Origin of the sequence: Paludibacterium purpuratum, from assembly GCF_004363805.1 — a bacterium.
GTDB lineage: Bacteria > Pseudomonadota > Gammaproteobacteria > Burkholderiales > Chromobacteriaceae > Paludibacterium > Paludibacterium purpuratum.
In genome coordinates this window covers 116,836-161,941 of record NZ_SNZP01000011.1, presented here as the reverse complement: position 1 = coordinate 161,941, position 45,106 = coordinate 116,836, and the positions used below count along the sequence as shown (strand labels likewise).

The window sequence follows — 45,106 nt, the reverse complement described above, 5'->3', positions numbered from 1 at the left end:
GCGCAAGCTTGTGCATATCGCTCACGGTGTACTGAAATCCGGTAAGCCATTCGACAGTTCGTTTCTTATCGCTTGACTCGGATAACAGTATCTACGCCGGCTTGCTTTTCGTAGGAGCGGCTTTAATCGCGAGGCTTACGATTCTTCGGTGAAACCGAACGGCCCGCTGTGCACGAATGCCAGCTTACAGTCTGCCAGATAACGGGCATCGTGAATGCGCCCGGCCTTGTTGTAGCCGACCTCGCCCTGCTCCAGGACGAACGGCTCGCCATCCGCTTGTAGCTTGCCATTGGCGTCGCGCTTGTAGTACTGCACCGCCATGCGCCCTTCCACCACGATGGTCATGTCGTCGCCCGGATGCGAATGCGGCGGTTCGGTCATGCCGGCGTCCCAATGCTCCATCAACAGTTCAACGCCGTCCGGATCGGTCGGCAGCGTGCCGCGCATGCGAAACCCCGCCGGCTCGCCCTCGGGCGTAACCAACTTCTGCCAGACATCGCTGCTTGCCGTAGTGACTTCATGTTTATAACTTGCCATGCCGTTCTCCTTAGTCTTGGGGCAAAAATACCAAACCCGATGACTTTACTACTCTGTTCAATCTAGCCATTTGGCCTGAGTCACGCCATCGCGTTTTATCGCGACGCCATGTGCCTAAGCCTTGCTTCAACTTGCCACCTTCACCGTCAGAACGATAGCCAGCTTCTGTGCGCTTCGCCTGAAACCTTACCGGAACCGCGCCGCACGCGTGTTGCAAGCGCAACTCTCCCCGGCAAAATCCGATCAACGCCTGAATCAAGAGGCTAACCGCCTAGCCAGTGCGATGGCGTTTACCGCTAAATCAGGAGAACGATGATGGAATTTGCTAACCGAGGCACGCCACTGACGGAAGACGGTTTGACACAGGTCATCACCACGTTGGAGATCAACCGCGCGGCGTTTTGGGCGGTCTTGCAAGTTGAATCCAGCGGTTTTGGCTTTCTCCCCGATAGACGGCCGAAAATCTTGTTCGAGCGCCATATCTTCCACCGCGAAAGCCAAGGCCGATTCAGCAAGGCGTTTCCCGACATCAGCAATCCGCAACACGGCGGCTATAGCCGTGGCGCCAGCGAATATGAACGATTGCAGCGTGCGATTGCACTCGATCGCGAAGCCGCCTTGAAAAGCGCCTCATGGGGCATCGCCCAGATCATGGGCTTCAATTACGCCATTGTCGGCTTCACCTGTGTCGAAGACATGGTGCAACGTATGGTGGAGGGCGGCGAGGATCGGCAGATCATGGCCATGGCCAAGTTCATCCAACACAACCAACTGGTTGATGCTTTGCGCCAAGACGATTGGCCACGCTTTGCTCGCGGTTACAACGGCGCGAATTACGCTCGCAATCGCTATGACGAGAAGCTGGCCGACGCTTACGCCAAAGCCCAGCGCGCAGAGCCTAGCCTTGAGCTACGCACGGCCCAGGCCGCCTTACTGTATCTCGGCTTCGATCCCGGCCCGATCGACGGCATACAAGGAACGCGTACGCGCACGGCGCTACGCGACTTCCAAACGCGCAACCGCCTGCAGGAAACCGGCGAGCTCGACGGCACCAGTCGCACGACGTTGATGGCCGCGGCGTTCCCCCCTGCCATCGGCGCGTGAGTCGTCTTGCCTCTCACAGGAACAGCCATGTTTACCATCGACTTCAACAGCTATCGCGCCACCAGCGGTTTCGACAAGCGCATCCGTTTCCTGGTCTTGCACTATACCGCCGCCAATTTCGCCACTTCGGTTCAACTGCTGACTCATGGCCTGGCCAGCGCCCACTATCTGTTACCGGCTCCCAGCGACCCGAGCTACCGCACTGCGGGCTTTTCCGGGCAACAGCTTTTCAGTCTGGTCGACGAACAGGATCGCGCCTGGCACGCGGGGGCCAGCCATTGGACTGGCCGCGACAATCTCAACGACACCGCCATCGGCATCGAAATCGTCAACGAAGCGAGCGAACCCACGCCGGGCCAATTTATTTTCCCCGATTACGAATCGAGCCAGATCGATGCCGTGCGCGAGCTGACGCAGAATATTCTGATGCGCTACCCGGACATCACGCCCAAGAACGTCGTGGGCCATGCCGACATTGCCTATCTACGCAAGTCCGACCCAGGCCCCAAATTTCCGTGGCGGCAACTGGCACAAGCCGGTATCGGCGCCTGGTTTGACGAGACGAGCAAGCAGGCTTACGTCGACCGGTTCGGTCGTCAGGGGTTGCCGCCCAGGTTGGAGATCGTCGCAGGCTTGAAGCAATACGGCTATCAAGAGCCGGAGGCGACTGTTACGGCGTATAAAGCGCTGGTGCGCGCCTTCCAGATGCACTTCCGTCCCAGCGATTACAGCGGCGAGATGGATGTGGAAACCTGCGCGATCTTGTACGCGCTGAATGCCCGCTACGGCTAGGGTCCACGGGAGCCGGGCGCCTAGTGGCGCACGAGCCCGAAGAGCCATAGCAGCAACACGGCGCCGTTGGTCCAGGTCAACCTTTGCAGCCAGAGCGTAACGCGCTCGAGCCGGGCGCTATCGGGCCGGCGCGCGTGCCTGATCATGCCGATGCAGACAAGCAGCACGGAGGTGAACAGGCCCAGCCGCAACAGGGCTTGCATTATTCGAGATCCGGAATGCGATGAAAGCTCGAGGGAACGTCCTCGGCCTCGCGGAAGCTGACGTATTCCCAGGCGTCCGGGGTCGCCAGGAGCTTACGCAGCAATTGATTGTTGAGCGCATGTCCGGACTTGTGGCCGGAGAAGGCGCCGATGATCGGATGCCCGACGATGTACAGGTCGCCGATGGCATCGAGAATTTTGTGACGCACGAACTCGTCGGGAAAGCGCAATCCGTCCGGATTGAGCACGAACTCGTCGTCGATCACGATGGCGTTTTCCAGATTGCCGCCCAACCCCAGCCCGTGATTGCGCATCGACTCCACCTCGTGCATGAAACCGAAGGTGCGCGCGCGGCTGATCTCCTCGATGTAGGAGTGGTTGGCGAAATCGACCAGCACCTTCTGCGGCGCCAGGTTGAATGCCGGATGGTCGAACTGAATCGATAGCGTGATCTGGAAACCGTCGTGCGGATCGAAACGCACCCACTTGTCGCCCTCGACCACCTCGATGGCCTGCTTGATGCGGATGAAACGCTTGGGCACGGTCTGTTCGACGATACCCGCCGTTTGCAACAAGTAAATAAAGGGCGCGGCGGAGCCATCCATGATCGGAATTTCCGCCGCCGTGACCTCAACGATCAAATTGTCGATCCCCAACCCGGCAAAAGCAGACATCAAATGCTCGATAGTGCCGACACGCACGCCGGTCTCGCTGACCAGCGTTGAGGAGAGTCGCGTGTCGTTCACCATGAGCGGTTCGGCTTTTACCGCCACCGGCTCGGGCAAGTCGGTGCGATAGAAGATGATTCCCGAGTTGGGCTGGGCCGGCAACAGGGTCAGGCGTACCCGTTCGCCGGAGTGCAAACCCACACCCGTGGCGCTGATCGCTTGCTTCAGCGTGCGCTGCAGAATCATTCGCTACTTTCTACCAAATCAGGGACGACCTGAGTTTAGCATGGCCGAGACCTATGCTTTATTAATTAATAACATAATCGCAATAGCGATTTTCAATCAATCGGCTTGCTTGCGCAGGAACGCCGGAATATCGAACGACTCGCTCACCTCGGGGTTGGAGAAATCGGTCGAGGCCGGTGTGCGACGTCCGCGGCTGCGCATGATGGCCGGGGTATCGAAATCGTCGTAGTTCAGCACTTCGACCACACGGTCGTCGGTGCCGGTTTTGACGATCTTGATGTACTCCGGACGCTCTTCGCCGCGGGTAGTCGGCTTCTTGCCCAGGCCGGTGGCGATCAAGGTCACGCGGATGGTGTCTTCCGGGATATCGTCCACTTCGGCGGTGCCGAACTTCACTTCCGCGCTCTCGTCGGCGTACTGACGCACAATCGACATGATTTCGCGGTACTCGCTCATCTTCAGGCAGCCAGGCGCGGTGGAGATGTTCACCAGCACGCCGCGCGCGCCTTCCAGGGTGATGTTGTCCAACAACGGGCTAGCCACGGCCTGCTCGGCGGCGACACGTGCACGATCGATGCCGGAGGCGTAAGCGGAGCCCATCATCGCCAAGCCCATCTCGCACATGACGGTGCGCACGTCGGCGAAGTCGACGTTGATCAGACCCGGGCAGGTGATCACTTCGGCGATACCTGCCACGGCGCCCTTGAGCACGTCGTCGGCGGCACGGAAAGCTTCGCGCATGGTCACGTCGTCGCCCAGAACTTCCATCAACTTCTCGTTCGGGATCACGATCAGCGAGTCGACATGCTTCTTCAGATCGTCGATGCCGCTTTGCGCCACCTTGGTGCGCTTGCCTTCGTGTTCGAACGGGCGGGTGACCACGCCCACGGTCAGAATGCCCATTTCCTTGGCCACTTCGGCCACCACCGGTGCCGCGCCGGTGCCGGTGCCGCCGCCCATACCGGCGGTGACGAACACCATATTGGCGCCGCGCAACGTATCGGCGATACGCTCACGATCTTCCAACGCCGCATTGCGGCCGATCTCCGGGTTGGCGCCTGCGCCCAGACCCTTGGTCAGGTTGGTGCCGAGCTGTAGCTTGAGCTGGGCCTTATTGCGCTTCAAGGTTTGCGCGTCGGTGTTGGCGCAGATGAATTCCACGCCTTGCACCTTGCCGTCGATCATGTTGTCGATAGCATTGCAGCCCCCGCCACCGACACCGATCACTTTGATGACGGCTTCCTGTGCCGCATCTTGCATTACTTCGAAAACCATTCCGCTCATTTTTCTCTCCTCATTTAAAGATGAGCCTATTACCGGTACAACGCCCGAAACTACGTTTAGAAATTGCCTGCAAACCACGCCTTCATGCGCGAGAACACACTGCCCACGCCGCTCGAAGCCGTTTTCGACCCCGACAGGGTCTGAATCTGATCCTTGCCGTACAGCAAGAGCCCCACACCGGTGGAGAAGCGCGGCGTTTTGACCACTTCGGCCAAGCCGCCGACATACTTCGGCACGCCGACGCGTACCGGCATGTGGAACACCTCTTCGGCCAACTCCACCATGCCCGGCATCAGGCTGGCGCCGCCGGTCAACACGATGCCGGAGGACAGCATGTCCTCGAAGCCGCTGCGGCGCAGTTCCTGCTGCACCAGCTGGAACAACTCCTCGACGCGCGGTTCGACCACTTCCGCCAAGGTCGCGCGCGACATCTGGCGCGGCCCGCGTTCACCCACGCCCGGCACCTCGATCATCTGTCCCGGGTCGGCCAGGTTCACCAGCGCCACGCCGTGCTGGATCTTGATGTCTTCGGCCTCTTTGGTCGGCGTGCGCAGCGCCATGGCGATATCGTTGGTGATCTGGTCGCCGGCGATCGGAATCACCGCCGTATGGCGGATGGCGCCGTTGGCGTACACCGCGATATCGGTGGTACCGCCGCCGATGTCGATCAGGCACACGCCCAGATCCTTTTCATCCTCCGACAGCACGGCGATCGCCGAGGCCATCGGTTGCAACACCAGATCGGACACCTCTAGACCGCAACGGCGCACGCACTTGGTGACGTTCTGCGCCGCCGAGACCGCGCCGGTGACGATATGCACTTTGGCTTCCAGCCGCACGCCGCTCATGCCCAAGGGCTCGCGAACGCCCTCTTGGCCGTCGATGCTGTACTCCTGAGTCAGGATGTGCAGCACCTGATGGTCGGGCGGAATGCTCACGGCGCGTGCGGTTTCGATCACGCGATCGATATCCATCTGCGTCACCTCGCGATCCTTGATCGCCACCATGCCGTGCGAGTTGACGCTCTTGATGTGGCTGCCGGCGATACCGGTAAACACTTCATGGATCTTGCAGTCAGCCATGAGCTCGGCCTCCTCCAGCGCGCGCTGAATGGCCTGCACCGTGGACTCGATGTTCACCACCATGCCACGCTTGAGGCCGCGCGATGGGGTCTGCCCCATGCCGACAATGTTCAATTGGCCGTCCTCGAGGACCTCCGCGACGATCGCCACGATTTTCGACGTGCCGATGTCTAGGCCAACTAACATGTTCTTGCTTTCCTTCGGTTTGCTCACCTGTCGCTCCAACTGCTTACTTTTTACCTTGAGCCGTCGTCGCCGCCTGGTAACCAGGCATGCGGACGGCGAATCCATTCGGATAACGCATATCGACGTAACTGACCGAGTACGGCAGCTTGGCCACCGTGTTCTGCCAGTGGGAGGCGAATCGCTGCGCTCTCTGCTCGACATCGCCGCGACCCAACTCGATATGTACCCCGTTATCCAGCTCAACACTCCATGCGCGCCGGTCTGACAAATACAAGCGCACAATCTTCAATTCTGTGGGCGCCAGCACCTGTTTCAGCCGCTGGTACAGCGACGCCATGTCCTTCTGTGCCCCCGCCGGTCCGAAAAACACCGGCAAATCGTTCTGATCGCTTGCGGCGTCGAACCAAGTGCCGTTCACATCGACCAGCCCATCCTCGCCCCATCGCGCCAGCGCCACATACTCGTCGATCGAGATTTCCAGCGTATCCGGCCAAGTGCGCCGTACCTGGGCCTCGCGTACCCAGGGCAATTTGCTGAATGCCGCTCGGGTCCGGTCGATGTCCAGCGTAAAGAACGATCCGGTCAGCTCGTGCTCGGCAATGAACTTGAGCTGCTCCGGCGTGACACGCTGCATCTGACCGCTGATGCGAATCTTCTTCACCGGGAAGACCGGTGCGTGCGTCAGCCAAAAGCCACCTGCGTACAGCAACATCCCGATCGAGAGCAGCAACAACAAATTCGCCAGCCGTCTCAACGCGATGTGGTTATCCCACATGCGCCAAATCCAATACCGCCAAGCACAGATCCTCGTAACTCATGCCGGCCTGACGCGCCGCCATCGGCACCAAGCTGTGGCTGGTCATGCCCGGTGCGGTATTCGCTTCCAGCAGATACGGCCGACCGGCTTCGTCCATCAAAAAGTCGATGCGTCCCCAGCCCGTGCCGCCCATCACCTGGAAAGCCTTCAGCGCCAGCTGGTGCACCCGCGCCTCGGTCTCGGCGTCCAGGCCGGACGGGCAACGATACACGGTGTCGTCGCGGAAATACTTGGCCTGGTAGTCGTAAAACTCGGTGGCCGGTTCGATCTTAATGGACGGCAACGCCCGTTCGCCCAGGATGGCGCAGGTATATTCGCCGCCACCGATGAACTGCTCGGCCAGAATCAGATCGTCGTACTTTTTTGCTTCTTCATAGGCTGCTCGCATATCAGCAGCCGTTTTTACCTTGGTGACGCCAAAGCTCGAACCTTCGCAGGCCGGCTTGACGAACAGCGGCAAGCCCAGCTCGGCCACGACCCGATCCAGATCGCTACCCTCTTCCAGCAGCCGGAACGCCGGCACCGGCAGACCGATCGATTGCCACAAGAGCTTGGTGCGCCACTTGTCCATGCCGATGGCCGAGGCCATCACGCCGCACCCGGTATACGGGATGCCCATGGTTTCCAGCGCGCCCTGCAGCGTGCCATCCTCGCCGAATGGGCCGTGCAGGATGATGAACACGCGCTCGAATCCCTCTTCCTTGAGCGCGAAAAGCGGCTTCTCGGAAGGATCGAATGCATGGGCGTCCACGCCGCGCGACTGCAGCGCCTTAAGCACGCCGCCGCCGCTCATCAGCGACACCTCGCGCTCGGAGGAGGAACCGCCCATCATCACTGCCACTTTGCCGTACTGCTTCATTGCCTTGTTGTCCTGTACCTGTCGCCCAGCGACCAAAATTTGCTTCAAACCTGTTGAGCCACGACCTTGCCCGGCACCGCGCCGACCGACCCCGCGCCCATGGTCACCACCACATCGCCATCGCGCGCCGCATCGAGAATCGCCTGCGGCATATCCTCGATGGCCTCGACGAACACCGGCTCCACCTTACCGCCCACTCGCACCGCACGTGCCAGCGCCCGGCCATCGGCCGCCACGATCGGCGCCTCGCCGGCGGCATACACCTCGCCCAGCAACAGACCATCGACCGTCGACAGCACCTTGACGAAGTCCTCGAACAGATCGCGGGTGCGGGTATAACGGTGCGGTTGGAATGCCAACAGCAGTCGGCGCGACGGGAAGGCGCCGCGTACAGCCGCCAACGTCGCCGCCATCTCCACCGGGTGATGACCGTAATCGTCGATCAGCGTGAACTGTCCACCGTTTTGGCAAGCCACCTCGCCGTAACGCTGGAAGCGCCGGCCAACGCCGGCGAAATCCGCCAGCCCCCGCTGAATGGACGGAATATCCGCGCCGCACTCCAGGCCAATCGCAATCGCGGCCAAGGCGTTCTGCACGTTGTGGCGGCCCGGCAGGTTGAGCAGCACAGGGAAACGCTGGCCATCTTGCAAAACCACGTCGAAGCGCATGCGCCCGGCATCGGCCACCACATCCACCGCGCGGATGTGCGCCCCCTCGTCGAGACCGTAGGTGGTCACCGGCTTGGTGATGCGCGGCAGAATCTCGCGTACCTGCGGATCGTCGACGCACAGCGCGGCGCAACCGTAGAACGGCAGGCGCTGCAGGAAATCGACGAAGGCTTGCTTCAGCTTGTCGAAGTCATGCCCATAGGTATCCATGTGATCGGCGTCGATATTGGTTACCACCGCCATCACCGGCGTCAGATACAGGAACGACGCATCCGATTCGTCGGCCTCGGCCACCAGGAAGTCTCCAGAGCCCAGCCGGGCATTGGTACCGGCGGCGGTCAGCTTGCCGCCGATGACGAAGGTCGGATCCAGGCCGGCGGCGGCCAGCACCGACGAGACCAGGCTCGTGGTGGTGGTCTTGCCGTGCGTGCCGGCAATGGCGATGCCCTGCTTGAAGCGCATCAGTTCGGCTAGCATCAGCGCGCGCGGAATCACCGCGATGTTCTGTGCGCGCGCGGCTTGTACTTCCGGGTTGTCGGCCCGCACCGCGGTCGAGGTCACCACCACATCGGCGCCTTGCACGTAGGTGGCGTCATGGCCGAAGAAAACGTCCGCGCCCTGCCCGACCAATCGCTTGGTCGTCGCGTTATCCGACACGTCGGAACCGCTGACCTTGTAGCCCAGATTCAGCAGCACCTCGGCGATGCCGCTCATGCCGACGCCGCCGATGCCTACGAAATGGATGTGGTTGACTCTGTGTTTCATTTCATTCTCTTGTCAGTGCTTCGCATTCGTCGGCCACGCGCGTGGCGGCATCGACGATGGCGAGGCTGCGTGCACGTCGAGCCATTTCCAGGCACTCGGCGCGCGTCGTGTTCTGTAAAACCGCCGCGAGCCCTTCGGCCGTCAGCGTCTTTTGCGGCATGAGGCGGGCGGCACCGGCCTGTTCGAGGTAACGGGCGTTGCCGGTCTGATGGTCGTCCACCGCGGTCGGCAGCGGCACCAGCACGCTGGCAACGCCAGCGGCGGCGAGCTCGGCCACCGTCAAGGCGCCGGCGCGGCAGATCACCAGATCGGCGGCGGCGTACTCGCCGGCCATATCGTCGATAAAGGCGCGGCAATCGGCCTCGATACCGGCGTCGGCATACGACTGCTTGAGCGCGTCGATCTGCTTGACGCCGGCCTGGTGCACCACCAGGGGACGGCGTTCGGCCGGGATCATGGCCAGTGCGCTCGGCAGGGTTTCGTTCAAGACCTTGGCGCCCAGGCTGCCGCCGACCACCAGCACGCGCAGCGCGCCTTCGCGACCATTGAAGCGCACATCGGGCTCGGCCACGGCGGCAATCTCCGCGCGCACCGGATTGCCGACCCGGCCCTCATTGCCCGGGAAAGCGCCCGGGAAGGCGAACAGCGTGCGGTTGGCGATCTTCGACAACAGGCGATTGGTCAGCCCGGCCACCGAGTTCTGTTCGTGGATCACCAGCGGCTTCCACAGCACGCGGCTCATCAGTCCGCCCGGGAAACCGGTGTAGCCGCCGAAGCCGACGGCGATGTCGGGCCGGTGGCGCAGAATGACCCCGGTGGTGCGCAAGAGCGCAGCGGCCATCATGAACGGCAGCGACAACCAGCGCTTGAGCCCATTCTTGCGCATGCCTGCAATGCGCACCGTTTCGATGGCGTAGCCGTGCTGCGGCACCAGACGGGTTTCCATGCCGCCCTCGGCACCGAGCCAGATCACTTGCCAGCCGCGCGCTTTCAGCACGTCGGCCACGGCCAGCGCCGGGAAGATGTGCCCCCCGGTACCGCCTGCCATGATCATTACGGTTTTGTTCGCCATTGTTCGCTCTCCATGCGGGTTAGCCCTTGTAACCGCGCATGATCCTCCGATTTTCGTAGTCGACGCGTAGCAACAGCGCCATCGACATCAGGTTGAACAACATCGCCGAGCCGCCGAACGACATCAGCGGCAAGGTCAGACCCTTGGTCGGCAAAAGACCCATGTTCACGCCCATGTTGAAAAAGGCCTGAATCCCGAGCCAAATACCGATGCCTTGCGCCACCAACGCCTGGTAGTAGCGTTCGAGCTTGCGCGACTCGACGCCGATGTGGAACGCGCGGCGCACGATCCAGGCGTAAATCGCAATCAACACGCAAATGCCGAAGAAGCCGAACTCCTCGGCGATCACCGCCAAGATGAAGTCGGTGTGCGCCTCCGGCAGATAAAACAGTTTCTCGACGCTGGCGCCCAATCCAACGCCGAACCATTCGCCGCGGCCGATGGCGATCAGCGAGTGCGACAACTGATAGCCCTTGCCGAACGGATCGTCCCACGGGTCCATGAAACCCAGCACCCGCTTGAGACGGTAGGGCGAACTGATGATCAGCAGCACGATCGCCACCAACGCCATGACGGCCAGGCCGGAAAAGATGCGCATGTTGATGCCGCCGAGGAACAAGATGCCCATCGCGATCGTCATCACCACCATCAGCGCGCCGAAGTCCGGCTCGCGCAACAGCAGGAAGGCCACCACCACCATGGCGATGAACATCGGCAAAAAGCCTTCCTTCAAGCTGTGCAGCTTGTGCGACTTGCGCACCGTGTAATCCGCCGCATACAACACCGTGGCCATCTTCATCAGTTCGGACGGCTGCAAATTGATCACGAACAGCGAGATCCAGCGCCGCGAGCCGTTGACCACGCGTCCGATGCCCGGAATCAGCACCAGCACCAACAGCACCACCCCGATCAAGAAGATCTTGCCGGCATACTTCTGCCAGAAGGCCGTCGGAATTTGGAACGCCACATAGCCGCCGGCCAAGCCGATCACCATGAAAATCACATGGCGAATCAAATAGAAATACTTGTTCTGTGTCGCCGCATCGGCCTCGGCATAAGCCACCGACGCGGAATACACCATCACCAGGCTGATCGACAGCAGCAAGGCGATGGCCCAGGCCAGCGCCTCGTCGAGGATGGTGGTGGCCGCGTAGGCGCCTTTCATGCTGGCCGTCGTCATTGCCCGCTTTCACTTTGCACGGCACGCACGGTGTCGACGAACACCTGAGCACGCTCTGCGTAGTTGCGGAACATATCGAGGCTGGCGCACGCCGGCGACAACAACACCACATCCCCGGATTGCGCCTTGGCCGCTGCGGCGCGGGTCGCGTCCTGCAGGCTGGCGAAGTCGACCATCTCGATGCCGCTGTCGGCCAGTGCGGCGCGGATCTTGCCGGCATCGCGGCCGATCAACATCACGGCACGCACGATACGACGGCACGCCGGGGCCAGCGGTGCGAAATCCTGCCCCTTGCCATCGCCGCCGGCGATCAGTACCACCGGGCGAATCATGCCGTTCAAGGCGGCGACCGTGGCGCCGACGTTGGTGCCCTTGGAGTCGTCGATGAATTTGATGCCGCCGAACTCGTTGATCAGTTCGACGCGATGCGGCAAGCCGCGGAAGCTTTCCAGACCGGCCAGCAGGCGTTCGCGCGCCAGGCCGATGCCTTCGCACAGCGCCAGCGCGGCCAGCGCGTTGGCGGCGTTGTGCAACCCTTCGAGCGGCAGGCGCGCGAGGTCGAACACCGGCTCGCCCGCACAGCACAACCAGCCCTGGCCGTTTTGCAGGCGCAGACCGTAGTCGGCCGCGTCATCGAGCGCAAACCACTTCACGACGTGCCCCGGGCGAACCATGGCACGCACCAGCGGGTCTTCGGCGTTCAACACCTGAACCCCGGCGCCGTTGAACACGGCGGTCTTGGCGTGCGCGTAATCGAGCAAGTCGTTGTAACGATCGAGGTGATCCTCGGAGATATTCAGTACCGTAGCCGCGTCGGCGCGCAGGCTGGCCGTGGTTTCCAGTTGGAAGCTGGACAATTCCAGCACCCATACGTCGGGCATGCGCCCGCTGGCTTCGCGCTCGGCGAGCGCTTCGAGCACGGGCAGGCCGATGTTGCCGGCCACCATGGTATCCAGTCCCGCGCTTTGGCAGAGATGACCGACCAGCGTGGTGACCGTGCTCTTACCGTTGGAGCCGGAAATGGCGATCACGCGCGCCGAGGTACCGGCGATCGCACGGGCGAACAGTTCGATGTCGCCGACGACGCGGCCGCCTCGCTCGCGATAGGCGCGGATCGCCGGTGTGGCCACCGCCACGCCCGGGCTGACGACCAGCATGTCGACGCCATCGAAGGCGGCGTCGTCGAATGCGCCGGCGCGCACGTTCACATCCGGCAACTCGGCGCGGATGACGTCGAGGTTGGGCGGGTTGTCGCGGCTATCCGCCACCGACACGGTCGCGCCGTGCGCGGCGAGCCAGCGCACAGTGGCAAGCCCGGAATCCCCGAGCCCCACGACCATGATGTGACGGTTGGCGAAATTCATTGTCATCCTCAACGCAGCTTGATGGTGGACAGGCCGATCAGCACCAGCATCATGGTGATGATCCAGAAACGCACGACCACTTGCGTTTCCTTCCAGCCCTTCAGTTCATAGTGATGATGCAGCGGTGCCATGCGGAACACGCGCTTGCCGGTCAGCTTGAACGAGGCGACCTGGATCATCACGGACAACGCCTCCATCACGAACAGACCGCCCATGATGAAGAACACGACTTCCTGGCGCACGATCACCGCCACCAAACCCAACGCGGCGCCCAGCGCCAGCGCGCCCACGTCGCCCATGAACACCTGGGCCGGGTAGGCGTTGAACCACAAAAAGCCCAGGCAGGCGCCGCAGATCGCAGCGCAGAAAACCGCCACTTCATGCGCGCCGGGGATGAACGGCATGCCCAGGTACTTGGAAAACACGGCGTGGCCGGCGATATAGGCGAAAATGGCCAGCGCGGCGGCAACCAGTACGGTCGGCAACGCGGCCAACCCGTCCAGGCCATCGGTCAGATTGACGGCATTGGAGGCACCGACGATCACCAGGTAGGTCAGCACGCAAAAGCCGATGACGCCGAACGGATAGATGACGTTCTTGAAGAACGGCACGATAAACTCGGTCGTCGCCGGCAGGCTGGCGGTACCTGCCAAAATCACCCCGGCGCCGATGGCGATGACCGATTGCCAGAACATCTTGGCGCGCGCCGAGATACCCTTCGGATCGCGATACACCACCTTGCGCCAGTCGTCGTAGAAGCCGACGGCGCCTGTGCTGAGCATCACCGCCAGCAGCAGCCAGACATACTTGTTGCGCAGGTCGGCCCACAGCAGCACGGTCAGGGTGATCGACAGCAGAATCAATGTGCCGCCCATGGTCGGCGTACCGGCCTTGACCAAGTGGGTTTGCGGGCCATCCGAACGCACGGCCTGCCCGGCCTTCAGTTCGGTCAGCTTGCGGATCAGTATCGGGCCCATGAACAGCGAGATCCCCAACGACGTCAGCGATGCCAGCACGGCCCGCAGCGTGACGTAGTTGAAAACACTGAATGCGCGGATATGATGCGCAAGCAAATCGGCTAACCAAAGCAACACTTCAATTCCCCTTCTGGCCGACCAGGTGGTCGACGACACGATCCATATTCATGAAGTGCGAGCCCTTGACCAACACGTTGGCGTTATACGGCAAGGCCGTGTTCAGCCAGGCGAGTAAGGGCTCGATCGCTTCGAAATGTCTTGCCGGCGCGCCGAAGGCTTCGCAGGCGGCACGGCTCTCCTGGCCTAACGTGACCAGCATGTCGATCCCCAGCTCGCGCGCGTTCTGGCCGACTTCGGCATGCAACGCCGCGGCGCCCTCGCCCAATTCGCCCATGTCGCCCATCACGAACCAACGCGGCGCGGCGCGCTTCGACAGCACCGCCAAACCGGCCTTCATCGAATCCGGATTGGCGTTGTAGGTATCGTCAAGCACGGTGGCACCGTTCTTGGCGATCTTCTTCTGTAGTCGTCCCTTGACGCCTTGGAACCCCATCAGACCGCGCGTAATGGCGGCGGCCGGCACGTCCAGCGCCAGCGCCAGCGAGGCGGCGGCCAAGGCATTCTTGACGTTATGCTCGCCCGGGGCCGGTACCCGCACGGCCAACTCGCCCAGCGGGGTATGCAGCGTCACGCTGCTGCCATCGTTGCCCAGGGTGTAGTTCAGCGCGCGCACATCGCCGGTTTTCAGTCCGAAGCGCAACATGGGGCGCTTGCCGGCGGCCGCGGCAAACAGATCGGCATTGGCATCTTCGGCGTTGAAGACCGCGATACCCTGGTCGCCCAGGCCGTCGAAAATCTCAGCCTTGGCGTGCGCGATGGCTTGCACCGAGTCGAACTGCCCCAGATGGGCGCGCAGCGCATTGTTGATCAGCGCCACATCCGGACGCGCCAGTGCGGACAGATATGCCAGCTCGCCGGTATGGTTCATGCCCATTTCGATCACGGCGAAGCGATGGTTCCGGTTCAGGCCGAGCAAAGTCAGCGGCAAACCGATGTCGTTGTTGAAGTTGCCGGCGGTCACCAGCACGGCGTCCTCGCCGACATACGCGCGCAGGATGGCGGCCAGCATTTCCTTGACGGTGGTCTTGCCGTTGGAGCCGGTAATGCCGATCAGCGGCATATCGAAACGTGCGCGCCAGCCGGCGGCGAGGCGGCCCAACGCCAATCGGGTGTCGTCCACCACGATCAGATTGGCGCCCTCCAGCGCAAAACCCTCGGCCACGATCGCGCCAGCGGCGCCCTTTTCTAGCGCGCCGGCCACAAAATCGTGCGCATCGAAGCGCTCGCCTTTGAGCGCCACGAACAGATCGCCGGCCTGAATGGCTCGACTATCGGTCACGACCCGCGTCACGTCGGCATCGCTACCGTGCAGTACACCGCCCGCCAGGCGTGCGGCTTCAGATAGCGTCATCATGTGTCTTGCCCCATTCGGTCAGCGCCTCTTCCGCCACGCGGAAGTCCGAGAACGGCCGTTTGACGCCGTTGATGTCCTGGTACTCTTCGTGCCCCTTGCCGGCGATCAGAATGATGTCGCCGGCGCGAGCCTGTTCGACAGCCCAATGGATCGCCTGCTCGCGGTCGGATTCCACATGCCCGGGCTGCTTCATGCCGGCGAGCACCTGGTTGATGATCGCCATCGGGTCTTCGCTGCGCGGATTGTCGCTGGTCAGCACGGTGACGTCGGCCAAGCTTTCGGCGATCCCGCCCATGATCGGCCGCTTGCCGTTGTCGCGATCGCCGCCACAGCCGAAGACGCAGAACAGCCGGCTGCCGGACGGGCGGATTTCCGCCAAGGTCGACAGCGCCTTGTCGAGTGCGTCGGGGGTGTGGGCATAGTCGACCACCACCAGCGGTTCGTGCGCGCCGCCGATGCATTGCATGCGACCGCGGGCCGGCTGGATCTTACCCAGCGCTTGCGCGGCAATCGTCAGATCGACGCCGCCGGCGCACAGCGTCGCCAGGCTTGCCAACAGGTTGGCGGCGTTGAAGCGCCCCAATAGGCCGCTACGGATATCGACCTCGCCCCACGGCGTGGTAACGCGCATCTGCAGGCCGTCGAGCGAATTGGATAGCGACAGCGGGCGTACATCGCCTTGCTCCAGGCCATAGGTGATGACACGCACCTGTTGGCGATCCAGGCGACCGACCATGGCACGGCCGAAATCGTCGTCGACATTCACGATGGCGTTCTGCAGCCCCTGCCAGTGGAACAGACGCTCCTTGGCGGCGCCGTACGCTTCCATGGTGCCGTGATAATCGAGGTGGTCGCGCGTCAGATTGGTGAACAGCGCGGTATGGAACTGCACGCCGTTGACACGCACCTGATCCAGGCCGTGCGACGACACTTCCATGGTGACGACGTGCGCGCCCTGGCGACGGTATTCGGCCAGCTTGTGCTGGATGGTCACCGGGTCGGGCGTGGTGTGGGTGGTTTCGGTCAATTCGCCGTAGATGCCGTTGCCGACGGTGCCGATCAGCGCCGCCTTCTGCCCCAGCAGGGAGAACGCCTGGGCGAGCCAGTGCGACAGCGACGTCTTGCCGTTGGTACCGGTAATGCCGATCACGCGCATGCTCTTGCTCGGATCCTGGGCAACGTGGCTGGCGATGATGCCGGCGTAGAGACGCAGATCGGGCAGTGCCAGATTGGGCACCTGCCATTCGTCTTTCCAGGCAAAACCGTCCGCGGGATCCCACAGCACGGCGACCGCACCGTTGGCGATGGCCATCGGGATGAACTGGCGGCCATCGGCGAACGCACCGCCGAAGGCGAGAAACACGTCGCCCGGCACGATGCGTCGGCTATCCGACTCGACGCGCTTGACGGCGACACCGAGTTGGTCGAGATCCGCCGGATTCCAGTCCGGCAACGGTGACAAACGGCTGAACATTTATCTCGTTTTCTTTAAAAATCCGCCGGTATCGGCGTGGTTGCCGGCAACAGGGTGTTGTTGTACGGCTGATCCGGTTGCACGTTGAGAATCCGCAACGCACCACCGGCCACATTGGCAAAAACCGGTGCCGCCACGGCGCCACCGTAATATTTCCCGGCCGTGGGCTCGTCGATCATCACGGCCACGATCATCTTCGGCGCCTTGCCCGGGGCAAAACCGATAAATAGTGCACGGTGCTTGTCGGCCACATAGCTGTTGCCGACCAGTTTGCGCGCGGTGCCGCTCTTGCCGCCGATGCTGTAGCCCAGAATGCGACCGCCGACAGCGCCGCCGCCCGGTTCGCTGTTGGCGATCAGCACGTCGCGCATTTCATCGGCGACGTTGGCCGGCAGCACACGTTTGCCGGGTAGCGGCGAGCCGGTTCGATACAGCGACACCGGCATCATTTCGCCGTGATTGGTGAAAATGGTGTAGGCACGCGCCATCTGCAGCAGGCTGACCGACACGCCGTAGCCGAACGACATGGTGGCCTGCTCGATCGGGCGCCAGGTCTTCCAATCGCGCAGACGGCCGGAAGCCTCGCCGGGGAAGCCGGTATCCGGCGAACGGCCAAAGCCGAGCGAGTCGTAGTAACTCCAGAAGTCATGCGGCGACACCATCAATGCCAGTTTGCTGGCACCGACGTTGCTCGACTTCTTGATGATGCCCTCGATGTCGAGGCGGTCGGAGTCGGTCACGTCGTGGATGCGCGCAGGTCCGATCATGTACGGGTGTGTGTCGAGCACGGTATGGACGTTGGCCTTGCCCTCTTCCAGCGCCACCGAGATCGACAACGGCTTCATGGTCGAGCCAGGTTCGAAGGTGTCGATCACCGCGCGGTTGCGCATCATTTCGGTGGTCACGCCCTGGCGATTGTTCGGGTTGTAGGTCGGGTAGTTGGCCAACGCCAGCAATTCGCCGCTATGCGCGTCGAGCACCACCACGGAGCCGGCCTTGGCCTTATTGCTTTCCACCGCGCTTTTGAGTTCGCGCGACGCCAGGTACTGGATGCGCTGGTCGACCGCCAACATCAGGGTCTGACCATCGCGCGGCGGCTCGACCGGACCGACATCCTCGATGATGTGGCCGCGACGATCCTTGACCACCACGCGACGGCCATTGCTGCCGGCCAGCATCTTCTCGCGCGCCAGTTCGGCGCCTTCCTGGCCTTTACCGTCCACACCGGTGAAACCGATGATGTGGGCGAAGATATCGCCGGCCGGATAGAAGCGGCGGAATTCCTGTTGCTTGGCGATGCCGGGGATACCGAGCGCCATCACTTGCGTCGCAAGCTCGGGGCTGATCTGGCGCTTGAGGTAAACGAATTCGCGCTTGTGGTCGGACAGCTTGCTATCGACCTCTTCCGGCGACATTTCCAGCAAGCGCGCCAGCTCGCGCAGCTTGGCCGGCGGCACCGGCTCCATGTCGGCGGGGCTGGCCCAGATGGTCTGCACCGGGGTACTGATGGCCAACGGCTCGCCGTTGCGGTCGGTGATCAGGCCGCGGTTGGCCTCCAGCACCAGCGAACGACGGAAGCGCGCATCGCCTTGATTGACCAGGAAGTCCTGCTGCGCCACTTGCAGATAAATGGCGCGTCCGATCAAGCCGGCGAACAGCAGCCCCATGGCCGCGAGCATAAAACGGACACGCCCTGTCGACATGCGCAGGGCGGGGGGAGGCGGAACGAACCGCTTGGCGGGCTGGTAGACCTTCATCAGGTTGCCCCCGCCGTCACGACCTGAACCTGGCGCGGATCGGGGGTATGCATACCCAACCGCGTCTGCGCCGCTTTCTCGATCACGGCGTGCGCGCCCCAGGTTCCTTGTTCCAGCATCAACTGACCATATTCGACATCCAGTTGCTGCTGCGATTTTTGTTCCTTCTGCAGATCGCTATAGAGCATGCGCGACACATGCTGCGAGGTCACCACCGACCAAGAGCAGAACACGACCAGTGCGAGCAGGATGGCGTTGAGCTTGTTCATGCCGCCTCCCCGTGCCAATCGCCCGCGGTACGCTCGGCCACACGCATGATGGCGCTACGCGCACGCGGGTTGGCGCCGAGTTCCGCTTCGCCCGCGCGCACGGGCTTGCCGATCAGTTTCATCGGCGCCTCGGGAAGGTCGCTGGCACGAACCGGCACCCAGGAGGGCAGCTTGTCGGCCTGGCTCGCGTCGCGCAAGAACAGCTTGGCAATGCGGTCTTCCAGCGAATGGAAGCTGATCACAGCCAGGCGACCGCCCGGTGCCAGTCGACCGACGGCTTGCGGTAGCACGGTGTGCAGCTCGTCCAGTTCGCCGTTGATATGAATTCTTATCGCTTGGAAAGTCCGCGTTGCGGGGTCCTGCCCCGGCTCACGAGTATGGACGTTTTTCCCAACGAGGACAGCGAGCTCACGCGTCGTCGCGAGGGGCTGGACAGCCCGTTGCGCAACAATGGCTGCTGCGATCTTGCGAGCAAACCGCTCTTCACCATAGGTTTTGATTACCTCTCTGATTTCCGCTTCGTCGGCCGATGCCAGCCATTCGGCCGCGGTCATGCCCCTGGTGGTATCCATACGCATGTCGAGCGGGGCGTCAAAGCGGAAGCTAAAGCCGCGCCGGCCGTCGTCGATCTGCGGCGAGGACACACCGAGGTCGAGCAGAATGCCGTCGACGGAGGGGATACCGAGTTGATCGAGTGCGCGGGCCAACGATGCAAAGCCGTCGTGCACCAACGTGAAGCGCGGGTCTTCGGCGGCGAGCCGCTGACCGACGGCGACTGCCTCGGGGTCTTTGTCGAATGCGATCAGGCGCCCGTTGGCGCCCAAACGCGAAAGAATCAGCCGACTATGGCCGCCACGCCCGAAGGTGCCGTCAACGTACACGCCATCCGGACGGACGGCGAGTGCGGCGACAGCCTCGTTCAGGAGCACCGTTTGGTGCACAAAGGGGGCAGCGGTCACAGCGTGAAATCTCCAAGATGCGCGGCCAGGTCTTCCTGGCTCAATTCAAGCGCGGCGTTGGTCTGGTCGTCCCATTCCTGGGCATTCCACAATTCGAAGCGGTTACCCATGCCGACCAACGCCACTTCCTTGTCCAGGCCGGTCAGCTCGCGCAGGCGAGCGGGCAGCAGGATACGACCGGCGCTATCCATCTCCAGGGTCTCGGCGTGGCCGAGCACCAGGCGCTGGTAACGTTTGAGGGTGGGATTGCCGCTCGGCAGCGCCAGCAAGCGCGCTTCGACCGGACGCCAATTGGGTTCGGGATACATCAACAGATGGTCGGAAGATTCGAGCGTCACCACCAATTTGTGGCCGAATGCGGACAACAGCGTCTCCCGGTGCCGGGCCGGAATGGCCAAGCGACCTTTACTATCGAGAGAGACAACACTGACACCGCCGATCATTTCATTCGCTCACACTTCCCGTTACCGGTTTCATTCTCCACTTTAACCCACTTTGTCCCACTTTTCGCCACTATAAGAAAGAAGTTCTCCACGGTCAATATCGGGAACGGCTAATTCGCCTTATGAGACAATGACTTAGGCACAGGGGAGTAAGAGAGAAACCCTGTCAAATCAGTACCTTAAACAAAGCACTGAATGTGGGGTGTGAAATGGGAAAAAACCACAATCTGTAGTAAGTATCCATCAAAATAAAGGAAGCCGGTCGCGACCGGCCTCCTTAAATCGAGCGCTTTACAATCAAGCAGTCAATTTGTTCTTGAGTATTTCAAGTACCTGCGCCGGATTGGCTTTGCCCTTCGAAGCCTTCATCACCTGCCCGGCCAGCGCGTTGAGCGCCTTCTCCTTACCGGCTCGGAACTCTTCCACCGCCTTGGGGTTGGCGGCGATGGCATCCTCGACCATCTTCTCGATGGCGCCGACGTCCGAGACCTGCTTCAACCCATCGCGCTCGATAATGGCATCGGCGGACAGATCGCAGTCCCACATCGCGTCGAACACTTGCTTGGCCAGCTTGCTCGACAGCGTGGCGTCGGCGATGCGCATAACCAAACCGGCCAGGCGTTGCGGCCCGATCGGACAAGCGGCGATATCGCCGCCATCGCGATTGAGGCGCGCAGCGATCTCGCCATTGATCCAGTTGGCGACCAACTTGCCTTGACCGCAATCGCCGGCGGCCGCCTCGAAGTAGCGCGCCTGCGCCAGGCTGGCAGTCAACAATGCCGCATCGTAGGCCGATAGGCCGTATTGCTCGGCAAAGCGCGCCTTCATCTGCTCCGGTAGCTCGGGCATCTCGCCTTTGACGCGGGCGATCCATTCGTCGCCGATACGCACCGGCAGCAGATCCGGATCGGGGAAGTAACGATAATCGTGCGCGTCTTCCTTGCTGCGCATCATGCGCGTCTCGCCGGTATCCGGGTCGAACAACACGGTCGCCTGTTGAATCTTGCCGCCATCCTCAAGCTGATCGATCTGCCACTGGATTTCGTATTTCGCGGCCTGCTCCAAAAAGCGGAACGAGTTCAGGTTCTTGATCTCGCGCCGGGTACCGAAGGCTTCTTGCCCCTGCGGCCGCACCGACACGTTGACGTCCATGCGGAAGCTGCCTTCCTGCATATTGCCGTCGCAGATGCCGAGCCAAGTCACCAGGGTATACAGCGCGCGGGCGTAGGCGACGGCCTCTTCCACCGAGCGCATATCCGGCTCGGAGACGATTTCCAACAGCGGCGTGCCGGCGCGATTGAGGTCGATGCCGGACAGGCCATGAAAGTCCTCGTGCAGGCTCTTGCCGGCATCTTCCTCCAGATGCGCGCGGGTCAGGCGAATGACCTTCTCTTCGTCGCCCAACTGAATGGCGATCTGGCCGCCCTCGACCACCGGCAAGTCCATCTGACTGATCTGATAGCCCTTGGGGAGATCGGGATAGAAGTAGTTCTTACGCGCGAAGACGTTCTTCTGATTGATCTTGGACCCCAGCGCCAAGCCCAGGCGGATCGCCTTGTCGACCGCGGCCTCGTTCAATACCGGCAGCACGCCCGGGTAGGCCAGGTCGATATTGCAGGCCTGGGTATTCGGCGCCGCGCCGAACGCAGTCGAGGCGCCGGAAAAGATCTTGGAAACGGTCGAGAGCTGCGTATGCACTTCCAGACCGATGACGACTTCCCATTTCATATGGCTGTTCTTTCCTGATTACAGCGCAGGTTGCTGCGTATGCCAGTCGGTGGCCAACTGGAACTGGTGCGCCACGTTCAACAGGCGCGCCTCGCCGAAGTAGTTGCCGATCAGTTGCAGTCCGATCGGCCGGCCGTTGGCGGCAAAGCCGGCCGGCACGCTCATGCCCGGCAGGCCGGCCAAGTTGACCGACAGGGTGTAGATGTCCGAGAGGTACATTTCCACCGGATCGTTGTTCATGCTACCCAGATCGAAAGCGGCGGTCGGCGCGACCGGTCCGAGGATCACGTCGCAGGACTTGAATGCTTCGACGAAATCGTTGGCGATCAGGCGGCGGATCTTCTGTGCCTTGATGTAGTAGGCATCGTAGTAGCCATGCGACAACACATAGGTACCGACCATGATGCGACGCTTAACCTCGGCGCCGAAGCCTTCGGCGCGGGTTTTTTCGTACATATCGACCAGATCGGCGTATTCGGCGGCACGGTGGCCATAGCGCACACCGTCGTAACGGCTCAGGTTGGACGACGCTTCGGCCGGCGCGATCACATAGTAAGACGGGATCGACAACGCGGTGTTGGGCAGGCTGACGTCGACCACCGTCGCACCTTGTTTCTTCAATTCGGCCACGGCGGCCTCGACTACGCGCGCCACCTCGGGCGACAGACCCTCGGCAAAGTATTCGCGCGGCAGGCCAACCTTGAGACCGGCGAGCGGCCGCGCCAAATCGCGCGCGTAATCTTCGGCGGCGCGCTCGACGCTGGTCGAATCGCGCTTATCGAAACCGGCCATCACATTCAGCATCAGCGCGCAGTCTTCCGCGGTCTGGGCCACCACACCGCCCTGATCGAGCGACGAGGCGAACGCCACCATGCCGTAGCGGCTGACCACGCCGTAGGTCGGCTTGAGGCCGGTGATGCCGCAGTGCGAAGCCGGCTGACGGATCGAACCGCCCGTATCGGTAGCGGTCGCCACCGGGGTCAGCCGTGCCGCAACCGCCACCGCGGAACCGCCGGAGGAACCGCCGGGAATGGCATTGACATCCCACGGGTTTTTCACCGGGCCGTACCAGGAGTTCTCGTTGGACGAACCCATGGCGAATTCATCCATATTGGTGCGGCCGAGCGTCACCATGCCGGCGGCCTTGCACTGCTCGACCACATGGGCGTCGTAAGGCGAGACGAAGTTGTCGAGCATGCGCGAACCGCAAGAGGTCTTCCAGCCTTGCTGGCAGAACAGATCTTTGTGCGCCAGCGGCACGCCGGTCAAAGGACCGGCCGAACCCGCCGCGCGACGGGCGTCGGCGGCGCGGGCTTCGGCCAGCGTTTTATCGCGATCCAGGGAGATAAAAGCATTGAGCAGCGGATTCAGGGTCTCGATACGGTCGAGATAAGCCCGGGCGAGCTCTTCGCTGGAAACGGTTCCGGCGGCCAGTTGGCCCGCCAGCGCCTTGAGCGAGGCATTGATCATTGTTGTGTCATTCCATTCATGGGGCGCACTGCGCCGATCAAGCTTATTCGATGACCTTGGGCACCAGGAACAGACCGGCTTCGGTCTGCGGCGCCAGCGCCATGAAGGCGTCGCGCCGATCCTGTTCGGTCACCGCATCGGCGCGCAGGCGCAACGCGACGTCCTGCGGGTGCGCCATCGGTTCGACGTTGTCGGTATTAACCGCCTGCATTTTTTCGATCAAGCCGAAAATGTCATTCAGTTGCTGACCGATGGCATCGATTTCCTGTTCGGTGACGGCGATGCGGGCCAATTTAGCGATGCGCGCGACATCTTGCTGCGTCAGTGACATGGCGTCCTCTTTAAAACCTTTAATCTTTCAAGAGTAATAGGGTATCATAGCCCGTTTGATTCTCCCAAGATTGATGCATCACTGCGGCACATGCCGATGGATGGGTGGCACTGTCCGGCCCAAGAGTCAGCAGCCGGGGTGGATTCAAGTGTAAACTCAGGGACTTTCGGGCTTGAGCCCGGCGCCCGTCAACGGACAACTGAACCAGGATCGACCCAATGTTTCGTTCGCTAACCGGATATTTTTCGAATGACCTCGCCATTGACCTTGGCACCGCAAACACCCTGATCTACATGCGCGGCAAGGGCATTGTGCTCGATGAACCCTCGGTAGTCGCCATCCATAACGATGCGCCGACCAACAAAAAATCCATCCTGGCCGTCGGCCTGGAAGCCAAGAAGATGCTCGGTCGTACCCCGGGCTCGATCCAGGCAATCCGCCCGATGAAGGATGGCGTTATCGCCGATTTCACCGTGACCGAACAGATGCTCAAGCAGTTCATCAAGAAGGTCACCCCGAGCCGTTTCTTCTCCGCCAGCCCGCGCATCGTGATCTGCGTACCCTGCGGTTCGACCCAGGTTGAACGCCGCGCGATCAAGGATTCGGCCCTGGCGGCCGGCGCCCGTCGCGTCGAATTGATCGAAGAACCGATGGCAGCCGCCATCGGCGCCGGCCTGCCGGTGGAAGAGCCGACCGGCTCGATGGTGGTGGACATCGGTGGCGGCACCACCGAAGTGGGCGTGATCTCGCTCGGCGGCGTGGTGTACTCCAACTCGGTGCGCGTCGGCGGCGATAAGTTCGACGAAGCCATCATCAACTACATTCGCCGCAACTACGGCATGCTGATCGGCGAAACCACCGCCGAGGAAATCAAGAAGACCATCGGTTCCGCCTTCCCGGGCGCCGAAGTGCGCGAAATGGAAGTCAAGGGCCGTAATCTGGCCGAAGGCATTCCGCGTTCCTTCACCGTGTCTTCGAACGAAATTCTCGAAGCGCTGACCGAGCCGCTGAACCAGATCGTGTCTGCCGTGAAGATCGCGCTGGAACAGACCCCGCCGGAACTGGGCGCCGACATCGCCGAGAAGGGCATGGTTCTGACCGGCGGCGGTGCGCTGTTGAAGGACATCGATCGCCTGTTGGCCGAAGAAACCGGCCTGCCGGTGTTCGTCGGCGAAGAACCGCTGACCTGCGTGGTACGCGGTTCGGGCAAGGCACTGGAGAAGATGGACAAGATCGGCACCATCTTCACCAACGTACCTTAATACGTTGCATCCCATCCCGCGGCACCGGACGGCGCCGCGGGCATGCGCAACCAGTCATGCCCCTCTAGGGGAACGCAGGGTCTGATGGATTTCGCCAATAATCCCAGTTTCATTCGTCAGGGACTCTCTCCCGGCACGCGTCTCGCCATCTGCGTCGCGCTGTCGGTCGCCCTTTTGGTCGGCGACAGCCAGTACGGGTTGATGGAATACACCCGCCAGGGCATGTCGGTGTTGTTTTATCCGTTGCAGCGCGCAATCAACTTCCCGCTGGTCGCCGCTCGCCGCATCGACGACTTCCTGACCACGCAAAGCACGCTGCAGGCGGAAAATGAAGTGCTGCGCCGCCAGCAGATGATCTTGCTGTCGCGCGTACAGCGGCTGGAGTCCACCGAGCGCGATTTCGAGGCGCTACGCACGCTCAACCAACTCAAGAGCGAACGTTCCGACGCCGCAAGCCTAGCCGAAATCCTCTACACCGGGCGCGATCCGTTCTCTTATAAGATCATTGTCGACAAGGGCCAGGACTCGCAACTGCATCCCGGCCAACCGGTCGTCGACGACCGCGGACTGATCGGCCAGATCACCCGCGTGCAACCACTGACCGCCGAAGTCACCCTGATCACCGACAAAACGCTGATGGTACCGGTGACCATTCAGCGTACCGGACTGCGCGCGATCCTGTACGGCTACGGCGGCGGCGTCGAGGCGCGTTACTTGCCGATCCACGCCGACGTGCGCCCCGGCGATCTGATGATCACCTCCGGCATCGACGGTTTGTACCCGGAGGGCATCCCGGTCGCTTTCGTCACCCGCGTGGAACGCAATCCGGACAGCGCCTTCATCCGCGTGACCTCCATGCCTACTGCCGGCGTGCAAAAGGGGCGCTACGTGTTGGTGTTGAAGGAAAAGAGCAATGTTCCGACGCGCCCGACCGAGCCTGTCGTCCCCGCGCCCAAAAAGGGCAAGACCCAACCCGACGATTCCACGGAGTAGGCCATGTCGTTTGACCGACCGAAAGAACTACTGAAGCCGGTTCGGCGACGCTTTATTTACTTGAGCTTCGTCTTGGCCATTCTGATCGACCTACTGCCGTTGCCGGTGAGCACGGTACTGTGGCTGCCGGACTTCATCGCGCTGTTGATTCTCTATTGGGTAATCAATCAACCGCGCCGCGTCAGCGTCGGCACCGCCTTCACGCTCGGCATCATCGCCGACGTGGCATCGACCGGCATGTTCGGCCAGCACGCATTGGCCTACTCGATCACCAGCTACCTGGCCCTATTGCGCCAGCGCCAACTGATCATGTTCAACCTCGGGCAGCAGACCCTCGCCGTATTGGCGCTGATGCTCGCCAACCAGATCATCATGGTGGCCACGCGCATGGCAACCGGATCGGCCTTCATCGGCTGGTCCTATTTCCTGCCGCCGTTGACCGGCGCCATCCTGTGGCCCCTCTTGACCAAGCTGCTGTTGCTGCCCTACCGATCGCATAAAGTCTGACCATGGCGCGCGAGAAACTGACCAGCCTGAAAAACCTGCGCTCCGAGGAAAACCAGTTCCAGTTGCGCCTGGTGGTAGCCTACGCCTTCATGCTGCTGATGTTCGTACTGCTGGTCGGCCGCTTTATCTGGCTGCAGGTCGTGCAATATCAGCACTTCACCACCCTCGCCCAGAACAACCGCATCTCGCTGGTGCCGATCCTGCCCAACCGCGGCCTGATCCTGGATCGCAACGGCGTGGTACTGGCGCAGAACTACTCGTCGTACACGCTGGAATTGACGCCCAGCAAGATCGACAACATGGACGCCACCATCGAGCAACTCAAGCAGTTGGTCGACATCACGCCGCGCGACATGAAGCGCTTCCGTAAATTCCAGGAAGACGCCAAGGATTTCGAAACCCTGCCGCTCAAGGTCAAGCTGACCGACGAAGAGGCCGCACGGCTGGCGGCCAACATGTGGCGCTTCCCCGGTGTCGAGGTCAAGGCACGACTGTTCCGCGACTATCCGTTCAAGGAACTGACCAGCCACGCGCTCGGCTATATCGGCCGCATCAACCCCAAAGAAAAACAGCAGCTCGAAGACGACGACAAGACCACCAACTATCGCGGCACCACCTATATCGGCAAGACCGGTATCGAAGCGGTGTACGAGGATCAATTGCACGGACAAGTGGGCTTCGAAGAGGTCGAGACCGACTCCGGCGGCCGCGCCATCCGTTCGCTCAAGCGCACGCCGCCGGTCAACGGCAATACCTTGAAGCTGGCGCTGGACATCCGCCTGCAGGAAATCGCCGACCAACTATTCGGCGACCGGCGCGGCGCGCTGGTGGCCATCGACCCCAACGATGGCGGCGTACTGGCCTTCCTCTCCAAGCCCGGCTTCGATCCGACCCTGTTCATCGACGGCATCGACAGCCAGACCTGGACCTCGCTCAACACCGACTGGCATAAGCCGCTGGTCAACCGCGCACTGCGCGGCATCTATCCGCCGGGCTCGACCTTCAAGCCTTTCATGGCCATGGCGGCACTGGAGTCCGGCATCATCAAGATGGACGACATCCGCGCGGCGCCGGGCCTCTTCGTACTGCCCGGCAGTAGCCACCAATTCCGCGACGCCGATAAAAAGGGTCATGGGATGGTCAACCTGCAAAAGGCCATCACGGTATCCAGCGACACCTTCTTCTATAAGCTCGCCTGGGATATGGGCATCGACCGCATTGCGCCGGTGGTCGGTCAGTTCGGGTTGGGAAGCAAAACCGGTATCGACCTCGACGGCGAATTGACCGGCGTGCTGCCGTCCAAGGCGTGGAAAGCGCGGCGCTTTGCCAAACTGGGGCCGGCCGCGCAGAAATGGCTGCCCGGCGACGTGGTCAGTATCGGTATCGGCCAGGGCTACAACTCCTACACGCCCTTGCAGATGGCCAATGCCACCGCCACCATGGCCAACGACGGCAAATTGTTCACGCCGCACCTGGTCGAGTCGATCGTCGATGTGAAGACCGGGCGCGAATCGCGGGTCAACACCTCGCCGACCCATCAACTGCCGTTCCCGCAGACCTATTTCGACTACATCAAGCAGGGCATGGCCGGCGTACTTAAGCCGGGCGGCACCGCCGGTGCCATCGGTGCCGGACTGACCTATACCATGGCCGGTAAGACCGGCACGGCGCAGGTGGTCGCAATCAAGCAAGGCGCAAAATACAACGCCGCGTCGCTGGCGGAGCAGAATCGAGACCACTCCTGGTTCATCGCCTTCGCGCCGGTGGATCATCCGAAGATCGCCATCGCGGTGATCGTGGAGAACGGCGGTTGGGGTGCGGGGGCGGCAGCGCCGATCGCGCGCCAGCTGTTCGATTTCTACCTGACAGGCCGAGTACCGCCGGCCATCGCCGACTCACTCAAGACCGCGACCCTGCCCATCGTGCAGGCGCCCGCTCCCGCAAAAAAGGCTGCAAGCGATGAAGTCGCAAATCCTTAAGCGCCTTTGGGCAAAGCTGATCGAACCGCTCGACGGCTGGTTGATGCTATTCCTCGGCCTGATTTTCATGTTGAGTCTGCTGGTTCTCTACTCGGCTTCGAACCAGAGCTTCGACAAGATCGACAACAAGCTTGTCTATACCATGCTGTCGCTGACCATCATGTGGCTGATCGCCCGCTCTCGCCCGCAGATGATCATGCACTTCGGCCCACCGCTTTACCTGGTCGGACTATTGCTCCTGGTGGCGGTGCATTTCAAGGGCATCACCGTCAACGGCTCGACGCGCTGGTTGTCGCTGGGCTTTACCCGCATCCAGCCGTCGGAAATCATGAAGATCGCGCTGCCGATGATGATTGCCTGGTACTTCCAGAAGCACGAAGCCAGTCTGCGCTGGTGGCATTTCCTGGTCGCCATCGCGCTGATGCTGCTGCCGGTCGGGCTGATTCTCAAACAGCCCGACCTCGGTACCGCCACGCTGATCATGGCGGCCGGATTCTTCGTGCTGTTCTTCGCCGGCCTGTCCTGGCGCGTGATCGTCGGCGGCTTGGCCGTATTCGCGGCCAGCCTGCCGGTTATCTGGCACGTCATGCACGATTACCAGAAAAAGCGGATTCTGACGCTGATCGATCCGATGAGCGATCCGCTCGGGGCCGGTTATCACATCATCCAGTCGATGATCGCCATCGGCTCCGGCGGGCCGATCGGCAAGGGCTGGCTCAACGGCACCCAAACGCACCTCGACTACATCCCGGAACGCACCACCGACTTCATTTTCGCCGTGTTCTCGGAAGAGTTCGGCATGATCGGCAACCTGATTCTGGTCGGCCTCTATCTATTGATCATCAGCCGCGGGCTGATGATCACCGCCCGCGCCCAGACATTGTACGGCCGGCTGATGGCAGGCTCGATCACGCTGTCGTTCTTCTTCTACGCCTTCGTCAATATGGGCATGGTTTCGGGCATTCTGCCGGTTGTCGGTGTGCCATTGCCCTTTGTGTCCTACGGCGGTACGGCCACCGTCACCTTGTTCATCGGCACCGGCATGTTGATGAGCATCGGCAAGCTACGTAAGTAAGGCATCGATTCGGATTGCAACGAGAACGCTTCTAGCGCTTCTCTTGTCACACACACCCTGCCTTAATACCATCAAGGCGCCGTCGACAACACAAAGCGCAGCCCCGATGTCTGCGCTTTGTCGGGCGCCATGGCGGGTTCTTCTGCACGCGCGTTTCTTGAGTTTCGCCGCCAAGCCGGCGACGTTGCCGACCGCTAGGCAAAACCCGGCAATGCCACTATCATGACTATTGGTCAATCAATTGCGGTCGGAGTCCCCACGTCCATGGATGTCGAACTGATTCTGCTGGCGATGTCGCCATTATTCTTGCTGTTCGTCGGCAGCGAATTCCTTTATTGGCGCCGGCGCGGTCGTGGCGAGTATTACAGCCTGGCCGACTCGCTGTGCAACGCCACGCTGGCGCTCCTGCATCAGGGTGCCGACAAATTGGCCTGGTTCCTCACCCTGCCGCTGTTTTCCTGGCTCGCCGAACGGCACCACTTATTCGCCATGGCACCGGGCTGGCAGAGTGCGTTGGCACTGTTTCTGCTGCAGGATTTCCTCTATTACTGGTTTCACCGCGCCAGCCACCGTGTGCGCTGGTTTTGGGCCGCGCACAGCGTCCATCACAGCTCGACGCGCATGAATTTTTCCACCGCGTTCCGTCAGAGCTTGATGTACCCCGTCGCCGGCATGTGGCTGTTCTGGCTGCCGCTGGCCTGGGTCGGCTTTCCCCCGCAGTCGATCATCGCGGTGGTGCTGCTCAACCTGGCGTATCAATTCTTTGTGCACACCCGCCTATGTCGTCGACTGGGGGTACTGGAGTATGTATTCAACACTCCGCGGATACACCGCTGCCATCACGCCAAGAACCCGGTCTACCTCGACAAAAACTATGCCGGTGTTTTGGTGATCTGGGATCGCCTGTTCGGCACCTATGTCGACGAACGCGACGACGAGCCGTGCCAATTCGGCACAGTCAAACCGGTCACCAGTTTCAACCCTTTGCGGGTGACCTTCTGGGAGTGGCGGGACATGCTGAACGACCTGGTAACGGCTCGCGGCTGGCGACACAAACTGATGATGCTGCTCGCGCCGCCGGAGCGGGTCGAAGCACTGATCGCCGCACGGAACGATACAAAATAGGAATTGGCCGATCTCACATAAGGCATCGCCCTGCATAAGGCATCGATTCGGATTTTTATACTGCTGACTCCCAAACCTAGTGATTCTTCAGGAGCTCAGCATGCACCTTTCAAAGCCATTGCTTCTTACCTTAGGCATTCTTGCGGGCGCCGATGCTTTGGCGGGGGAAGACCCATTCACCGGCTTTCGCGCCGGCCTCGGCCTGAGCGCGGGCGTGGGCCGTCATCAAATCTACACCACGCCGGCATATCGCATGGGAGTGTACATGGCATCCGCTGACACGATATGGTCGGCACATGGCACAAGACAAGGCTTCCTCACCCCGACTGCCGACTTGTCGTATGGCTTCCCGCTTAGCGAGCGCTGGATCGGCACCATCGGCTTTCGTGCCGACCTGGCCACTGTCGATGCCGGCGACATACAATTAGCCAAAGTTGGCAACCGCGAAGACAAAGCTTCGATGAAACTCAAACGGCACGTTGCCCTCTACTTTCAGCCGGGCTACCGCTTGAGCGACAACTGGCAACTCTACGGCTCGCTGGGTTATCACCAGGCGCGTGCCGAGTATGGTTCGACCGTCTCTGGGAAGCACAAGCATACGCTAAACGGCTTCGGCCTCGGTTTCGGCGCGGAGCGAGCTTTCAATAAACAGCTCAGCCTACGAATGGAAGTGCAATCCGTCCCCTTCAGCAATTACTCGGTGGCTTATAGCGGCGTCAAGGCTTACGATGCCGAGTATGGCCAAGCGCGCGGTAACGTCTTGTTGACCTATCGCTTCTAATTCAGCCGCGATGGGCCATGCTTCGAAGCCGCGGCATGCTCCTCGGCTTTGCCTTGCGCACACTCGCCTATGTCGCGCGCCGACACCCGGCAGAAATATAAGAAATTTCCCATACACTTCACAATCCTTTCCGATAACCAAGCTCCGCCCCATTCCATACCATCGGGTTCCGTGAACAACTCGCAGTGCATCGCCGATGCGCTGCGCTTTCTCAGGAGCCACAGATGCACACCACACGATTACTGGTTTTGACCGCCTGCACACTGGCCAGCGGCGCGGCCCTGGCCGCGGACAACGATCCCTTTACCGGCCCGGCCATCGCCGTAGGGATCTCCATGGCCCAACTCGATCACAAGGCGACTCGCAAGAATGAATACACACCCTCGGTAGGGCCTGTCATCACGAACACGACATCGGATAGTGCTTCGCAACATACGGCAGTACCCATACTGGACTTTTCCTGGACGGAGAGAATCGCACCGACCTGGGTGGCGGGTGCCGGCATCAACCTGGAGCCCGGCAAACGTAGTAGTACCGACTACTTAACCAAGGACAATACCTACGGGCAGGGGCCAAAGTTCACCCTGTCGCAGCATACGGCGGTCTATGCCCTGGCCGGCAAGCAACTGGGCGACAACTGGCTACTGTTCGGCAAGCTGGGCTATCACCAGGCCAAGGGCCAATTCGAGGGTTGGTCCAGTGGCAAACTACGAGGCATCGGCCTCGGTGCGGGCGCGACCAGAGCATGGAAGAGCGGATGGCAACTGCGCATGGAAGGGGAATATATCGGTTTCAATCAAACCCAGGTTGGCAAAGCGACGGCCAACTCCCTTGGTAACACTCTCACAAGCACCATATCCAATAAGCCACGGATGTGGCGGATGAATGTGATGGCTGGCTACAACTTCTAAGGCGGGCGATTGATCGGAGGAAGCCGCGGTCGTACTGCGGCTTTCCCAGGTCAGTCCTGGCGATCGATCCACGCCCAGGCATCCATCAGACTGTCGCAACGGGCCGAGGCACCGGTGAAGTCCTGTTCGCGCGACAGATCGGTCGGTACCGCCACACAGCGCAAACCAGCCGCCAGCGCGGCTTGCAGACCGGCTTCGGTATCCTCGACCGCCACGCACTCGGACGGCAGTAGTTCCAAACGTTCCAGTGCCAACAGATAAACATCCGGTTCGGGCTTGCTATAGGCCACGTCGTCGCGCGTCACCATCGTGGCGAAGTGCGCAAAGCAGTTGTGTTCGCGCAACGAGGCCGTCACCCCTTGAGCGTTGGCACCGGTCACCACCGCCAAATCGCAGCGCCGGCGGCGGCAGGCTTGCAGCACTTCCGGCACACCGGGCATCAAGGGAAAAGCACGCGCATGCAAATAGGCCCGGGTGGCATCGTCCTTGGCGGTAAACAACGCGTCGGGAGCCGCCGATAAGCCGAAGCGCCGCACCATGTCGCGCGCATTCTCGTCGCCCGGCACGCCGACATAATGCTGTCGATAATCATCCAGCGACAATTCGACGTCATGCGCGCCAAGCACCTCGCACCACAGTCGATAGTGGATGATCTCGGAGTCGACCAGCGTTCCGTCATGGTCGAATAGCACAGCTTTGATCGTCATGGCTTTATTCCATTGGTTTTGAAATAAAACTACATTTCAATTCCGCATCGCACCATGACAATGATCAAATTCAGATCAAGATAGAAAAAAGCCCGCCCACCGAGACGGGGGCAGGCTTTTTCTTGAGGTAATTAAACTACAAATCAGGAGCCGGCCATAAAACTGCGAATCCCGGAGCCGACGAACTGCACCCCGACGCAGATCAACAGAAAGCCCAGCAACCGGGTCATCACCTCCGTGCCGTTACGGCCCATCTTTTCCGACAACAGCGCCGAGGAACGCAGCACGAGCCACATGCCTAGGCTGGTCAGGAAGATCGCCGCGAAGGTCATGCCGAACGCCAGCATCTTGGCAGGTAGCGAGGGTTGCTCGGCGATTTCGGTGGCGATGCCGATGACCACGGCGATGGTGCCCGGTCCGCTAATGCCCGGCATGGCCAACGGGAAGAAGGAGTAGTCCTCGCGGTTGTTCTGCGGCTTGGGTGCCTGTCCCGGATCTTGCGACATGAACAGCATGCGATAGCCCAGCACCGCCACCACGAAGCCGCCGGCAATGCGCAGCGCGCCATAGGAAATGCCGAAAACGGCCAGAATCACGTTGCCGGCCAATAAGCTCACGGCCATGATCAGGCCGGCATAGACAGCCGCCTTTTTAGCCTGCTGTCTGCGACGCACCTCGCTCATGCCCTGGGTCAGCGTGACGAACAACGGAATCTTGGACAGGGGGTTGGTGATGGTCACCAGGCTGATCAACCCGCCGAACAGAAACTGCAGAAAAAAGGTCTTGAACATGAAGTTAGCAACCAAAGAGGTCGAGGCGGCCCATTCTACGGCGGCAAATGCCAAAGCGTCGCCATTCGTCCAGGTTAAATAGTTTGACGTCGCAGATTAGCATAAGATGCTGTGGCAATTTGTCGCATTCCACCCTGGAGGCATCGTGGTAGCTTACCGGGTGTCATAATCTAGCTCCGTGAGGATGTATGAAACAATTTTTTACCGGTTTGCTACTGCTGTTGGTTAGTCAATTGGCATTGGCAAACCCCGTCAAGGTCGGCGACCTAACCATCGACGGCGTCTGGGCGCGCAGCACGGCGATGCAGGCAAGCAACGGTGCCGTCTACCTGAATATCAGCAATGCCAGCGGCCAAACCGACAAGCTGTTGACGGTGCGTAGCGACGTTGCGGCCAAGACACAGATCCATCAGAGCAGCATGGATCAAGGCATCATGCGCATGCGCGAACTGACCGATGGCGTCGCGATCCCGGCCGGCAAGCCGGTACATTTCGCCCCCGGGGGCCTGCACATCATGCTGATGGGGCTCAAAGCACCGCTCAAGACCGGCGATCGCTTCCCGCTGACGCTGTCTTTTGCCCATGCCGGCAAGGTGGAGATCCAGGTCGAAGTACGCGATATGCCTACTGAAGGCGATATGCAACAGATGAAAATGTAAAGCCGCACCAAATGCATAGGCGTTGCATGCAGCATACATGCTGCATCGCAATATCCATCATGGTGCTTTACCCCTTCGCGCCGGACGCGCAAACTGAGTTCCGGAGCTGACATACCCACCGCCGATACCCCAGCAAGCCAGGTTCACACCAAAAAAGGACAAGATGGAGGATGACCCGGGGCGTCGGCGGCTCCATTTTCATCGCTCCCCCAACCCGCTTTGCACCCAAATGCCCGCCGACCGCAAGATTATCCACATCGACTGCGACTGTTTCTATGCCTCGATCGAGATGCGCGACACGCCCGCATGGCGCGGAATCCCGCTGGCCGTAGGCGGTCGCCCGGATAGCCGCGGGGTCATCGCCACCTGTAACTACGAAGCCCGTCAGTTTGGCATTCACTCCGCCATGTCGTCGCGACGCGCGCTCACGCTTTGTCCCCGCCTGTTGATCGTGCCGCCGGATATGGCGCGCTATCGCGAGGCCAGCAATCGAATCATGCAAATCTACGGCGACTACACCAGCCGCATCGAACCGTTGTCGCTGGACGAGGCCTACCTGGATGTCACGGGCCAACCTCACTGCCGTGGCAGCGCGACGCTGATGGCCAAAGCGATCCGCGATCGCATCCGCCAGGAAATCGGCATCACTGCCTCAGCCGGCATCGCGCCGAACAAGTTTCTCGCCAAAGTCGCCAGCGATTGGAACAAACCCGATGGTCAGAAAGTGATCTTGCCGCACGAAATCGATGCATTCGTGGCGGCTTTGCCGGTGGGCAAGGTGCCGGGAATCGGCAAAGTGACTGCCGAGCGGATGAAACGCATGGGGATTCTGACTTGCGGCGATCTGCGCCAATGGTCGCTGGCCGAGCTGCTACACCAGTTCGGCCGCTTCGGCGAACGCTTGCACCGGCTGGCGCGCGGCGAGGATGAGCGGGAGGTATCCGTCGACCGTGTGCGCAAGAGCGTCAGCGTGGAAGAGACCTATGCAACCGATCTACCGGATCTGGCCGCCTGCCTGCAGGCGCTGCCCGAGCTGCTAGAGCGGCTGCGGGAGAGGCTCGGCCGCGCGGGGAATCCGCCTTTTCGCGGCATTGTCTGCAAGCTGAAGTTCGCCGACTTCACGCAAACCACGGTCGAGCAAATCGGCAGTGCATTCGATGACGCCCATTTCGCGCAACTCATGCAAATGGGGTTTGCCCGTGGGGAGCAACCGGTGCGCTTGTTGGGCGTGGGCGTCAAGCTGGCGGAAGAAGAGGCGACAATCGCCGCGCAGTTGCCGCTCTTCGATTGAACGCTGGCGTCCGAGCCCGCATCGGGCCAGACCTCAGCGCGGACCCGCTGCCTGCTCAAGTAAAAACGCGCGCGTCTTCGAGTAGCCGGCCCAGGTCTTGGACACGGTCTGGCGCTCGCCCAGCTGCTTCATGTAATCGTGCATCCCAGGCAAGTACTGCAACAGATCCTCGCCAAGCGCTTTGCCGGCATACTCCAGCATCGGCAACACGCTGGCAGCCGACAGATCGGCATAGCTGAACGACTCGCCGACCAGGTATGGGCCGAAATCGGCGCGATTGCTCACGGCGGTCAAGCCGCGGATGATGAGCGCGCGCGCTTCAGCGCGGGTGGCATCGTCCAGCGGTGCGCCAAACACCTCGTGACGCTGGAAGGCCACGCAACCCTGCCCCACATACAGGTCGAACAGGTGCATCAGCTCGCGCGACTGCGCCCGGCTATTGGGTGTGGCCGGCAACAGGCTGGCAGTCGGATAGGCGTCTTCCAGCCACTCGAGAATGGCGGTGGATTCGGCCAAGTGGAAGTTGCCGATTTCCACGAACGGAATCTTGCCCATCGGGCTCTTGGCAAGGAGATCCGGCTCCTGGGACGGCCGCGTCAGCACCTCCTCGAAGTTCACGCCCTTTTCGAGCAAGGCGATTTTTACCTTGTTGAAGTAGGGCGACAGCGGTGCTCCATACAACTTGATCATGCACTCCTCCTCGAAAAAGTGGGCACGAACTCAGTATGCCATTACTTTGTCATGGCCAGCTGCTTCTGTTGCAGCTTGGCGCGGATCTGGACAATCGCTTGCTGCGCGGCGACCTCACCCGCACGAATCGCCTGGTTGCGAGCATCGAAGGACGCCGAACCGATGTTCTGCACTTGCGGACGAATCACCACGTCCGCCTGTTTCAATTCGCTGGCCAAGGCGGCCACGCTCATGATGTTCAGGCTCTGATCGAGGATCGACAGAAAACCGGTAGCGGAGCCGGCTTTGGGGCGGGCGGAAATGTCGACCGCGATGACCAGGTCGGCCCCCATTTCTCGCGCTGCGCTCACCGGCACCGGGCTGACCAGGCCACCGTCCACGTAACGCCGGCCGGCGATCTCGACCGGCAGGAAAACGTTCGGAATGCTGGCCGAGGCGCGCACCGCCTGGCCCGTGTTGCCGAGTCGGAACACCACGCGCTGACCGTTGTCGAGTTCGGTCGACACCGCACCGAACGGCTTGGCCAGTTTTTCCATCGGACGGTTTTGTACCTCGGCATTAATGAAAGCCTGCAGGCGTTCGCCCTTGATGAAGCCGCGGCTCGACAGCGTGAAGTCGGTCAGGTTGGTTTCGTCCAACTTCGATGCGATCTGCTGCAATTGCGCGGGGGTATAGCCCGCGGCATACAAGCTGCCGACCACGCTGCCGGCGCTGGTGCCGGTGACAATGTCGGGCACGATGCCGTTGGCTTCCAATACCTTGATCACGCCGACATGGGCAAAGCCCTTGGCGGCGCCGCCGCCGAGGGCCAGACCGATCTTGATATGCACAGGCGCCGCCGGGGGCGTCTCGGGTTTTCGCATCGAACCACAGGCCGACAACAGCCCCATCAGCGCCAACAGCGCGCCTTGCTTCCACATCTTCATATTATTTCGCTTTACCAAAATAAACGGCCGTGCCGCCAGGCGGCATCGGCCCAAAAAAATCTCGCGTTCAACCCTTCTTGACGAAATCGATCACCTGGCGGCCATCCGGCAGCCGGTTGGATTTTTTGTCCTGGCCACGCCAGGCATGACCATACACGACTTCGTAGGTGGCCGGCAGCCGGCCTTCGCGCCGCCAGGTTTCGTAGGCGGCCTCGACCTGCTGCCAGGCCCGCTTACCCATCAAGCCGCGCCCACGCCCGGCAGTGGCGTTATGTGCGCCGATGGCCTTCAGGTCGCGCATCACGTCGCGCGCCGCGGCATAGGTGAGGACGATCTTCTCCATGTCCATCACCGGCTCGGACAGACCGCCGGATAACATGGCGTCCCCCAGATCGTGCATGTCGATGAAACGGTTGACGTGGGTTAACCCGTCCAGACCGGAAAAAGCATGGCGAAGTTCCTGCAGCGTATCCGGCCCCAAGGTGGAAAACAGTACCATGCCCTCGGGTTTGAGCACGCGACGGAACTCGGCGAAGGCACTATCGGGGATATTGACCCACTGGATCGCCAGGTTGGACCAGATCATGTCGACACTGGCATCCGCCAGCGGCAAACGCTCGATGTCGGCGCAAACCTGCCACGGCTTGTCACGACCAAACAGGCGGCTGACCAAACCGGCGGCCTGTTGTTGTTTGCCGCGCGAGGCCAACAACATGGCCTGCGCCAAATCGAGTTCGATCACCCGCGCATCGGGATAGCGCCGGCGCAGCTCGGCCGCCCCTTCGCCGGTGCCGCTACCGGCATCCAGAATCACTTTGGGGGCGACTTTGATGTAATCGAGCCGCTCGGCCATGCGCGCGGCGACTTCGCGCTGCAACACGGCCGCACCGTCGTAGCTTGTGGCGGCACGTTCGAACGCGGCGCGCACGCGCGCCTTGTCGGTAAAAAAAGCTTCACTCATGCATGACAATCCAGAAATTCGGCAAGCCGCGCCACAAATGCCGCCTCATGGGACAGAAACGGCGCGTGCGAGGCTTGCGCAAAGGTGATCAGTTGCGCATCGGGCAGCTGCTCGGCCAACCACTGGCCGGCGCCCTGCGGGGTAATGACGTCGCGTTGGCCGTAAAACAGACCGACTGGACAGTGAATGGTGCCGACCTCGGCGCGTAAATCGGCATCGAGCAATAATTGCAGCGCCGGTCGCAAGCCCTGCGGCCGGCCGTGGGCGAACAACTGCGCCCGCAAGGCTTTGAGCGTATCGCGAGCGCTCTTGGAGCCGAGCATTTGCAGCGCCAGGAAGCGCTCCAAAGTGGCGTCGAACTCGCGATCCAAGCTCTCGGCCACCGCTTCGATCGCATCGGCGGATTGGGCATGCGGCCAATCTTCCTTGCGTACAAAGCAGGGGCTGGTGGCGACTAGCGCCAGACTCTTCACTTGAGCGGCATGGCGTAGCGCCCAGTATTGGGCGACCAGACCGCCCAACGACCAGCCCAGCACATGCACGGGCCAAGGGAAATGCATGGCCAACAAATCGGCCACCCGCTCGCCGCTGAATGATTCAAGCGACGGCGAGCCGCCGTGGCCGGGCAGATCGACGCGATGCACGCAGTAGTGTGCCGACAGTTCCGCCGCCACGCGCTCGAAGACCCCGCCATGCAGGCCCCAACCGTGCAACAGCACCACGTCGGCGCCACGGCCGTCGGTTTCGACGCGCAAAGTCATACGACCGTCGGCCGCGCTGTGCCAATCGGAATCAGGCACTGGCAAACTCCCAAGGAATCGCCGCCAACTGCGCCCAATCGATGTCGCGTGCCGTGGCGGGGTGTGAAAAGTAATAGCCCTGCACCTTGTCGCAGCCCATGGCCCGCAAACGCTGCAATTGCGACAGGGTTTCGACGCCCTCGGCGACCACCTCCAGCGACAGTGCGTCCGCCAACGCCAGGATCGCGCGCACGATGGCGGCGGATTCTTCCTTGCGGTCGACATCGAAGACGAACGATTGATCGATCTTAAGTACATCGAATCGATAGCGATGCAAATAGGACAACGCCGAGTAGCCAGTGCCGAAGTCGTCCAGCGCCAGCCGCAAGCCCAGCTCGTGCAGCTCGCGCATCACGGTCGCGGCGATGTCCGGCACATCGATCAGGGCGGTTTCGGTGATTTCCAGATGCAACATGCCGGGGCGCAGCGCGTACTGCGCGATCAACTGGCGCAGCCAGTCGACCAAATCGGCGTCGTGCAGATTGGCGGACGACAGGTTGATGTGCAGCGCGATATCCTCGCCGACCCGTTCCGCATCCAGCCATTGGCGCAACTGGGCGCAGGCCGCCTGGATCATGTAGCGATCCAGCCGCATGATCAGCCCGCTCTCTTCGGCGATCGGCAGGAAGATCGACGGGGAAATCAAGCCCCGCATCGGATGCTGCCAACGCACCAGCGCCTCGAACCCCGCCAATTGACCGGTGTGTGCGTCGATGAACGGTTGGTAATGCGGAATCAGTTGGTCGGTTTCGTCCAGCGCGCGGCGCAACTCCGCCTCCATGGCCAGCTGATCTGCCTGATCGGCGCGCAGTTCGTGGTTGAACACCGTGTAGCCGTGCCGGCCGAGCTGCTTGGTGCGGTACATGGCATGATCGGCGTCGCGCAGCAGCTCCTCGGCGCTGCGATGATGGTCCTTATCGGCCAGCACCACCCCCAGACTGGCGGTGGTGAAGACTTCGCGGCCGGCAATGATGATCGGCCGCTCGAACTCGTTCACCATCCGTTGGGCGATCATCTCGCAACCTTCGATCTGATCCATGCCGAACAACAGCACGGCGAACTCGTCGCCCCCCAGCCGAGCCATGAAATCCTTCTGTCGCATGCAGTTGCGGATCCGGCTGCCCGCTTCGGACAACAAATGATCGCCCGCCAGGTGACCCAGCGTGTCGTTGACCAGTTTGAATCGGTCGAGGTCGATAAAGAACACAGCGAAGCGCTCGCCGGCCCCGTTGGCATAGGCTTCCCAAGTTCGTCGCAGGGTCTTGGCGAAGAAGCTGCGGTTAGGCAGCTTGGTCAGCGAATCGTGCATGCTGTCGAACTGCAGTTGGGCATTGACCGCGTCCAATGCACTGGTACGCTCGCGCACGCGCTCCTCCAATTCGGCATATGCGCGTTGCAATTCTTCCAGTACGCGCACGCGTGCGAGCGCGCTGCCGATATTGTTGGCCACGCAGGCCAGCACCGCCTGGTCGCGATAACTGTATGTGACGCCCGCCTGGTAGCTGCGCACCGACAAAACGCCGAGCAGCTCGTGCCCGCTATAAAGCGGCACGCCAAGCCAGCTTTCCGGTTCGAGCGCGCCGCTGTCGACGCTTTGCCGGCCCTGACGCGGGCTGGCCAACACCGGCAGGCCGCCGTGCAGCACTTGCTCGATCAGGCCGCGCCCCGGTTTGTGCGGCGCCGGGTCGGCTTCATGCTCGTCCACGCTATAGGGGAAACGAATGGTGTCGTTCAAGGCGTCGTACAGTGCCACCTGACAGTTGCGTGCCGGCATGAGTTCGACCAGTTGGCGGTGAACTCCGGCGAGGAATGCGGTCAGCGATAAGCTGGTATTGGCCAGGCCGGCGATCTCGAACAGCACCCGCTGAACTTTCTCCGCCTGGCGTCGTTCATCGACCTCTGCGATCAGACGCGCATTGGCCCCCTCCAGCTCACGGGTACGCAACCAGACTTGCTGCTCGAGGCGCGCTTGGTATTGCATGCGCGTCAGCGCACCGCCGATCGCCCGAGCGGTGTATTGGAACAGCCGCTGCTCGCCAGCGACGAACGGCGGCTCGTCCGCGTAGCGCTGCAATACCATCGCACCGATCACCACACCGTCGGCGCCAAACAGCGGCTCGCCGATCCAGAACTGCGGCGGCTGTATTTCGTCCGTCAGTGCGCTACTGAGTCCATTGGCATCCAGGTAAAGCGTCGATTGCAATTTGACGACGCGCTGCACCAGGCGCGCTTGCCCGGATTCATCGAGCGCAAACAAACGCTCCGGATCCGGTGCCAAAACGGTATGCCGATTGCGATAGAAGGGGAAACGCAAAGTGGTGCCGTTGTCGTCCAACAGCGCGATATGGAAGTTATCGACGGAGAAGAGCGGGCCAAGCAGCCGATACACCTGGGAACACAACTGTTCGATGCCGAGACATTCGCGGGCCAGGCGGCTGATGTCCAGCAGGGCATCCTGCACCACGCGGGCGCGGGCCTCGCCTTCGGCTTGTTGCCAGGCAAGCCATTGGCCGCCGAGTAGACCGGCCAACGTGACCGCCAATTCGCTCGGCATGTCGCGCCACACTAGGCAGCCTAGCATCTCCGCACCATGCATCACCGGCTGGATGTCATGACCGTTCGTTGGCGTCAGCATGGCGTCAACCCCTTGCGGAGTCGGCAGGCCGTGGCAGGATCCGGTCGTACCCAGACACTGCCAGTCTTGCCCATCTCGGCGCCAAATCGCGGCGGCGGCCTCCGGCGCAAGTTGCCGCAGCAGGCTCAGTACCCGCGCGCTTGCCTGTGCCGGTTCGGCCAGCGCCTCACCCATACTGCTCATAGAAACAATCGTTGTCTTTCATTCCAGGGCGCATGTCGTCAGCCTTGAGCCAATACGGCGGCGATGCCCTCGACCAGTTGTGTCACCTCGTGCGCTTCGTGCGCGGCCGACAGAGAGATGCGCAATCGGGCGCTGCCCGTCGGTACCGTCGGCGGACGGATGGCCGGCACCCAGATCCCCGCTTGGCGCAGCCGGTTCGACATGCTCAGTGTAAGTTCATTGCTCCCTATGATAAGTGGCTGGATTGGCGTTCGGGAAGCGATAAATTTAATTCCATTGTCGTTACCCAATCCCTGTAGGCGGGCAATGTGCGCCTGGAGCTTGTCGCGGCGCCAGCTTTCGCGCTCGATGAGCCGCAGGCTGGCCAGTAACGCCGCCGCCAAAATCGGCGGATGCGCGGTGGAAAAAATATACGTGCGCGCGCGATTGACCAGCCAATCGACCAATGCCGTGGAGCCGGCGACGAAGGCACCGCTCACACCCGCCGCTTTGCCGAGTGTCGCCATATAGACGATGCGATCGCTGGCGGGCAAACCGACCAGACTGCCCCGGCCATCGCCCAGCACACCGAAGCCGTGGGCATCGTCCAGGTACAACCAGGCATCGTAGCGCTCGGCCAACGCAGCAAGTCCCGCCAGCGGCGCTTCGTCGCCGTCCATACTGTAGACGGCGTCGACGGCGATCAGCCGCGTTTTGGCACGGCTTTGCCGCAGCAGATCATCCAGGTGATTCAGGTCGTTGTGGCGGAAGCGTTGCAAGGTAGCGCGCGACAGCAGGCAAGCATCGTTGAGCGAGGCATGGTTCAGCCGGTCGGCGAACACCGCATCGCCGCGTCCGGTCAGACTGCCGATGACCGCCAGATTGGCGGCATAGCCCGAGCCGAACAACAGTGCCGCCGGACGCGAGACGAAAGTCGCCAGCGCGACCTCCGCCTCCTGATGCAAAGCGCTGTGTCCGGTAACCAGCGGCGAGGCGCCGCTGCCGACCCCCCAACTGTCGGCAGCCTGCCGCACAGCGTCGATCAGTTCGGGGTGATTGGCCAAACCAAGATAATCGTTGCTGGCAAAGGACAGGTAGGATTGCCCGTCGAGCACGACCCGGCTGCCCTGCGCACTGCCTAGCACCGCTCGGCGCCGGCGTTGAGCGCGGCAATCCAAGTCGGCCAGGGCAGCGGCAAGTTGGTCGGGTTGCATCTACGCTTCCTTATATATATACGTATGCGTTTGGCACCATACGTTTCAGGCGGATTCGGCGTTCGCCTCCAGCGGCAACAAATCCAATTTCTGCATCAATTGACGGTCGGCTTCGACATCCGGATTGCCGGTCGTCAGCAACTTGTCGCCATAGAAGATCGAATTTGCGCCGGCCAGGAAGCACAGCGCCTGCATCGCCTCCGGCATATTGCGCCGCCCGGCGGACAGACGGACGAAGCTGGCCGGCATGGTGATGCGCGCCACGGCAATAGTGCGCACGAACTCGGTCCAGTCGAGTTCGGCGGCATCTTCCAGCGGCGTGCCATGTACTTTGACCAGTTGGTTGACCGGCACGGACTCCGGCTGCGGGTCGAGGTTGGCCAGTTGCACGATCAGGCCGGCGCGGTCGTGCCGAGTCTCGTTTAGACCGACAATCCCCCCGCAGCAGACCGACAGACCTGCGGCCCGAACCTTGCCCAAGGTGTCGAGGCGGTCATTATATTCGCGCGTCTGGATGATGTCGGCGTATTTGTCCGGCGCGGTATCCAGGTTGTGGTTGTAGTAGTCGAGGCCGGCGTCCTTGAGCCGTTCCGCCTGGCCGTCTTTGAGTAGGCCGAAAGTGGCGCAGGTCTCGAGCCCGAGCGCCTTGACCTGGCGCACCATGTCCAAGGTCTTGGCCAGATCCGCATCCTTGGGACCACGCCAGGCGGCCCCCATGCAGAAGCGGCTCGCGCCATTGTCGCGGGCGGCGCGCGCAGCGGCCACCACCTCATCCACCGTCATCATCGGCTGATCTTCCACCGGCGTGTCGTGATGTGCCGACTGCGGGCAATAGCCGCAATCCTCTTCGCAACCGCCGGTCTTGATCGACAGCAGCGTCGAGAGCTGTACGCGGCTGGGATCGAAGAATTGGCGGTGGATCTCCGCCGCGCGGAACACCAGTTCCATCAGGGGCAGCGCGTACAAGGCTTCCACTTCCTCAACACACCAGTTGTTGCGTTGCGGATGGAGCCGGGCCGGGGATTGAAATTGAATCGTCGCTTTTTGCATGTAGCAGGGTTTCCTCTGGTCGGTGCCGCCGGCACTTCTATATAGGTGCATGACCGCACTAAGGTAGGGCATTGGATTGGGACGGGAGGAATCTTGGCGTGCAGTCATTCACGGTGTCAAATTTTTTGAGCGGTTTAATTGACATTAGCTCAATATTTAATCAACCATGCGCATTATGCGGCAACGGACAGGCGCAACAGGGATTTTGCGCGCCCTGCCATCGCGACCTGCCGCGGCTAGCGCCGCCGTTTTGTTCTCGCTGTGCGCTCCCGCTGCCCGAGGCGGGCGTTTGCGGCCGCTGTCTGCGTCATCCGCCGATATTCGATGCCTTACACGTTCCTTATGTCTATCGCTACCCCATAAGCAGCTTGATACACGCCTTCAAGTACGGTCGCAGGCTAGAATTGGCGGGCATTCTAGGCCATTTGCTCGCAAACGGCACCCCGCCGATCGACCAAAAATACGACATAGTCATAGCGGTTCCACTGTCAAAAGAAAGACTTGCCGAAAGAGGGTTCAATCAAAGCCTTGAGTTAGCGCGCTCAGTTGTTGGTATAATCCCTCACCGATTTTTACCCGGTTTGTGTTGGCGAAAATGCAACACCCACTCACAGGCCGGTCTGAGCCCTCGTCAACGGAGGCGGAATGTCCGCCATGCATTTTGCGTAGAAACCAGACTGGACGGGCTCTCGGTTGCCGTCGTCGATGACGTGGTGACCACCGGTTCGACCCTCGATTCTTTGGCGTCCGAACTGAAAAAATGGGGGGCAAAACGGGTCGATGCATGGGCTCTTTGCCGTACCCTCCGACCAAAAACTTGACCAACTTTTTGATTCTTTGGAACAATCCACCCTGCCAACGATGTTCACAGTAGTTCT

The 45,106-nt window shown here is 61.5% G+C and carries 44 protein-coding genes (1 of these 44 cut by a window edge); 14 read left to right on the top strand and 30 right to left on the bottom strand.

What is annotated here, in order from left to right:
- Positions 1-135 precede the first annotated feature (135 nt).
- Positions 136-537: a cupin domain-containing protein gene (locus tag DFP86_RS14200; RefSeq protein WP_133682347.1), complete on the bottom strand. Its 402-nt coding sequence runs from the start codon at positions 535-537 to the stop codon at positions 136-138.
- A gap of 312 nt (positions 538-849) precedes the next feature.
- Here DFP86_RS14200 and DFP86_RS14195 point away from each other — a divergent pair, with 312 nt between their 5' ends.
- Both DFP86_RS14195 and DFP86_RS14190 read left to right on the top strand, forming a co-directional pair.
- Entirely contained in the window at positions 850-1,641 is a 792-nt protein-coding gene (locus tag DFP86_RS14195) for an N-acetylmuramidase domain-containing protein (RefSeq protein ID WP_133682346.1), read from the top strand.
- 27 nt (positions 1,642-1,668) lie between these two features.
- Entirely contained in the window at positions 1,669-2,433 is a 765-nt protein-coding gene (locus tag DFP86_RS14190; protein ID WP_133682344.1) for an N-acetylmuramoyl-L-alanine amidase, read from the top strand.
- A 20-nt stretch (positions 2,434-2,453) separates the two neighbouring features.
- Here the strand turns inward: DFP86_RS14190 and DFP86_RS14185 are convergent, their stop codons facing one another.
- From DFP86_RS14185 to gatC, 20 genes are all read right to left on the bottom strand, one after another.
- The gene (locus DFP86_RS14185; protein WP_133682342.1) at positions 2,454-2,636 is read right to left on the bottom strand and encodes a hypothetical protein; all 183 of its coding nucleotides are present in this window, start codon (positions 2,634-2,636) and stop codon (positions 2,454-2,456) included.
- Positions 2,636-3,547 (bottom strand): UDP-3-O-acyl-N-acetylglucosamine deacetylase, encoded by a 912-nt coding sequence (gene lpxC, locus DFP86_RS14180; RefSeq protein WP_166642279.1) that lies wholly within the window; start codon positions 3,545-3,547, stop codon positions 2,636-2,638. The genes DFP86_RS14185 and lpxC overlap by 1 nt, the downstream gene beginning before the upstream one ends.
- A 99-nt stretch (positions 3,548-3,646) precedes the next feature.
- The gene (ftsZ, locus tag DFP86_RS14175) at positions 3,647-4,834 is read right to left on the bottom strand and encodes a cell division protein FtsZ (protein ID WP_133682338.1); all 1,188 of its coding nucleotides are present in this window, start codon (positions 4,832-4,834) and stop codon (positions 3,647-3,649) included.
- A gap of 56 nt (positions 4,835-4,890) precedes the next feature.
- Positions 4,891-6,102, bottom strand: a complete 1,212-nt coding sequence (gene ftsA, locus DFP86_RS14170) for a cell division protein FtsA (RefSeq protein ID WP_208108347.1) — start codon at positions 6,100-6,102, stop codon at positions 4,891-4,893.
- Positions 6,103-6,145: 43 nt separating this feature from the next.
- Positions 6,146-6,877 (bottom strand): cell division protein FtsQ/DivIB, encoded by a 732-nt coding sequence (locus DFP86_RS14165; RefSeq protein ID WP_133682334.1) that lies wholly within the window; start codon positions 6,875-6,877, stop codon positions 6,146-6,148.
- Positions 6,867-7,778, bottom strand: coding sequence for a D-alanine--D-alanine ligase (locus tag DFP86_RS14160; protein WP_133682332.1), 912 nt, complete (start codon positions 7,776-7,778; stop codon positions 6,867-6,869). The genes DFP86_RS14165 and DFP86_RS14160 overlap by 11 nt, the downstream gene beginning before the upstream one ends.
- 44 nt (positions 7,779-7,822) lie before the next feature.
- Entirely contained in the window at positions 7,823-9,211 is a 1,389-nt protein-coding gene (gene murC, locus DFP86_RS14155; RefSeq protein ID WP_133682330.1) for a UDP-N-acetylmuramate--L-alanine ligase, read from the bottom strand.
- A 1-nt stretch (position 9,212) separates the two neighbouring features.
- Complete coding sequence (murG, locus tag DFP86_RS14150; protein ID WP_208108346.1) at positions 9,213-10,283, bottom strand: undecaprenyldiphospho-muramoylpentapeptide beta-N-acetylglucosaminyltransferase; 1,071 nt, start codon at positions 10,281-10,283, stop codon at positions 9,213-9,215.
- 19 nt (positions 10,284-10,302) lie between these two features.
- The gene (gene ftsW, locus DFP86_RS14145) at positions 10,303-11,463 is read right to left on the bottom strand and encodes a putative lipid II flippase FtsW (RefSeq protein ID WP_243729406.1); all 1,161 of its coding nucleotides are present in this window, start codon (positions 11,461-11,463) and stop codon (positions 10,303-10,305) included.
- Positions 11,460-12,827: a UDP-N-acetylmuramoyl-L-alanine--D-glutamate ligase gene (gene murD / locus DFP86_RS14140; protein ID WP_133682328.1), complete on the bottom strand. Its 1,368-nt coding sequence runs from the start codon at positions 12,825-12,827 to the stop codon at positions 11,460-11,462. Before murD ends, ftsW begins: the two co-directional genes overlap by 4 nt.
- 8 nt (positions 12,828-12,835) lie before the next feature.
- Positions 12,836-13,921, bottom strand: a complete 1,086-nt coding sequence (gene mraY, locus DFP86_RS14135) for a phospho-N-acetylmuramoyl-pentapeptide-transferase (protein ID WP_133682326.1) — start codon at positions 13,919-13,921, stop codon at positions 12,836-12,838.
- Position 13,922: 1 nt separating this feature from the next.
- Positions 13,923-15,278, bottom strand: a complete 1,356-nt coding sequence (locus DFP86_RS14130; RefSeq protein WP_133682324.1) for a UDP-N-acetylmuramoyl-tripeptide--D-alanyl-D-alanine ligase — start codon at positions 15,276-15,278, stop codon at positions 13,923-13,925.
- The gene (locus DFP86_RS14125; protein WP_133682322.1) at positions 15,262-16,752 is read right to left on the bottom strand and encodes a UDP-N-acetylmuramoyl-L-alanyl-D-glutamate--2,6-diaminopimelate ligase; all 1,491 of its coding nucleotides are present in this window, start codon (positions 16,750-16,752) and stop codon (positions 15,262-15,264) included. Before DFP86_RS14125 ends, DFP86_RS14130 begins: the two co-directional genes overlap by 17 nt.
- A gap of 14 nt (positions 16,753-16,766) precedes the next feature.
- Positions 16,767-18,509, bottom strand: coding sequence for a peptidoglycan D,D-transpeptidase FtsI family protein (locus tag DFP86_RS14120; protein WP_133682320.1), 1,743 nt, complete (start codon positions 18,507-18,509; stop codon positions 16,767-16,769).
- Positions 18,509-18,778, bottom strand: a complete 270-nt coding sequence (ftsL, locus tag DFP86_RS14115) for a cell division protein FtsL (RefSeq protein ID WP_133682318.1) — start codon at positions 18,776-18,778, stop codon at positions 18,509-18,511. Before ftsL ends, DFP86_RS14120 begins: the two co-directional genes overlap by 1 nt.
- Positions 18,775-19,737 carry a 16S rRNA (cytosine(1402)-N(4))-methyltransferase RsmH gene (gene rsmH, locus DFP86_RS14110; protein WP_133682316.1) on the bottom strand — a complete coding sequence of 321 codons (963 nt, stop codon included), beginning with the start codon at positions 19,735-19,737 and terminating at the stop codon, positions 18,775-18,777. The genes ftsL and rsmH overlap by 4 nt, the downstream gene beginning before the upstream one ends.
- Positions 19,734-20,180, bottom strand: a complete 447-nt coding sequence (gene mraZ / locus DFP86_RS14105) for a division/cell wall cluster transcriptional repressor MraZ (protein WP_133682314.1) — start codon at positions 20,178-20,180, stop codon at positions 19,734-19,736. The genes rsmH and mraZ overlap by 4 nt, the downstream gene beginning before the upstream one ends.
- Positions 20,181-20,477: 297 nt before the next feature.
- On the bottom strand, positions 20,478-21,908 hold the full coding sequence (gene gatB, locus DFP86_RS14100) for an Asp-tRNA(Asn)/Glu-tRNA(Gln) amidotransferase subunit GatB (RefSeq protein ID WP_133682312.1): 1,431 nt from the start codon (positions 21,906-21,908) through the stop codon (positions 20,478-20,480).
- Positions 21,909-21,926: 18 nt separating this feature from the next.
- Entirely contained in the window at positions 21,927-23,378 is a 1,452-nt protein-coding gene (gene gatA, locus DFP86_RS14095; RefSeq protein ID WP_133682310.1) for an Asp-tRNA(Asn)/Glu-tRNA(Gln) amidotransferase subunit GatA, read from the bottom strand.
- A 43-nt stretch (positions 23,379-23,421) separates the two neighbouring features.
- Complete coding sequence (gatC, locus tag DFP86_RS14090; protein ID WP_133682308.1) at positions 23,422-23,709, bottom strand: Asp-tRNA(Asn)/Glu-tRNA(Gln) amidotransferase subunit GatC; 288 nt, start codon at positions 23,707-23,709, stop codon at positions 23,422-23,424.
- Positions 23,710-23,927: 218 nt separating this feature from the next.
- On the opposite strand from gatC, the gene DFP86_RS14085 reads away from it, so the two are divergent.
- The 8 genes from DFP86_RS14085 (at position 23,928) to DFP86_RS14050 (ending at position 32,342) form a co-directional block, all read left to right on the top strand.
- On the top strand, positions 23,928-24,971 hold the full coding sequence (locus DFP86_RS14085) for a rod shape-determining protein (protein ID WP_133682305.1): 1,044 nt from the start codon (positions 23,928-23,930) through the stop codon (positions 24,969-24,971).
- An 84-nt stretch (positions 24,972-25,055) separates the two neighbouring features.
- The gene (gene mreC / locus DFP86_RS14080; RefSeq protein ID WP_133682304.1) at positions 25,056-25,964 is read left to right on the top strand and encodes a rod shape-determining protein MreC; all 909 of its coding nucleotides are present in this window, start codon (positions 25,056-25,058) and stop codon (positions 25,962-25,964) included.
- A 3-nt stretch (positions 25,965-25,967) separates the two neighbouring features.
- On the top strand, positions 25,968-26,471 hold the full coding sequence (mreD, locus tag DFP86_RS14075) for a rod shape-determining protein MreD (RefSeq protein ID WP_133682302.1): 504 nt from the start codon (positions 25,968-25,970) through the stop codon (positions 26,469-26,471).
- A gap of 2 nt (positions 26,472-26,473) precedes the next feature.
- A complete protein-coding gene (gene mrdA / locus DFP86_RS14070) occupies positions 26,474-28,450 on the top strand; it encodes a penicillin-binding protein 2 (protein ID WP_133682300.1) in 1,977 nt (658 codons plus the stop codon).
- Positions 28,431-29,525 carry a rod shape-determining protein RodA gene (rodA, locus tag DFP86_RS14065; RefSeq protein WP_133682298.1) on the top strand — a complete coding sequence of 365 codons (1,095 nt, stop codon included), beginning with the start codon at positions 28,431-28,433 and terminating at the stop codon, positions 29,523-29,525. The genes mrdA and rodA overlap by 20 nt, the downstream gene beginning before the upstream one ends.
- A 264-nt stretch (positions 29,526-29,789) precedes the next feature.
- Complete coding sequence (locus DFP86_RS14060) at positions 29,790-30,650, top strand: sterol desaturase family protein (protein WP_133682296.1); 861 nt, start codon at positions 29,790-29,792, stop codon at positions 30,648-30,650.
- Between the two features lie 100 nt (positions 30,651-30,750).
- Complete coding sequence (locus DFP86_RS14055) at positions 30,751-31,431, top strand: outer membrane protein (protein WP_133682294.1); 681 nt, start codon at positions 30,751-30,753, stop codon at positions 31,429-31,431.
- Positions 31,432-31,655: 224 nt separating this feature from the next.
- Positions 31,656-32,342: an outer membrane beta-barrel protein gene (locus tag DFP86_RS14050; protein ID WP_133682292.1), complete on the top strand. Its 687-nt coding sequence runs from the start codon at positions 31,656-31,658 to the stop codon at positions 32,340-32,342.
- 50 nt (positions 32,343-32,392) lie between these two features.
- Here DFP86_RS14050 and DFP86_RS14045 read toward each other — a convergent pair whose 3' ends face one another.
- Positions 32,393-33,049, bottom strand: a complete 657-nt coding sequence (locus DFP86_RS14045; protein ID WP_133682290.1) for an HAD family hydrolase — start codon at positions 33,047-33,049, stop codon at positions 32,393-32,395.
- 143 nt (positions 33,050-33,192) lie between these two features.
- Complete coding sequence (locus DFP86_RS14040; protein ID WP_133682288.1) at positions 33,193-33,840, bottom strand: MarC family NAAT transporter; 648 nt, start codon at positions 33,838-33,840, stop codon at positions 33,193-33,195.
- Between the two features lie 188 nt (positions 33,841-34,028).
- On the opposite strand from DFP86_RS14040, the gene DFP86_RS14035 reads away from it, so the two are divergent.
- Both DFP86_RS14035 and dinB read left to right on the top strand, forming a co-directional pair.
- A complete protein-coding gene (locus tag DFP86_RS14035) occupies positions 34,029-34,499 on the top strand; it encodes a copper chaperone PCu(A)C (RefSeq protein WP_133682286.1) in 471 nt (156 codons plus the stop codon).
- Between the two features lie 229 nt (positions 34,500-34,728).
- The gene (gene dinB, locus DFP86_RS14030) at positions 34,729-35,790 is read left to right on the top strand and encodes a DNA polymerase IV (RefSeq protein WP_133682284.1); all 1,062 of its coding nucleotides are present in this window, start codon (positions 34,729-34,731) and stop codon (positions 35,788-35,790) included.
- Positions 35,791-35,823: 33 nt separating this feature from the next.
- Here the strand turns inward: dinB and DFP86_RS14025 are convergent, their stop codons facing one another.
- The 7 genes from DFP86_RS14025 to bioB all read right to left on the bottom strand — a co-directional run bounded on the left by DFP86_RS14025 (position 35,824) and on the right by bioB (position 44,228).
- Entirely contained in the window at positions 35,824-36,480 is a 657-nt protein-coding gene (locus DFP86_RS14025; RefSeq protein WP_133682282.1) for a glutathione S-transferase family protein, read from the bottom strand.
- A 41-nt stretch (positions 36,481-36,521) separates the two neighbouring features.
- Positions 36,522-37,406 carry a patatin-like phospholipase family protein gene (locus tag DFP86_RS14020; protein ID WP_133682279.1) on the bottom strand — a complete coding sequence of 295 codons (885 nt, stop codon included), beginning with the start codon at positions 37,404-37,406 and terminating at the stop codon, positions 36,522-36,524.
- 67 nt (positions 37,407-37,473) lie between these two features.
- Positions 37,474-38,367 carry a malonyl-ACP O-methyltransferase BioC gene (bioC, locus tag DFP86_RS14015; RefSeq protein WP_133682277.1) on the bottom strand — a complete coding sequence of 298 codons (894 nt, stop codon included), beginning with the start codon at positions 38,365-38,367 and terminating at the stop codon, positions 37,474-37,476.
- Positions 38,364-39,167: a pimeloyl-ACP methyl ester esterase BioH gene (gene bioH / locus DFP86_RS14010; protein ID WP_243729405.1), complete on the bottom strand. Its 804-nt coding sequence runs from the start codon at positions 39,165-39,167 to the stop codon at positions 38,364-38,366. Before bioH ends, bioC begins: the two co-directional genes overlap by 4 nt.
- Complete coding sequence (locus DFP86_RS14005; protein ID WP_133682275.1) at positions 39,160-41,985, bottom strand: bifunctional diguanylate cyclase/phosphodiesterase; 2,826 nt, start codon at positions 41,983-41,985, stop codon at positions 39,160-39,162. The genes bioH and DFP86_RS14005 overlap by 8 nt, the downstream gene beginning before the upstream one ends.
- A 38-nt stretch (positions 41,986-42,023) precedes the next feature.
- A complete protein-coding gene (bioF, locus tag DFP86_RS14000; protein WP_133682273.1) occupies positions 42,024-43,178 on the bottom strand; it encodes an 8-amino-7-oxononanoate synthase in 1,155 nt (384 codons plus the stop codon).
- Between the two features lie 45 nt (positions 43,179-43,223).
- On the bottom strand, positions 43,224-44,228 hold the full coding sequence (gene bioB / locus DFP86_RS13995) for a biotin synthase BioB (RefSeq protein WP_133682271.1): 1,005 nt from the start codon (positions 44,226-44,228) through the stop codon (positions 43,224-43,226).
- Between the two features lie 98 nt (positions 44,229-44,326).
- Here bioB and DFP86_RS19625 point away from each other — a divergent pair, with 98 nt between their 5' ends.
- Both DFP86_RS19625 and trmL read left to right on the top strand, forming a co-directional pair.
- A complete protein-coding gene (locus DFP86_RS19625; RefSeq protein WP_341802665.1) occupies positions 44,327-45,049 on the top strand; it encodes a ComF family protein in 723 nt (240 codons plus the stop codon).
- Positions 45,050-45,089: 40 nt separating this feature from the next.
- On the top strand, positions 45,090-45,106 hold the start of the coding sequence (gene trmL / locus DFP86_RS13985; RefSeq protein WP_133682365.1) for a tRNA (uridine(34)/cytosine(34)/5-carboxymethylaminomethyluridine(34)-2'-O)-methyltransferase TrmL. 448 nt of this gene lie beyond the right edge of the window; only the first 17 of its 465 coding nucleotides appear in the window; its start codon is at positions 45,090-45,092; its stop codon lies off the right edge, out of view.

Coding starts and splice junctions, on each gene's coding strand:
- DFP86_RS14200 (WP_133682347.1), bottom strand. CDS start 537: ATGGCAAGTTATAAACATGAAGTCACTACGGCAAGCAGCGATGTCTGG.
- DFP86_RS14195 (WP_133682346.1), top strand. CDS start 850: ATGATGGAATTTGCTAACCGAGGCACGCCACTGACGGAAGACGGTTTG.
- DFP86_RS14190 (WP_133682344.1), top strand. CDS start 1,669: ATGTTTACCATCGACTTCAACAGCTATCGCGCCACCAGCGGTTTCGAC.
- DFP86_RS14185 (WP_133682342.1), bottom strand. CDS start 2,636: ATGCAAGCCCTGTTGCGGCTGGGCCTGTTCACCTCCGTGCTGCTTGTC.
- ftsZ (WP_133682338.1), bottom strand. CDS start 4,834: ATGAGCGGAATGGTTTTCGAAGTAATGCAAGATGCGGCACAGGAAGCC.
- ftsA (WP_208108347.1), bottom strand. CDS start 6,102: ATGTTAGTTGGCCTAGACATCGGCACGTCGAAAATCGTGGCGATCGTC.
- DFP86_RS14165 (WP_133682334.1), bottom strand. CDS start 6,877: ATGTGGGATAACCACATCGCGTTGAGACGGCTGGCGAATTTGTTGTTG.
- DFP86_RS14160 (WP_133682332.1), bottom strand. CDS start 7,778: ATGAAGCAGTACGGCAAAGTGGCAGTGATGATGGGCGGTTCCTCCTCC.
- murC (WP_133682330.1), bottom strand. CDS start 9,211: ATGAAACACAGAGTCAACCACATCCATTTCGTAGGCATCGGCGGCGTC.
- murG (WP_208108346.1), bottom strand. CDS start 10,283: ATGGCGAACAAAACCGTAATGATCATGGCAGGCGGTACCGGGGGGCAC.
- ftsW (WP_243729406.1), bottom strand. CDS start 11,463: ATGACGACGGCCAGCATGAAAGGCGCCTACGCGGCCACCACCATCCTC.
- murD (WP_133682328.1), bottom strand. CDS start 12,827: ATGAATTTCGCCAACCGTCACATCATGGTCGTGGGGCTCGGGGATTCC.
- DFP86_RS14130 (WP_133682324.1), bottom strand. CDS start 15,278: ATGATGACGCTATCTGAAGCCGCACGCCTGGCGGGCGGTGTACTGCAC.
- DFP86_RS14125 (WP_133682322.1), bottom strand. CDS start 16,752: ATGTTCAGCCGTTTGTCACCGTTGCCGGACTGGAATCCGGCGGATCTC.
- DFP86_RS14120 (WP_133682320.1), bottom strand. CDS start 18,509: ATGAAGGTCTACCAGCCCGCCAAGCGGTTCGTTCCGCCTCCCCCCGCC.
- ftsL (WP_133682318.1), bottom strand. CDS start 18,778: ATGAACAAGCTCAACGCCATCCTGCTCGCACTGGTCGTGTTCTGCTCT.
- mraZ (WP_133682314.1), bottom strand. CDS start 20,180: ATGATCGGCGGTGTCAGTGTTGTCTCTCTCGATAGTAAAGGTCGCTTG.
- gatB (WP_133682312.1), bottom strand. CDS start 21,908: ATGAAATGGGAAGTCGTCATCGGTCTGGAAGTGCATACGCAGCTCTCG.
- gatA (WP_133682310.1), bottom strand. CDS start 23,378: ATGATCAATGCCTCGCTCAAGGCGCTGGCGGGCCAACTGGCCGCCGGA.
- gatC (WP_133682308.1), bottom strand. CDS start 23,709: ATGTCACTGACGCAGCAAGATGTCGCGCGCATCGCTAAATTGGCCCGC.
- DFP86_RS14085 (WP_133682305.1), top strand. CDS start 23,928: ATGTTTCGTTCGCTAACCGGATATTTTTCGAATGACCTCGCCATTGAC.
- mreC (WP_133682304.1), top strand. CDS start 25,056: ATGGATTTCGCCAATAATCCCAGTTTCATTCGTCAGGGACTCTCTCCC.
- mreD (WP_133682302.1), top strand. CDS start 25,968: ATGTCGTTTGACCGACCGAAAGAACTACTGAAGCCGGTTCGGCGACGC.
- mrdA (WP_133682300.1), top strand. CDS start 26,474: ATGGCGCGCGAGAAACTGACCAGCCTGAAAAACCTGCGCTCCGAGGAA.
- rodA (WP_133682298.1), top strand. CDS start 28,431: ATGAAGTCGCAAATCCTTAAGCGCCTTTGGGCAAAGCTGATCGAACCG.
- DFP86_RS14060 (WP_133682296.1), top strand. CDS start 29,790: ATGGATGTCGAACTGATTCTGCTGGCGATGTCGCCATTATTCTTGCTG.
- DFP86_RS14055 (WP_133682294.1), top strand. CDS start 30,751: ATGCACCTTTCAAAGCCATTGCTTCTTACCTTAGGCATTCTTGCGGGC.
- DFP86_RS14050 (WP_133682292.1), top strand. CDS start 31,656: ATGCACACCACACGATTACTGGTTTTGACCGCCTGCACACTGGCCAGC.
- DFP86_RS14045 (WP_133682290.1), bottom strand. CDS start 33,049: ATGACGATCAAAGCTGTGCTATTCGACCATGACGGAACGCTGGTCGAC.
- DFP86_RS14040 (WP_133682288.1), bottom strand. CDS start 33,840: ATGTTCAAGACCTTTTTTCTGCAGTTTCTGTTCGGCGGGTTGATCAGC.
- DFP86_RS14035 (WP_133682286.1), top strand. CDS start 34,029: ATGAAACAATTTTTTACCGGTTTGCTACTGCTGTTGGTTAGTCAATTG.
- dinB (WP_133682284.1), top strand. CDS start 34,729: ATGCCCGCCGACCGCAAGATTATCCACATCGACTGCGACTGTTTCTAT.
- DFP86_RS14025 (WP_133682282.1), bottom strand. CDS start 36,480: ATGATCAAGTTGTATGGAGCACCGCTGTCGCCCTACTTCAACAAGGTA.
- DFP86_RS14020 (WP_133682279.1), bottom strand. CDS start 37,406: ATGAAGATGTGGAAGCAAGGCGCGCTGTTGGCGCTGATGGGGCTGTTG.
- bioC (WP_133682277.1), bottom strand. CDS start 38,367: ATGAGTGAAGCTTTTTTTACCGACAAGGCGCGCGTGCGCGCCGCGTTC.
- DFP86_RS14005 (WP_133682275.1), bottom strand. CDS start 41,985: ATGAGCAGTATGGGTGAGGCGCTGGCCGAACCGGCACAGGCAAGCGCG.
- bioF (WP_133682273.1), bottom strand. CDS start 43,178: ATGCAACCCGACCAACTTGCCGCTGCCCTGGCCGACTTGGATTGCCGC.
- bioB (WP_133682271.1), bottom strand. CDS start 44,228: ATGCAAAAAGCGACGATTCAATTTCAATCCCCGGCCCGGCTCCATCCG.